Consider the following 52,560-nt stretch of genomic DNA (forward strand, 5'->3'; position numbering starts at 1 on the left):
AGGGCAGGTGGCTCACCGCCACCACTCGCTTTACATATGGCCGGCTTACCGGCCATCGACTCACGAGAACTACGTCGCCGTAATGGGATGTCCTACAGGTCCGTGCCGCGTAGCTCCGGGCTGCACAGCGGCTAGACCACCCCAGGTATCACTCCTCCATGCACCAGTCCCGATCCACTGGTGAGGAGGACAGATGTACGGGATTCCTTGCATGCGTGCGCCATTGGACTTGGTTTGTTGCAACTAGAGGATACAATCTAAGTATGAGGATGGTTGAGGTTCTGCGGATGCTGGGAGAGGTGACCGCATCCCAGTGGGGGATGGTCACTACGGCTCAGGCGGCCTCTCTTGGTGTCTCCCGACTGGCGCTGGCAAGGGCGGCCGAAGCTGGGCATCTGATTCGACTGACGCAAGGGGTGTACCGGGAAGCCGGGGCTCCGGCCGATGAGTTCGAGGATCTACGCGCCGGATGGCTGGCCACTGATCCGACTCGTACTGCCGAGGATCGGCTGAGCGATGGATCAGCCGGTGTGGTGGTCTCCGGAGTAAGCGCGGCGTGGCTTCATAAGATGGGGGATCTGCTTCCGGAGCCCTACCAGTTCACCACCCCTACCCGTCGACAATCGCAGCGAGCCGGCATCCACTTCCGCATTCGCCATCTCCACGATAACGAGGTGACCATGGTGGCAGGACTGCCGGTCACCACCGCAGAGCGCACCCTGGCGGACATGGTGGCCGATCGCATTGACCTGTCCCTGGTGGCTGACGCGCTGGCGGATGCGACTCGTGCTGGTGGGGTGAACCTTCAGTGGCTGGCCGATCTTCTAGGGCCGGTCGCGGCACGCCACGGCCACGCCCGCGGAGATGGGAAAGCCCTCCTTGACCACCTACTGAGCATTGTTGGTCTGGATTCTGAGAGTGTGGCCGCCCGGATGGCTTCCACGGAGATAGGTCCGCTGGTAACTGCTCGCTACCTGCGCAACCTGCTCGCCCACCATCCGGGGAACGGGCCTACTCTGAACCCGGAACTGGCCCACACGGTGCGCCAACTTCAGGAACAACTGACCTCATCCCTTCAGCCGCTGCAACAGACCATGAGTGCTCTTGAACAACAGACGGCTCCGCATCTGCTGGCACTTGGAGAAGTCCTGCGCACCAACACCTCGCTGTCCCAGCTCAACGCCGTGAACATGACCGCCGTGCGGACCGCGCTGGAGCCGTTTACTAACCCAGCCTGGCAACAGACAGCGGCGCGGCTGCGTAGTTCACTGAACCATTCAGGGGGGTCACATCAGGCCACCGCACTGACCCAAGACTCCCCGCCGGCAGAAGAGGAGGCTTCGTCCTCGTAAAGGCCTCAGGGCGGCACCTGCCCCGTGAGGACACCCCCATCGTTACAGGGCTCCCCATAAGCCATACTCCGTAGTCACTCACTGCCAAGACGTTCTGATGAAGCTCGTCTGGTGCTATGTGCTGCTTACTCGTCCTCCGCAGCGGCTCCTCCCCGCATCTGCAGTTCCTCCAGCCCTCCGTGAAAGGTGTCCATGCCATCTGAGCCGCCCTATTCCTCCTCCGCAGCAGTGGACAGTGCCATCAAGAATGCCGCGCGCAATGCCGGCAAACAGGACCGCTCACGCAATGTCGGCAACATGATCCGGCAGGCGTGTTTCGATCGGTTCCTGTGCCGTGTCTTCTCCGACGGCGCCAATTCAGAATGGGTCCTTAAGGGCGGTACGGGAATGCTCGCGCGCATCCCCTCCACCCGGGCCACCTTGGACGTGGACCTCTACCGCAACGGTTTCACCCTCGATCAGGCTCTCGAGGACCTCAAGCGCCTGGCGGCAGTCGACCTGGGGGACTACTTCCGGTTCGTCTACCACAGCCACGTCGACGCTGTGGAGGGACAGGCCCAGCCCTACACCGACGGCTACCGGGTCACGTTCATCCCCTACCTGGGCACCACAAAACTCCACTCATTCCACGTGGACCTGGCTATCGGCGCCGGAGTTACCGCGCCCATCGAGACCACCGCCCCGGCCAACCGTCTCCACCTACCCCGCTTGGTGACCACCGACTACCGGCTCTACCCGATCGTGGACCAGATTGCCGACAAGGTCTGCGCCACCATGGCCACCTACAACGGCGCTCCCTCCTCCCGAGAGAAAGACCTCGTGGATCTTGTCGTCATCGCCACCACCTACCCCCTCAACGCCGCATCCCTTGCTGCAGCCATCGACACCGAACGTCGACGCCGCCGCCTCGACCTTTTTACCCACTTCACCATTCCCACCGCTTGGGGACCCAGCTATACCAAAATGGCCCGCACTATCCCCGCTTGCGCCAATTACCAGGCCATCGATGCAGCCACTGCCCTGGCCCAACGCCTCCTGAACCCGGTATTAAAAGGAGACCTCGCCGAAGAGACCTGGGACCCCATCAAGCTGACTTGGAAGGGGGTTGATGCGCGATCAGATGACATCTGATCGCGCATCAGTCCCCAAGTTGCTGGGACGCCTCACGTTATGCGGTCGCATCGGCTCGATACGCTGAAATCCCCCCAGCCCCCAACACCTCGGAGACACCGATGAGCGACGATCCGCACGCCCGCGAGCAAGCCCTCTATGGCCTGCTCGCCCGCGACCACTACAACTTGCACGACATGGGCGAGCAGCCCGATCTATACCCTGCCCTCAAGCGACTAGCCATCGTCCTCGGCGACCAACAACCCGAGTACATATGGGCGACCGTCACCAGCAATGAGTGGACCGCCGAGGCAGGGGTGCTGCATGTCCTTGTTGGCAACGCCATGCTCAGCACCGGCTACGGGCGAAGCGGGTCAAGGGAAATCCATGTCGAGCCTCTCAACCTCGTCGATTTTGACCTGGACGTTCGCGCGACGGAGCGCACCAGCCGTGTTCCCGGGGGTGTGCACAAGGTGACCGTCACTCTCAACCGTGACAACGGCAGGGATGCCATGACGATCAAGGCCCAGACCTTGCAGGACGACGAATCGGTGCAGGCGTTGCTGGCCCTCGTGCGTAGCTTGGCGGACCGCCTCAGCTGAATGTGGCTCTGAAGCCGCCGGGCGACCGGAGGACCGCGAAAAGTCGGTCCTGCACAACGGTCAACAGGTGGACTCGATCCGACGATGGCGGCTTCTGTACCCAGCGTCTCCGCAAGAGTGACTGCCACACGATCCCCATGAGGCCGTAGGGATTCTTTCGGGGCACAAGAAGGGCTGACGCCCCACCCATTATGTTGACATATCAACATAATGGGTGTTGGCTGGTGCGTGTTCTCGAAGATGGCCGTGGAGCGGCTGGGTAGCGTGTGAGGGAGATTCCCGATCGCAATCAGGAGATCCCCCCCATGGCCCGAGCCCGCAAGAGGACACAAGTCGAGGGGCAGCTGAGCATTGATGCCTTTCTCTTCCCGGAACCCGAGGAGGTTCGTGATGAACACGTACGGCAAGTTCGCGCAGGAAGCGTGGAAGACGACCGCGCCCGCGGAGTACGCCCTGATCCCGGATCCGGAGGCGTGGTTCGAGAGGCTGGGGGAGGAGGCATCGATCAGGGTGGAGGATTTGACGACGGCGCTGGCCGGCCCGGACCCGGTGGGGGAGAGCTTCCTGGAGAAGGTGGGGCGGTTGAACGCGGCGAAGATGCAGGCCGAGGAGATCGTGCGCGCGGAGATGCTGACTCCGGACCCGTCGGTGCAGGAGGAACCGGACGAGGAGAACGAGGAGGAGTCCGGGGTGGCGCGGAGGCTGCGGATCGTGCAGCAGCTGAACCGGGAGGACCGGGAGTACTGGGACGAGGTGCGCCGGCAGGAGGCCGAACAGGCGTAGTTCAGGCGTCTGTGGCCTCGGGGCGCTTTGTCCCGCGTGCCCAGGACGAGTTGGCCCCGTCCGGGGCGCAGGCGAGGTTCCGAGCCAATCTCGCAGCGCTGCGCGTGCTGCGCACCCTGCAGGCCGAGGAGCGGGCCGCCACCGAGGCCGAGCGCACCACGCTGGTCCGCTGGGGGTCCTGGGGTGCCAGTGGGGTGGCGGAGGTCTTCGACGAGTCCCGCACCGAGTACGAGGCCGAGCGGGCCGAGCTGCACGAGCTGCTGAATGAGGCCGAGTACGCCGCCGCCCGGCGCACGGTGATCAACGCCCACTACACCGACCCGGCGATCGCAGCCGAGGTCTGGGGCGCGCTCCAAAGTCTCGGGTTCCAGGGTGGTCGGGTGCTGGAGCCTGGCTCCGGGGCCGGCACCTTCATCGGCCTGGCCCCGGAAGGGGCGCAGATGACCGGGGTGGAGTTGGACCCCGTGACCGCGGCGATCTCCCAGGCCATCTATCCCGAGGCGACCATCCGCACCGAGTCTTTCGCCGACACCCGGATGCCCGGTGGCACTTTCGACGTCGCGGTGGGCAACGTCCCGTTCTCCCGCAACTCTCTGCACGATCCCCGGCACAACGCGGGCGGGCACTCGATGCACAACCACTTCATCCTCAAATCCTTGGCCCTGACCCGGCCCGGTGGGGTAGCCGGGGTGATCTCCAGCGCGTTCACCCTGGACGCGCAGAACCCCGCAGCCCGCCGGGAGATGGCCGAGACGGCCGACCTGCTCGGTGCGGTGCGTCTACCGACCGGGGCCCACCGCAGGGCGGCCGGCACGGACGCGCTGACCGATGTGCTGATCTTCCGGCGCCGCCTGCCCGGGGAGCAGCCGCTGGACCGGTCGTGGGTGGAGACCGCTGCGGTGGAACTGGACGGCCAGCAAGCCCGCATGAACTCCTACTTCCTCGCTCACCCCGCCCGGGTACTCGGGCAGCCCACCATGGGCCACGGGATGTACGGCTCCGCCACCCTCACTGTGCGTGCTGAGGACCTGGCCGCCACCGGGGCCCGGCTGCGCGAACAGTTAGCGGAAATCACGGAGCAGGCCGTGGTGGCCGGGTACGGCATGACGGAACGCAGTGGCGAGCAGAAGCTCGAGGCGGCCGCCCTGATTCCAGCTGGTGAGCAGGAACAGATCGGGCACATCACCGACCGCGGGCCAGCGGGCTTCACCCAGGTCACCGTGGATGGGGTGCACGCACCGTTGAAGGTGCCGCTCACCCAGCAGACCGAACTGCGGGCCCTGCTCGGGTTGCGCGATGCCGGGCGGGCCGTGCTGAGCCTGGAGGCGGCCAACGTCGAGGACACCGATGAGCTCGACGCCATGCGCGAGCAGCTGCGCGGCAGCTATGAGGCGTATGTAGACCGATACGGGCCAATCAATCGGTTCACGGAGCGGCGCACCGGACGCACCAACGATGCCGGTGAGGACATCCTGGCCCGTGTCACTCCTCCGGCGGTGCGCCTGTTGCGCGGGGACCCGTTCGGGCCGTTGGTGAAGGCCTTGGAGCACTTCGACGAAGGCGCAGGCACCGCGGCCCCGGCGGGTTTGCTGTCGGAGCGGCAGGTGCAGCCGCGCCGGCCCGTGCTCGGGGTCGACACCCCCGATGAGGCCCTGGCCGTCACCCTGGACACGGTGGGGACCGTGGATCTGACCCACATCGCCCGGCTGCTAGGCACCGACGAAGAGTCCGCGCGCGAGACCCTGGGGGAGCTGGTCTACGAAGTGCCCGGCGAGGACGGGGTCTACGAGACCCGCGCGGAGCACCTGTCCGGAGACGTACGCGAGAAGCTGGACACCGCCCGGGCCGCGGCAGCCGCCGACGAGCGGTTCCAGACCAACGTGACCGCCCTGGAGGCCGTGCTGCCGGCCCCGCTGGGGGCCGATGAGATCGAGGCCCGCATCGGCGCGGTGTGGGTGACCCCTCAGATCCACGAGCAGTTCCTGCGCCACATCATCAAAGACCCGGCTGCACGGGTGGACCGGATCAGCGGGGCCACCTGGGAAGTGCGCGCATCGCGCCACGTGTTCGCCGCCCGCAATGACTGGGGCACCGAGCGGATGGCCGCTGGCGACATCTTCGCCCGCCTGTTGGAGCAGCGCCGCATCCAGGTCACGGACCCGGACCCGTCGGATCCGGAGGGCAACCGCCGGGTGGTCAACGCCACCGAGACAACCGCCGCCCAGGAGAAAGCGTCGTTGATGCAGGAGCGTTTCGGGGAGTGGGTGTGGGAGGACCCGGGGCGGGCGGCCGGGTTGGTGGATGAGTACAACCGGCGGTTCAACTCCATCGTGCTGCGCGACTACACCGTCGAGGGGGAACGGTTGAGCTTCCCTGGATTGGTGAAGAACTTCACCCCCCGGCCCCACCAGCGGGCCGCAGTGGCGCGGATGCTCTCGGAGCCCTCCGTGGGGCTCTTCCACGAGGTGGGGGCGGGCAAGACCGCCGAGATGGTGATCGGTGCGATGGAGCTGCGCCGGTTGGGCATGGCGCGCAAGCCGGTGATCGTGGTGCCCAACCACATGCTCGACCAGTTCTCCCGGGAGTGGTTGCAGCTCTACCCCCAAGCGCAGATCCTGGCGGCGTCCTCGGAGGATCTGGCCGGAGACAAGCGGCGGGTGTTCGTGGCCCGGGCTGCGGCCAGTGACTGGGACGGGATCATCATGACCCGTACCGCGTTCGAGCGCATCGAGCTCTCCGAGGAGTCCAAGGCCGCCTACGACCTGTCCGAGATGGGCCGCCAACGGGCCGAGCTGGAGGCCGCCAACGAACGGGCCGCGGCCAGTGGGGCGGACACCATGTCGATCAAGCGCATGGAGGCCCGACTCCAGGCGAGGGAGGAGAAGCTCAAGGCCAAGTCCGACCGGGCCACGGATCCGGGGATCACCTTCGAGCAGACCGGCATCGACTACCTGCTGGTCGATGAGCTGCACGAGTACAAGAACCTCGACACCGCCTCCAACATCTCCGACGCGGCGATCGACGGGTCCAAGCGGGCCAGTGACCTGCACTCCAAGGTGGAGTACCTGCGGTCGGTGCACGGAGATCGGGTGATCACCGGGGCGACCGCGACACCGATCGCGAACTCGGTGACCGAGATGTACGTGATGCAGCGCTATCTGGGCCCGGAGCTGTTGGAGCGGGCGGGGATCCACGACTTCGACTCGTGGGCGGCGACCTTCGGTCAGGTGGTGTCCGAGATGGAGCTCTCGGTGGCCGGCGGGGACACGTTCAAGATGAAGGAGCGCTTCGCGAAGTTCCAGAACGTCCCGGAGCTGTTGAAGATGTTCCACACCTTCGCCGACGTGAAGACCGCCGAGGACTTGCAGCTCCCCACCCCAGACCTTGCCGAACGGGAGGACGGGAAGCGTCTGCCGCGCATGGTCCCGGTGGAGGCCTCCGCGGAGCTGCAGGACTACATCGCGGAGATCGGCCGGCGGGCCGAGGCGATCCAGGCGCGGTTGGTGCCCCCGACCGAGGACAACATGCTCAAGATCAGCTCCGACGGGCGCAAGGCCGCCCTGGACCTGCGCCTAATCGATCCGGAGCTGGGCTCGGTCGTGGCGGAGACCAAGATCAGCGCCGCCGCGGACCTGATGGCCCGGGTGTACGAGGACCACCGCGAGGACGTGTTCACGGATCCCTCCACCGGGGAGGAGCACCCCACCCGCGGTGCGCTGCAGATCGTGTTCTGCGACTTGGGTACTCCATCGGAGTCCTGGAACGTCTACGACGAACTGCGCGCTCAGCTGGCCGAGCGGGGGGTGCCGGCGGAGAAGATCCGGTTCATGCACGAGGCCCGCAACGATGCGGAGAAGGGCCGGCTGTTCTCCGCCGCCCGCACCGGGGAGGTGGCGGTGCTGATCGGCTCCACCCAGAAAATGGGGGTGGGCACCAACATCCAAGCTCGTGCGGTGCACCTGGTGGACCTGGACGCCCCATGGCGCCCGGCCGATGTCGCCCAGCGCCATGGGCGGATCATCCGGCAGGGCAATCAGAACCCGGAGGTCGCCATTTCCCAGGTGGTGACCAAGGGGTCCTTCGACACCTTCATGTGGCAGACGTTGGAGCGGAAGTCGAAGTTCATCGACCAGATCATGCGCGGCCGGTTGGACGTGCGCGAGATCGAGGATGTCGGGGATAACACCTTGTCCTTCGCCGAGGTGAAGGCGATCTCCAGCGGCAATCCGTTGATCCTGGAGAAGTCGAAAGCCGATCAAGAGCTGGCCCGGTTGGAGCGGCTGAACCGGGCCTGGCACCGCAACCAATCGTCGTTGGTGTTCCGCAAGGACGCCGCCCAGTCGCGCGCTGACGCGCTGGAGCAGGAGATCCCCGTGCTCCGCGCAGCCGCGCAGCGCACCACCGATGAGCTCGGCGGGGAGAAGTTCCGGATGACCATCGACGGGGCCAGCTACGACAAGCGCACCGAGGCGGCGGAAGCGTGGCAACGGTGGGCAGGAGTGTACGCCACCTCGCGCCCGCCCCGGGGCGGGGAGATCGACCTCGGTGTTGCCGGACGCATCGGTGGCCACGACATCCGGGTCGTGCAGCGTCCAGGGAACCTGGCCGACCTGGGCGCATCCCCCGTCGAGCTGCGCATCGACGACGCCCCCGGTGTGGCCGTGGAGGTCACCCGCGCGACGTCGTTGAACCCGAGCGTGGGCATGATCCAACGACTCGAGAACCAGGTCCGGGCACTGCCGGAGGAAGTCACCAAGCGCGAAGCGAGACTGGCCTCCGCCCGGCAGGAAGTCGTCGACGCCCGGGAGGCACTGGGCGTGCCGTTCAAGCACCAGGAAGCCCTGGATGCTGCCCGGTGGGAGGTCGAACGGATCGGGCGCGCGATGCGCGGTGAGGAGACGCCGCAACCGAGCCTGGATCCGGAGCTGGAGGCGTTGAAGAAACGGATGCGCATCAACTTCCCAGACGCTCCCACCGCGGGACGCAGCAGTGCCAGCAGCGGCGGCAACGGCCCCAGGCGTCCGCTCGAGGTGGCGCGGCGGCACGACGAGCAGCGTCCCCAGCAGGGCGGCTTGGAGCTGTAAATACTCGCTCTGCTCGGTCTGCTCAGACGGACGGTGCCCGCTCCCCATTGGGGGAGCGGGCACCGTTGCTTGTGTGGTGACCACGTGTGCGGGAAGCCGTCCACAGTCGGCGGCTACGGAAGTGCCACGGTCACGGGGGAGGTGACCTGCCGGCTGTGGGCGGGTGGTCGGATGGGGTCCCCGCTGTCCATCATGTGTGCGGGAAAAGCCGCGGAGCCGGTGGGAGCTTTTGCCGTGCCCATGTGGGCACGGGGCCAGGAACTTAGCCACGGTGGTCCTTCTCGCGTTCCTCTCGAATCTGGCGTGCTTCGCGCCAGATGACGAGCAGCGAGACCACCAGGATCAGGCCGGAGAACAATCCGATTTTCGAGCCTCGGGTCACCAGGACGATGGAGACGACCAGCAGCACCCCGTAGCTCGTGGTGAGAACCCAGCGGCTGGCCGTCACTGTTCCGGCTCAGTGCCGCCGTCGTTCTGAGCGGACGAGGAGTGCGCGCCCGAGGTGGTCTGGGTGGTCTTCCGCCGGCGCTGTACCCGCTGCATCTTCTCGGGTGCCGCCAGCCCGATCTTTTTCAGTTCGTCGGCGGTCCAGCCGCCGTTGTTCACGGCGGCCTGGAACGCGGCGGTGTCGTTCTTCTCTGCCTCCTTCAGCGCGTCTCGTGCCTCGTCGAGGGCGCCGCGGGCGGTGATCGCTCGGCGGATGTAGTCCATCCGGTCGTTGAGCAGCCGCTGGGCGGCTTCTTCTGCTTGCTGGGGGTCGGTGAGCTTTGCCATGCCCCCAGGTTAACGGACGCACACGATCCGTTCCAGAACCACCACGTGCTCAGCCGGCGCTTCGCACCCGTGGTGCCCCAGCGGAGCAAAGCTATCTTTTATGTGCCATAAAAGGGCACCGCTGCTGGCCTCGCGGCCTTTGCGGTGGCACACTGGTCGTGTGGGGCCCACAAAGTGGGGGCGCTGCGCTGGGCCGGCAAGGAAGGGAGGTGCTGTGGTGGAGCAGGAGAATCCGCGCCACGTGTGGAAGTCGAGGCGGAAGCGGATCGAGGGCAAGACCCAGTACGTCCGGGTGTCCATGTCGGAGTCGGAGCGTGCTGCGTTGATGGTGCTGGAGCAGCAGACCGGGCTGTCGCCCTCGGCGCTGATGGTCGAGGCGGTGTTCGGTTCGGCGGATCCTGTGGCAGTGCAGCTGCGGCGGAACCAGCTGGCCGAGCTGATCCAGATGCGGCACCTGATGGCCACGATCGCCAACAACGTGAACCAGATTGCTCGGCACGCCAACAGCACCGGGGAGGTGCTGCCCGAAACGGTCGAGACCTTGCAGGAAGCTCGCCGCTTTGGAGCGGACGTGCTGGCCAAGATCGAAGAGTTGATCCCGTGATCCCGAACATCACCAAGGGTGACAAGCCGGTCGGGTTGATGAAGTATCTCGTGGGCCCGGGAAGGGCTAACGAACACACTGACCCGCACCTGATCAACGGCTCCCCGCTCATCATGGCCTGGCACGACGACGCGCAGCTGTCTGAGGAAGCCGCGGTGTCGATCGCCGGCGAGATCGACCTGAACCGGCGGTCCTTCGGGGTGGACGCTGACGCCAAGCACATCTGGCACTGCTCGTTGTCGATTCCGTACCAGGACCGGGAGGTCACCGATCAGGAATGGTCCGACATCGCGGCTCGGTTCATGGACGAGATGGACTTCACCGACGCTGGGGCCAAGGCTCCGTGCCAGTGGGTTGCGGTGCACCACGGGCGCTCCACCAAGGGCAACGACCACATCCACATCGTGGCCTCCACCATCCGTGGGGACGGCACCAAGTGGAACTGGGGCAACGACTTCTCCCGGGCGCAGAAGGCTGCGCGTGGGATCGAGCAGGACTTCAATCTCATCCAGCTCGGAAACCACTCCGAACGGTGGTTGCAGCAGGGCGAGGTGCGGCGGGACAGCACCCGGGAGCCGGCCCGATTCGCGTTGGAGCGCACCGTGCGGGCGTGCGCGGTGGCAGCCGAAACCGAGGCCCAGTTCGTGCGGCAGATGCGCCGGGCGAACCTGCTCGTGCACCCGAGGTTCGCCGCTGGCACTGATTCGGTGGTGACCGGGTACTCCGTGGCGGAGCGTCCGCCGAAGGGGATGCGGCCGCTGTGGTTTGGTGGCGGCAAGCTCGCCCAGGACCTCACGCTCCCGTCCCTGCGGACCCGTTGGCCGGACACCCCGGTCTCGGCGCAGGAGGCGTCGGAGGAGTGGATGGCTGCCAAGCGGCACCGCCGTATTGTCCACCCCGACGCCCCCGGTGCGGTGCTGGATGAGGTGACCGCTAGGCGGTTGGCGGATGAACTGAAAGAGGTTCGCCGGCGCCTGGTGAAGCTCGCACCGGACGACCATCAGGCGTGGGCTCACGCGGCTCGTGAAGCCTCCGGGGTGTTCGCGGCGTGGTCGCACGCGACCGAGGACGGGCAAGGACCCTTGGGGCGCACCGCGAGGACGCTGGCACGCTCGGCGCACCGGTCGGGGCTGAAGATCACCACCCCGTTGGAAGCCCCACTGCGTACCAGTGGCACCACGGCGTTCCTGCTGGCGGTCACGAAAGCGCCCTCCCCGATGGCCCAGGCATTGATCATGAACCAGATGCTGCGGATGACTCGGGCGTTCCAGGACATGCATCAGGCCAACAAAGAACTGCGCGAGACCCAGTTGATCGTGGACGCCTTCCGGCAGCACCTCTCGGTGGTGGCGGAGCCGCTACCGGAAGTCGAGCCTTCTTCTCCCAAGCGCAGTGCCTCCCACGCCGGACCCGCCCGTGCCCGTGGTGCGCTGCGCGAGACCCCGGGGCCCACGGTTGAGCACCCTTACGTAGATCACACCCCCCGCACGGACTACGGAATGGAGCTGTAGAGATGAGCACACAACCCGATGGCGTGAACGATCTGATCGGTCGTGACCTTCAGGCGGCGATGGCCGTCGCCGGGCGCTGGGGCGAGATGATGGCCCGTCAGCGCGCCGAGCAAGTGCGTCAACGCCTGATGGAGCAGCAGCAGCGGCGACGGGAGCTGGAAGACCGGTTCGAAGCCGAACGAGCAGTGATGCGCACCGAGCTCGCCCCGGTGGATCAGGACCGTTTCTGGGAGTCCGCCAAGCCGGAAGACATCGCTGCCCACTACGGGCTGGCCCGGCAGTGGGAGCAGCACGACGAGGTCGCCCGCACCGCGCGAGGACGGATCGAGTCGGAGGTAAAGGACCGCTACGGGCTGGCCGTGGAGGACTACCTGGAAGAGCGCGTCCCGCAGCAACAGCGCACTGAGACCGTCGAGCAGGGGACCGCGGCCCGCGAAGCCGTGGACGCCCAACGTGATCACGCTGAGGCCGCCCTCAACGCCGCAGAGGCCAGCCGGGGGGATCTGCAAAACGACGCCGACACCCGCCACTCGGCTGCCGAAGCCGAGGAACTTTGGGATTCCGGAGACCGGCGGGCGAACCTGGCCAAAAAGCTCATGGCGGCCTTTGGTGGCACCGAGGAGGGCCGCGATGGGGTACGGGCACGTCTGGCCGCCGACCGGGACCAGGGCACGCCTCCCATCGAGGCTGTGCGCTCCACTAAGCGTGGCCCCAAGGCCCGCAAGAACACCGGGCGCCCAGCAGGACGAGAAAGAGGCTTGGAACTCGGCTGATGCCATGAGGGCAACAGCGAGAGGGGCGCAACCTGTGACGGGTTGCGCCCCTCTCGCTGTGAGGTTCAGTCGAACAGGCCCTCTGGAGGTGGCTCCAAAGTCAGTGGAACTCCCTTGGGGCGGTGCTCCCTGGGAGTGCAGCCGTGGAAAGGACCCTTCTCCTCAAAGAGGACCCGCATGGTCGGGTCGGCGTGGTTCTGCCACCACACCGCCAGCCCGGTAGTGGGATCTAGGCGCAGGTTTTCCCACGCCCTCCACAGCCCCGTCAGACGGCTCACGGCTTCCTCATGCCGCCACCACTGGGCGCACCAGGTGAACGTGTTCGAGCGACCAGCTGGGTCCAGCTGACGCCGGTACATCGGCGCCAACATCTCGGTGACGAACTCCACCACGTTCGCGTAGACCAGCTCCGCAGGAGGCTGCTCTTCCACGTCCTCGTTGCCCTCACTGGACGATTTTTCTTCCCAGTCCATGGCCTACTCCTTCACCAGCGCCGCCCACCGGTTCCCGGCAGGCTCAGGTGATACTGGCTCGGCGGCCGGCGCTGTGGGATCGTGATCGACGGTGTCCACTGTGGGGCGGTTGTGGGCCTCTTCGGAGGCCCTGGATGCTTCCGCGTAGGGGCGGTGGTCAATCGGGATGGTGCGCAGCAGCACGGCCCGTGCCCCGGAGCCGAACATCACGGCCCGACCCTTGGGCAGGGCGGACAGGTCAGCCACCGACATGATGTCGTCGGTGGCGTCCTGCCGGGACGTGGACCCGGAGTCCTTCTGCCTCGAGGAGGAGACGGAGGTGTAGGTGTACTTGCCGATCAGTTCGACAAGCATCTTCAAATAGCCCTCCTCCTTGACGTTGCCGCCGTAGGTGACGACGTTGGCGGTGGAGAACAGCTTCTTCATCCCGGACTCGCCCCACACGTCCACGCCCTGGGACCAGGACTGCAAGAACGTGGAGACCACGATGCCGCGGGACCCGTAGTGGCTGTAGAGGTTGGGCAGGTTCATCCATCGGCAGACGTTGGCGGCCTCGTCCAGCACGCAGAGCATGGGAGTGGCCAGCCGGCCCCCGGGTTGGGTGACGGCGTGCTCCTCGGCCGCCGTCACGGTGGCCACGGTCAGCGCGGTCACCAGGGGGCCGGCGGTGCCGGCGCCTTCCTTCGACAGCGCGTAGAGGGTGTGCTTGCCGGCCACGAACGCCTGGGGGTCGAACTGCGGGCGATCGTCGTCCGGGCCCGTGGGGTTGACCCAGGCGGCGATCTTCTCGTTCTTCAGGCACGCGGCCATCTGCAGGGCGGTGGAGTAGACGCTGCCCCGGTACTTCTCCGGTTGCTGGATCGTGCTGGCCACCGAGTCGGCTTCCTTGGTCCACCCGTGCTCATCGAGCAGCAGCGCCGGGGTCTCATCGGTGGATCGGGTCAGCCAGTAATGCACCCGCTCAATCGGCTCCCCGCCCACGGCGGCCGCGAGCAGCAGCCCGGCCAAGAGGTCCTTGCCGGCGGAGTCAAAGTGACCATCGCCCTTGGCCCCGACATCTCGGGAGCCAGCGGCGAAGTTGTTCGCCATCTCCGCCGCCCGTTCACTGTCGGTGACGTAGGTCAGCGGATTCCACCACCAGGTCGCTTTCTCCCCGGCGACACCCTGGGGGTCGAAGACCCAGACGTCGCCGTCAGCCGCGCGGAGGTCGCGGGTCAGATCGGAGAGGTCACGTTTGTTGGAGGTGGCGATCACCGGGCCCGGGGCCTCGATGATCGACGGTGCGGCCTGGGAGGTTGTCTTGCCGGTGCGGGTGCCCCAGATGTGCACCAGCGTGTCCTCCCAGGAGGCGTAGAGGGTGTGCCCGCCCCGGACCATCTTCCCGATCATCACCCCCGGGGCCTCCACACCAAAGCGAGCGGCCTTGGCCTTTGCCTCCTTCTCGGTGAAGGGGGCGACGTCGCGGACGGTGGCCATGCGCGGTGCGGCACGGTCGTGCTTGACGACCTTTTGGGTTTTCTGGTGGCGCTTGAAGGCCCACAACACCAACAGTGCTGCCGCCACCAGCCCGAGGGTGGCGGCCAGGACGATCTCCGTGGTGCGCCACGGAAGGTCTCCGGTGAAGACGCCCAGGGAACGTTCCCAGTACCCGGTGGGCAGCGGGTCGGTGCGCGGGGTCAGGGCATGGCCGGCGCTGGCGACGACGTAGAGAATGGCCGGAACACCGACGAGGGCAAAAAGCAGGGTGAGCAGCAGGGCGACCTCCCCGCCGCCGGCCTTGTACTTGCGGTCCAGGGAGCTCATCGTTCGCCCCTCTCCTGAGCGGCGCGGAACTTGGCCTCATGCCACTTCTTCTCGGTGTCGTGAACCTGGGACCGGCGCTCGGTGGGGGTGAACTCCATCGAGAACGGGATGCCGGCCCGAGAGCCGACCTTGATGAAGAACTTCCCCTGGCCCGGCGGCGGGGAGGTGGTGCGATCGTCGAAGTACCACTGGCGGTTCTCGGGGTCCTCCAACCAGGCCCGCAGCTCGGCCTCATTGATGGCCGATGCGTCGGTGGGGGTGTACACGTCGTCGTTGGTGTACTGGATCTCCTCGTCCCCGCGGCGGTTCCAGGCGGGCGGGTCCTGCCAGGCAGCGAGCTGTTCCTGCTCGCGCATCGACAGCGGCACGGACTCGGTCAGCAGCGGCATCTCGGACTTGGCCAGCCCACCGAGGATCTTGATCCCGCAGCGGTCCATGATGCCCTTGGCCTTCGCCCGGTCCTCCTCGCCACGCACGGCCATCAGGTCAGAGGGGGTGTGGGAGGCCATGATCTGCCCGACCCCCATCTCCCGGTTCAGACGGGTCAGGGCGTTGACCTGATCGACGATGCCGGGTCCGGCCGCCAGGGTGTTCCACAGCTCATCGAGGATGAGCAGGAACCGTTGGCGTTCGATCACCCCGTCATCGGCGAGCATGTTGGAGGTCCGCACCGTTCCGGTGCCAATCGACCAGCACGCCAGCAGGGTGGCCGCCCGCAGGTCGGACTCGGACTGGGAGATCCGCGAGAGGTCGAAGACCATCGGCCTCGAGGCGTCGATCTTGTTGGTGGAGGGGCGGGCGAACATCTGCCCGAACGCCCCGGTCCCGCACAAGGAGTTCAGCGAGGACTCCAGACCCTCGGTGATCTCGTCATAGCGGGCATCGTTGCCGCGATCCAGGGAGACCTCGCGCACCTCGACCGGCTTGTCCTTGAGCACCTGGCGCAGGTCCGCCATGACCGGGACCGTGCCAGATACGGTGTGGCGGGCTTCCAGGACCGTGAGGCACCGATCCAGGATCTGATCCTCACGCTCGTCCAGCGGCTTCTTGCGCAGAATCGCGATCAGCGACCGGATCAGGTCGAAGCGCCGGGTGTGCAGATCGGCCAGCAGCTCCTCCGCCTTCGCGGCAGAGAGCAGCTTGGCCGCCGCCACGGCGCCGGCGTCATCGAGCGGGTTGATGTGGCCGACCCCGCGGCCCAACGGGAGGACGGCCCCGCCGAGGGCTTCGATCATGGCGACGTGTTCGCCCTTGATGTCTCCGAGCACCATCGGCCACACCCCGAAGGCGGCCAGCCCGATGGCCATCCGCCGCAGCAGGGAGGACTTGCCCAGCCCCGGGTTGGCCATGATGAAGGCCGAGGGGTTGGCGATCACCCGCAGCTTCTGGAACCAGGAGATCGGATCACAGCACACCGGCTCCCCCGAGAGCAGGTTCCGCCCCAGCGGGACCCCTTCCAGCGGGGAGCCCCCGCCCATGGGGAAGGGGAAGAGCCCGCAGACCTGGTAGTTGGTGCCGCGCATCTCCCGGATCGGGTGCAGCAGCTGCGCCTCGCCCAGACCCCGGCCCTTGTGGCCCCGCGGGCCCGGGCGACGGGTGGAGGAGGCAGTCACCGAGGTGCTGCCGGTGCGCTGGGGCTTGGCGAAGACCCTGCCCAGCTTCGTCCGGGTCAACGCTCGGTCCAGGACGGTGGTCGAGGCCGCGCCCCGGGAGGCGGGGAGGATGATCTCGTTGCGTTTCGTGGTGGCCATCAGAGGGCGTTCCTCACGGTCGAGGGCAGGGCCAGGTGGTCCGGGATCACGACGCCCAGGGGGAGGCCGGCGGCGAAGGTGGAGTCCTGGGCGCCGTAGGCCTCCTCCAGGCGGATCCTCGCGGAGGTGCCGAGGTTCTCGATGATGGCTTCGGCCTCATCGAGCTCGCCCTTGGAGCGGACGGTGGCGGTGACCACGAGCCCGAAGTTCAGCAGCCCGGCCCCGTCGGCCTCCTCGGCCGCGGTGGCCTGGGCGGCGCGGGTCTCCCGGGTGTCCCGGGCGGTGGCGCGATTGCGGGAGGAGGCGTTGAAGGTGGCGGTGTTGATATCCGTTTCCACCATCTGCGCGGCCCTCGCGGGGTCGATGGGGCGGTAGAGCAGGGTGACGCGCTTGCGCACCAGTTCCGGGTTCGGGGCGATGAGGGCTTGGAGGACGTTGGCCTGGACGGTGGAGCGCGGGGGCACGGACATTGCCCAGGACTTCGACCAGGAGTTGTTGTGGTGGTAGCTGTCCCAGAAGGTGTCGGCGGCCTGGGGGCCGACCTCGTCCCAGTTCAGTTCCGGGGCTTTGCCCTGGGCGTGGGCGCGGTCGAAGAGGATGGCCTCGGCCGGGTCGTAGGCCACCCGGATGACCTCGCACAGCTGCTGGGCGGTCAATGGTGCAGCTACACCGGCCCCGGTGTCGTTGAGCGAGAGGGTGAGGTTGGGCAGGCGCGCCGCCAGGTCATCGGCGACCTCTTGAGCGTTGCGGATGCGTCCGCCGGCCCGCACGGAGGCTTTGAAGGTCACCGCGATGTAGGCCCGGGTGACGGTGGCCCCGGTGGGCAGCATCTGCACGGTCTCGTTGATGACGTCGCGGGCGAAGGCCGGGGCACTGGGGCTCATGCGGGCCTCGATCTTCCGGGCGAGGCGGTACCCGGAGTCCGGGGCGGTCTCGATCGTCACCGAGGCCGCGGTCAGCCCCGGTTCGTCGGTGAGCATGCCCAGCCAGTGCGCCCAGCGGTCCACCCACCGGTTGATGTGCTCCTGATCGACCATGCCCCCGCCGTCGGGCTCGGAGGAGAACACCACGGTGTAGTGGTGCTTCTGCGGGACCTCGAGCAGGGCGAAGGGGCGGCCGTAGCCGTCAACGTGCTCGGTGATCGTGGACCGGGCCGAGATCCCGGGCAGCTTCGTGGTGCCTGAAGGCACCCGGGACACGGGCCCGGCCCGGTAGACGTTCGCCCCGGAGTAGACGGCGTTGGCCCACCCGGCCCGGCGGACGATGCGCTCGATGAGGGTGCGCCCGTGCTTGTTCTTCTGCATCGAGAGCGCGATCAGGACCAGGATCACCGCTTCGAAGCCCAGGGCGACCAGCCACAGGTTGAGCATCATCAGCAGGATCCCGCCGACCACCCCACCGATCAGCAGCACGGTGCCGGCGGTCGACAGCCCGGCCAGGCCCTTGGAGGTGGGAGTGCGGAAGTTGCCGTACACCCGCGGACGGTTCTCGGTCTTAGCTTCGGTCTGCGCCATCAGGGCGGCCCTCGTTTCCGGTCTCATTGGCGATCTGCGCCTTGAACGCACGTGCCTGCTGCTGGACGGCCTTCGCCGCCTGTCCCGCGCCGGTGGGGCCCGTGGGACGGGCCCCCGAGCGGGACGGTGCTGCACCCGCACCGGAGCCGGGCGTGGGACGAGCCCCGGTGCGAGGTGCCGCCCCGGTGCCGGGGGTCGGTTGCGCCCCGGTCCCCGTCGAGGACTTCTGTGCACCGTCCTGGACGGGGGTGCCCGAGTAGCCCGCTCCTGCCGCGCCGGTGCCATGGGTGCTTCCGCCGGTGCTTCCGGCGGTGCTTCCGCCGGTGGCTCCGCCGGTGCTGGAGGTGCCCGCCGTCGCACTGGACTCGGTGGCCTGGGAGACAGCTTCCCCGGTCTTCTGCACGGCGTTGGCCGCCGCCATGCCCGCCGCCACAGGAGCAGCTGCTGCACCCGCGGCAGCAGTACCAGCGGAGCCCGCCGTGCCTACAGCGCTGGCCCCAGCGGTGCCGCTGGCCCCACCGGCAGGTGCGGACGGACCAGCAGGTGCGGAACCCGCTCCGCCCTTTGAGGGTGGCGTGGAGGAGGAGTCAGAGCCGAAGCCGCGTCCCGAGCGCGCCAGGTGGGAGGCTCCCTGTGGGATCGCCGCGCCCATCGCTGCGATCCCCAGCGCCCCGCCGCTGCTACCGCCGGAGGAGGACATCGAGCCCAGGACGGGGCTGAGGAACCCGATGAGCACGGGCAGGGCGAACACGGAGGCGACGATCATCATCAGCCCGGCGGCGAACTGGATCAGCCCGCTGCCGGAGTCCTCCCACACCCCGGTGGTGGACATCTTGATCGCCAACCCGTAGATCAACGCGGCGGCGGGCTTGTAGAAGGCGAAGGCCAAGGTCCAGGCGATGACCTTCTGGAAGAAGCTCTTCCCCGTCTCGGTGTTCAGGAACGCCGCGGAGAGCGGCAGGATCCCGGCCATCAGGAACAGCATCCCAGTGCGCAGCACCATCAGCATCAACTGGATGATGTTCACGATGATCGCCACGACCCCGCCGACGATGATCAGGATGACGTTGCCGCCCAACCACACCGGATCCGCCGCCCCAGCGCTGGTGGCGTTGTCCAGGGCCAACAGCTTGAGCACGTCGGTCTGGAAGTCCTCGCCAATGGCGGAGTCGATGATCTGCACGGCCAGGGCGTCGGTGCCAGCCACCAGAACGTTGAGGATCGTCACCCCGGAAGCGGTCACCACGGCTAGGGTGAGCAGATTCTTCAGCAGATCGCGGGCCGGTTCAGCGCGCTGTGTCCAGGCCATCTGGGCCCCGGCGATCATCACGCTGAGTGCGGCTACGGCCAGGGTGAGGTAGAAGGTCTGGTCCTGGATGAAGCCCACCGATCCGGACAGGTTCGGCGCCCGGGCGGGGACGAGGAAGCCGATCAGGCTGGTGGCCCCACCGATCAGTGCCGCCCCTGAGGCCAGCACGGTGGCCGTGTTGACCAGGCCGGCCCCGTCGCCGCGGCGGGCGTTGGTGGCCAGCACGATGCCCAGGAACAGCACCCCGAACACGCACACCCCCAGCCCGATCCAGCTCGCGTAGCTCAGCAGCAGATCGACCTGATCGTTGAACGCTCCCCGGATCGGAGCCTCAGCAGCGCCGCCGTTCTCGTTAGTGAGGCTGGCGCTACCCACCGTGGTCCACATCGACCCCAGGGAGGCGATCGTCTCGACCACGGCCGAGGTCACACCGTCCGCGATCTGATCCAGCGCATCCCCGGCCGCCCCGCTGAGCGTGCTGCTGATGCCCTCCTTGGTCTTACAGATGACGTCGATGGGGTTGCAGTTGTTTTCCTCATCCATCGTGAGGACCCCACTCGATGTACCCGCTCAGGTCTGACACCTGACCGGACACCGGGCCGGGATCGCCGTTCTCCTGGAAGGAGACGTGCCAGTCCCCCTCCGTCCATACGAGGTCAACGCCGGTGGTCATGTAGATGTCCTCGGTGCCGTCGTCGGCGGCAACGACGACCTCCACGGACGCTTTGTCTGCGGTGTAAGACAGCAACCGGAAACCTCCGACTTCCAAGGGAACTGTCGCAGTGTCACCTGAGCTCAGTCGTTGCTGGACCTGGCCGATGGCCACGTCTCTGCCCGGGCCGTCCACGGCCTGCGCTTTGATGGTGTCCAGCAGTAGCTGCGGGTCATTGCCCGAAGTCAGGATGTTCGTGGTGGCAAGAAGTGCGCCCTCGGGGGTGTGGGAGTAGCAGGAGCGGACGCCGGTGGACTCATCCACGGTGCCAGGCCCGTGCTCCTCCGAGGACGGTGCGTAGATCGCGCCCAGGGCGGTCCATTCGACGTCCTCGGGCGCTTTCGTGAGCGTGGTGCCTCCGGAGGCGTCCAGCCCGCACACCGACTCCTCGCCCGAGACCGGTTCGGCGGTCGTGGCCGGTGCCGGGGCGGCCTGGGTGGGCTCTTCACCGTCGGGCCACAGCCACAGAACCACCCCCAGCACGATCAGCAACGCGACCAGGACCGCTGAGATCAGGAAGCGGGGGGCCTTCCACCAGGTGTTGTTGTCGTCGGTCTCGATCTGATCTGTCACCTGCTGCTCCTCTGATGCGGGGGGATGGTCTTGCGGAGGCCAGAGGTCATGCCCCGGAGATGAAAGAGAGGATCGAGGCGCCGCCGGAGATCAAGGCCACGGCCAGGACGATCTTGATGATCCCGGAGACCTCCTCGGTGGTCTCTCCGCGGCGGGCGTCGAAAGCCATCTTTCCGCCGACCACCAGCAGACCCAGGACGGCGATGCCCAGGGCGATCCATTTGCCGACACCGACCATGCGGTTCCAGGTGTCGCCGATCCCGGGAGGGGCCAGCGGGTCGGAGTCGGGCAGGGCGGCCGGCAGCGCCAGCATCGTGTCCTGTGCAGCCAGTACGAGGTCGATCATTGGGGGGTCCTCTCAGAAAGTGCTTCATCGGCTGCCTCACCGAGGGCGGTGAGGACTTTTCTCGGCTCCCGGGCCATGGACTCCCAGTCCACGGCCCCGGTGAGCCGGAGCTCTTCGATCCAGGGCACCACCCAGGTGGAGGGCACACCACCGGAAATCACCCGGGTCGCTGCGACCAAGGACTTCGGGGTGCGCCCTGGGGCATCGGCCACCAGGACGAGACCTTGGAGGTCGACATCGGGGTGGGCGCCGGCCGCCCAGTCGCGGGCAGCGAGACGGGCGGCGTCGAGGCCCCGCTTGTTCTGCCGGGCCACGAGGAAGACCGGCGCTGGGGCGTGCTGGGTCTCCTCATCAGGGCGGGCGGGCCACCGGTGGTGGCAGGCGGTGCCGCCGAGCAGCTCAGCCAGCACAGACTCCCCGGCCCCACCGTGGACACCGAGCCAGAACACGTCATGGGCGGTGGTGAGAAACCGCCCCAGTCGCCCCTCGTCCTCGGATAGCCCGGTCACGCCTCGCTGGGGACCTGAGGCGCCGCGGAAGACCGTGACGGTCTCCTCGGTGACGTCTTCGAAGAGCGGGCGGGGCTGCTCCTGGGTGGAGGGCGATACCAACTCAGCCCAACGGTTGTCCATCACACCTCCTCGCTTGCAGGGCCTCCAATAGACTGGACCCTATGTGCATTAGACAACACTGAGAGAGGATTAGCAATGTTAAACAACACTAGACAACAAACGAGTATGACTGTGTACAGTGCTCGGTATGAGGGCGCAGGTGATCGTCGTGTCTGACGCGCTGGACCGGCTCTTCGAGGGCCTGCCCGAGCGGCTGACCGTCGACCAGCTCGCGCAGGTGCTAGGGCTCGGTGATCGCACCATCACCTACCGCTGGTTGCGCGACGGCATCGTGCCGGCGATCAAGCTCGGCAAGACCTGGCTGATCCTGCGTGACGACATCAAGGAACACCTTCGCTCTCAGTACAACGTCCCCCATTCCACCGACAATTACGGGGCGCACACGAACGAGGAGTAGGGAGAGCACCATGGCTCAGGCACTGGAGCGGCCGGTCTGCACGGCCAGGATCGCCGCCGACGACAGCGTGGAGGTGACGATCGACCGGGTCCCCTACGAGTTCGCCTCGATGCCGGCAGCCATCGCCCACGTCGTCTCCATCGCCGATGACCTGGGGCGACCGGTGAAGCTGACGGCCATCGACCCGGCCTCGATGACCGAGCCGGAGACGCGACTGATCGTCGCCGCGGACGGCTCCGTGACAGCAGATGCCAGTGCCTCGGCCAAGAAACGACCCTCCCGTGGAGGCTCTTCACGAGTTGTCACAGTCGACGACCTCGTACCGGAGTCTGAACAGACGACACGCCCGGTCGCGGCCACCGAACCAGCCGCTGACCTGAGCGAACACCAGCCCGCGGAGCCTTCCATCGACGCGGAGACCCCGCAGACGCTTCCCGAGGCCGATGTCCCCCATTCGGGGGACGCATCCGAGCTCTCAGCTACGGACCCACGGCCCGAGAGCACCGCGGGCGACACGCCCGCCGACGACCCGGCGCCCAGCAGCTCCACACCGACCCCGGTCGTCGCCGAGGCCGGAGATCCCCGTCTGCAGCTGCGCCGGGAGACGACCACGGATCAGCCCGAATCCCCCGCCCGCCACGGCTGGCGCGGGTGGTGCAACCAGACCCTCGGACTGTCCCTGGCGGCCTCGGCCGCCGAACGGGCGTCCCGGGCCCGCCGCACTCGGATTCAGCGGCCGCTGGAGACCCACCGCACAGTGGCCGTGCTCCAGCTCAAGGGCGGGGGCGGGAAGACCACCACCGCCTACCACCTGGCCGCCACCGCCGGGCGGGTGCGCGGGGGCAACATCCTGGCCGGGGAGTTCAACGAGAACCAGGGCACCCTGGCCGAACGCTCCCTGGCCGGCGGCCACGACCGCACCACCCTGGATCTGATCCGCAACCTGGAGACCGTCACCCGGCGCACCGCCGACCTCGTGCGCTACGTGCGCCCCCAGGGCGATGACCGGATCCACGTGCTGGCCTCCCCGCCCGAGGGCACCGACCGCACCCGGGTGGACGGGCGCTCCGTGCGGGCCGCCCATGAGACCCTGCGGTCTCTCTACAGCCTGATCCTGCTCGACACCGGCAACTCCGCCCAGTCCTCCACCTGGCGCGCCGCCGTGGACGTGGCCGACTCCCTGGTGCTGGTGGCCCACAACCGCGAAGACGACGCCCGGCTGCTGGAAGCCACCGTGGCCGCCGTCGCCGCCGAAGGCCACGGGGGCAAGCTGGCCCGTTCCGTGCTGGTGGTCTCCAACACCGCCACCAACAACACCGAACGCCTCACCCGCCTGCGCGAGTACGCCCAAGCCGTCGGGCTGGCCGGGACCGTCGTCATCCCCTTCGACAAGTCCCTCCAAGAAGGACGCGCCTTCCACTACGACGCCCTGCACCCAGCCACCGTGCAGGCCTACGAGGAAGCCACCGCCACCCTGATCGGCCAGCTCTGACACACAGCCCTCCCATCCCCCCAGGAGGCTGTGATGTCAGCTGGATCCCCCCGTGCCCTCGGCGCCGCCGTGGCGCTGCTGCTGGTCTTCGCTATCGGCTCGATCGTGGCCCTCGCCGTGCTCGTCGCCACCCTGGCCGAAGACGAAGAACAGGCCTCAGCCGGCTCCTGCACCGTCACCGCCGTCACCACGGGCAACGACAGCGGTGAGGAGGGCGCACCGAATATCCCCAACGGCTGGGCGCCACTGGTCGAGGACGCTGCCCGGACCGCCGGGCTGCCGGTGAGCGTGGTGGCGGCACAACTGGCCCAAGAATCCGGGTGGAACCCGGACGCCACCAGCCCGGCCGGCGCTCAGGGCATCGCCCAGTTCATGCCCGCCACCTGGGCCACCTACGGCAACGGTGGGGACCCCTTCGACCCCGAGGACGCGATTCCCGCCTACGGCCGCTACATGGCCGCCCTCAAGACCGAAGTGCAACCGATCGCCGGCGAGGACGCCGGTGAGCTCGTGCGTCTGACCCTGGCCGCCTACAACGCCGGCCCCGGGGCCGTGGAGCAGCACCAGGGGGTGCCGCCGTACCAGGAGACCCGCGACTACATCGACACGATCCTGGACACCGGCCAGTCCCAGTTCTCCGCCCACTGCCAAGCCCCCACCGGGGCCCTGGCCTGGGACGGAGACCTCGGCGACGGAGAGTGGACCACCCCACTGCCCGGGGGCGTGTTCACCTCCGGCTACGGCGGCCGCGCCCTGGCCGGGGTCCCGGGTTGGGCCAATCAGCACGAGGGCGTGGACATCGCCACCCCCGGAGCCGGCCAGGGAAGCGGCGGGGTCGTCGTCGCCCCGACGTCCCTGCGGATCACCGGGTTCAACACCACCGACGGGTGCGTGATCGCCAAGGAGAACGGGGACGACCCCGACTTCGGCTTCGCCTTCTGCCACCTGCACTCCTGGGACGTGGCCAAAGGCCAGCAGCTCAAACGCGGCGACGTCATCGGCACCGAGGGCAACCGCGGACGCTTCGGCATGGCCACGCACCTGCACTTCGAGATCTACAAACCCGACGCCCCGGAGATGGTCTTCCCTTACCAGGGGCACAACATCGACCCCGAGCCCATCCTCAAACAGAAAGGAGCATGGCCGAAATGACCCGACACCGCCTGATCACCGCCCTGGCCTTGTGCCTGCTGCCCCTGACCGCCTGCGGGCCAGAGGGGCCACAGCAGACCAGCGAGCAGACCACCGCTCCCGCCACGGCCACGCCCTCCCCCACCGAATTCACCCCTGGAGAAGGAACCTTCCCCGACCCGGACACCGTGGAGCGCAGCGACGTGGAGGCCACCGCCGAAACCGCCGCGCTGATGCTGCACTCCTGGGACACCGCCACCGACCGCACCCAGACCGCCGCAGCGATCCGCGCCAAGCCGCTGATGTCCCAGGAATGGGCCGACCACCAGGTCGAACCGGAACGCAACGGCAACCAGGCCGCCTGGCTCGAACCAGCACAGCACCAGGCCTACAGCGCACCCAGCCTTGTGCCGGCCGTTGGCGACGTCTCCCGCGACGTCGCCGCGGACAAAGCCATCCGCGCCTACGACCTCACCTGGCGATGGATCAGCCGCGACGGTCACGAGATCGAGGCCACCGGCCAACGCCAGGTCGTCATCTACCTCGAGAAGCACAACGGGCATTGGGACGTCGTTGGCCACCAGACCCATGACATGGGCACCAGCAAGTAAACCCGACACGGACACCCGATGCTGTTCAATGTCATGTACATGTGGCAGGCTGAGTCCATGAAGGAATACGAGCCCCCCAAGATGATCGGGCGCAGAGTCCCGTTCAGCATGCGGGTGCTTCCTGAACAGCACCGCCGCGCTTTCGAGAAGGCGGCCGCTCTCGGCCTGTCCCAGGCTGATTACATCGGTGCGCTGATCGACCGTGACTACGGATTACCGAACGCGATAGACGACCGGCAGAACGCTGAGGAGCTCCCCATCACCAAAACCGCTTAAACGACTGACGGCCCGCCGTGGAGGGCGGGCCGTCGAAGTCAATCAGCTGTCGCAAGTTTGCCGACCGAGACAGCTGGTTCAACAGAAACCGGATGAGAACCGCATATGAACCCATTACCAGGGGACCGTTGTGTCCCCTAGTGTACCTGAGGCGCGTCCGCAAGTGGACCCCGCCTTGCTGGATATTGCCCTTTTTTGCCCCGAGACCCCGGCCCGCCGGTTTCTGGAGCACCACCGGATCGAGTACTTCCGGTGCGGTCAGACCAAGTCGCAGGCGTTCCCGAACCGTGGGCGGCCTGCTGGTGACTTCGCGTTCATCCAGCTCAACCCGGCCGATTGGTTGAACTTCCTCGTCGTCGACGTCGATGACGAGGACGCATTATTGAACCTGATGCACCCGGCCGTACCCGAGCCGACCTGGATCATCGAGAACCCTGACACCGGTCATGCCCAGGCCGGGTGGGCGATCGAACCGGTCTACCGGGGCGAGGGTGCTCGGCCGGGTCCGATCCGCTACGCGGAGGCGGTGCAGCGGGCCCTGGACCGGCTGGTGGATGGGGATCCCTGCTTCACCCGGTACCTGGTGCGCAACCCGGCCGCTGCGTTCCCGGCCGGGCGCGTGTGGTGGGGCCGCAGAGCCAGCCCATGGTCCCTGGGGGATCTCAAGGCGCACATGGCCGAGTACATCGATCCGTTCCACGACGAGGCCATCGACGGGCCCGCCACACCGGCCTGGGACCCCGGCATGCCCCTGCTGGGGCATGCCGGCATCCCGCGGGTGCCTGTCGTGGACACCGCGACGGAGGTGGGGCGCAACACCGCGGTCTTCCGCGCCACCCGTCGGTGGCTGTGGGACCAGCGGCAGGCCCGCCACCAGACCCCGACGGAGGCCGCCTCGATCGCCCACGCTAGGGCGCTCAACGCCCAGCTGCCCCACCCTCTGGCTGATGGGGAGGTCGCCTGTCTGGCGCGCTCGGCCGTCCGTCAGGTCAACGCCGGCAAGGGACGCCCCACCTCGACCAGTGGTTCCGATGCTGCACACGAGTATCTAGCGCGGATGGGCCGCCGCGGCGGGAAGGCCAGGACCGAGGCCAAGTCGCGTGCGGCGGCAGACAACGCCGCCCAGGCCCGCCAGGCCCGCACCCGCCGTGTGGGGCAACTGCGGCCTCTAGCGGTGCAGTTGCGGGCGGCGGGGGCGACCTACAAGGCCATCGCCGAGGCCGTAGGGCGTACTACACGCACCGTGATGGCCTGGTTGAAAAACGAGCCCACCACACCCGCTGGCGGACCCGTCGAGGAGGGTGAAATTCTCCAAGCAACAGGTATTGGCTCCGCCCCAAAGGTGTGCCCCACCCCCTCCCCTAGCCTGGAAGTGCCCCCCGGACCTGCCAAGGAAGAGGATGCCCCCGTGACGAGTGAACCCGCCTACCAGTGGCCCGAAGGCGTCCTGCCTGGAGAACCAGACCCCGACTTCCGGGATCGGCTCCTCACCGAGCACCGCGGTCTCACCCTCTGGGTGCCCCTGGACTACCTGGAGGACCACCCCATTGGCTCTGGGTACTGGTCTTTCACGACCGCCTCCGACTACTGGGAGACAGTCAAGGACGGACCGTTCCACGGCGCTGCGCTGGGTGGGCGAGAACTGCACGTCATTGAAGTGGGGGCCCGTGTCGGAGAACTTCACGGGCTGCGCTTCCCACACCTGACCGCCGTCTCCTACGAAGTCACTCGAGTCGCTGGCGACTCCCGGTGGTCAGCACGGTTCCCCGGCTACATCGTCCACTGACGCGTCGCGTCCAAGGTCAGTGTCGTAGTGCTCTCAGGGACTTCGCTGTCCCCGGGCCTGTCCGACCACTAGCTGGTCCGGTCAGGAACGCGGCCGACGGTGGTGAGGTGCGGGAGTGAGGATCACCGCGAACATCTCCTGCAAGGCAGCGAGGTCATGGTCTTCGGCTGCGGCCCGGGACGCAGCGTCGTTGACCGCCCCGGTGATCTGGGTCCAGTCCAACCACCAGCCGGCGGCTACCGACAGACGATCGAAGAAGAAGCGCTGGGTGCGCCCGTTGCCCTCCCGGAACGGATGCAGATAGTTGACCTGGTCATAGTGATAGGCCAACCGTTCGATGAACCGGTCCCGATTCAGGTGCTGCAGGTAGCGGTCCTGGCGGAGCTGATCGAAGACGAAACCGGCCGAGCGGGTAATCATCGACACCGGCAGGAACGGCTGCGCCCCCGGGACCGTCTTGCGCAGATCCACGGTGCGCAGCTGCCCCGCCCAGGGATAGACGTCCTGGAACAGGTGACGGTGAATGACTTGCAGCTCGACCAAATCTCGGGTGGGCGCCGGTGGATGGCGCCACAGCTGTAGGGTTCGGACCGCCACCAGGTCGGCTTCCGCGGCGGCGAGCTCTACGGCGGTGCGTGCGCCGATCAGGTTGGTCAGAATCCCGGTGTGCGGGTCCAGATACGGGTCACGGTGCGGGCCGGGGGCCTCACTCAAGGCCGTAGCGGGCGCGCGTGCGCCGAACCAGCTCCTCGACCTCGAGCCCATCCTCGGCGAAACGATCCAGCTCCGCCCGGGTCGCTGTGGTGACGTGAAGTCCTTCCATGGCAGCACTGTGCACCACGGAAGCTACCTGCTGTGCCCGGTCCACCTCGAGAGCCGGTGGCAGAATGTGCTGCTGTGCCATGGAACCTCCCCGGTGGTGTGTGGGCCGTGCTATGCGCTCTAGTATACCAAGCGCCCCTGACCAGCATCTGGGGTCGTACGCGCCGGGGACGCCAGCCTCGGTTGTGAAACACACTCTCTGGCCCAGCATCCCTGTCCACGACGACACCCCAGAAGCATGACCTGTAGAATTAATGGTAGATAGCTAGCTAGTAAGCATGCTAGATAACGAGCTATCTAGCTAGGTAGCAAGCGAGCTGGCTAGGCAGATGGCCTGATGGCCCGCAAGCTTGATAGCTTGAAAGCATGCAAACCCTCATGGTGTACAGCGAATCCGGTGGAGTCACTAAGACCACCACCGCCGTCTCCCTAGCAATGGTTGCCGCCGCCGAGGGACGTCGAGTCGTCCTCGTTGACCTCGACCCCCGCGCGGCCTCCACCAAGTGGTTTGGGGTGGAGCCCTCGGCGGAAGGAATGCACGTCGGAGCGATCCTGGGCGATGAGAACCCTGAAGGCTGGGCCGAAGACCTCGCGGTGCCCAGTGGGTGGCACCCCAACCTCCGGGTGATTCCTTCGGCCCGCAATGTCTCCAACCGGGAAGCCGACCGGGCCGATCACGCAGAGCTGCGGCTGAAGATCTCCCTGACCGGTCTGCAGGCGGATGTGGTGGTCATCGACTGCCCGAACCGGCAGGGTGGCCCGCTGACGCTGTCGGCGTTGAACGCGGCGGACACGGTGGTCTACGCCGCCACCGCCACCAGCGATGGTATCGACGGGGTGGACGGGGCGAGGCGCACGGTCGCCCAGTTCCGCCGGCACCGCCAGCAGCTGGGCGCCCCGGACACCCTCACGGAGGCCGGCATCGTCGTCGGTGGGGTGAAGGAGACGATCATGAGCCGGGCGGCGGTGGCCAGCCTCGAGGAGCTGCGGGCCACGGGGTTGTTCCTGGAGCCGTTGATTCCGGACCGGGCGATCGTCCAGGAGGTGCGGATTTCGGGGGAGTGGTACGGCCAGTACCGCAAGGGCGCCCGGGTGCTGGATGCCTACACGGCGATCGCGAAGAAGGTGCTGCGATGACCGAGCAGCCTGAGCGTCCCGCCTCGTTGGCCCGTCGCCGGCCCCGCCCGGCCCCGGATGAGCACATCGATCCGGTCGACTACACACTCCCACGTGCTACCTCACCCCAGCCCGCGACACCGGTGGTGTCGTCTCCGCCGGTGCAAGCGGCACCGGCGGCGGAGTCTGCGGTGGCCGCGCCCAAGCGTGGGCGCGGCCGGCCGCGCCGGGAACCCACCATCCAGCTGGGGGTGCGGGTGGCTCAGGACGTCTCCGATCTGATCGAGGAGCTCACCGAGCACGACGGCACCGCCCGTGCGGTGATCGAGAACGCAGTGCGCGCCTACGCCCAACAGCTCAACCGATAGAACCGGCCCCCGGTAGGGGAGGGGGACCGGCTGCGGGCGGCTTTCCCATGGTCGGCGAGGAAGGAACCCGGCTCACCACTGGTGGTGGGCCGGGTTCTCTTCTTCTGGCGACAGGCGGCGGGATGGGGTGGGTGGTCCCGTGGGTTTTCGATTGAGGCGGGTGCTCGCGCCCCTTCCGTAAGGAGCCAGGGCCAACCCCCAGCGAGGGCCCGTTGTCGGGCGCCAAAGGGACGACCAGCGCTGTCCAGGCTGGACGCGGGGCGTCCCGACGGCCCCGCGCCAGACAAGGATTGACGGTCCGTCACCGCCTACTCAATGCAAAGACGGGGCCACAGTGAAGGCTCGCGCGCCAAGCCCAGGCCCGCGGGGACCCCTGTGATGCCGCGGCGATAACCCGGAGGCACCGGGCTCCACGGTCGTGGATCATCGGGGATTTAGGGGGCGGACGGAGGGGTGGCTGGCCTCGAAACGCACTTCACGGGGAGTGGCGGATATGTCATAAATCGTCCCTTGACCCAACAACTACTCCGCAGTAGACAACACCTGCCACTATATGCAAAAGCAAATAGACGGGAATGGGTATGGGGCTGTCGTTTACTGCCATTGACTTCGAGACGGCCAACGCCGAACGTGCGTCGGTGTGTGCGGTGGGGGCGGTGAAAGTCCGGGATGGCCGCATCGTTGACAGCTTCACCACGCTGGTGCGCCCTCCGGCTGGGTGCGACGAGTTCGCCGCGCGCAACGTCGCCATCCATGGCATCACCAGTGAACGGGTGGTGGACGCGCCGGAGTGGCCTGCGACGTACCAGCGTCTGATGCAGTTCATCGGCGCCGACGTGATTGTCGCCCACAACGCGGCGTTCGACACCTCGGTGCTGCTCAATGCCTGCGGGGTCTGCGATCTGGACTGGCCGGCCTTGAAGAGCCTGTGCACCTGGCAGCTGGCCAAGGCGACGTTGACGATGCCCTCCTACTCTCTGCCCTGGGTGGTGGAACACCTGGGGCTGGAGGGCTTCGATCACCACGACCCGGTAGCTGATGCCCGAGCTTCCGCCCAGGTGTTGTTGACCTTGGGGGACCGGCTGGGGTGTTCCACGCTCGAGGAGCTCAGCGCCCGGGCGGCTGTCTCGGTGGCGCGCACTTCTACCGAGGCGGACGAGGCGACGCTGAGCGCTCTGGAATCGGCCCCTGAACCACTGTCCGGAACCGGCTTCGCCAACGAGGTGGTGTGCTTCACCGGGGGTCTGAAGTCGATGAACCGTAAGGTCGCCCGGGAGATCGTCGCCGAGCAGGGTGGCACCACGCAGGGCAGTGTGGGGAAGAAGACCACCATCCTGGTCACTGGGGATTTCGACGTGCGCACTTTCAAGCCCGGAGCAGGGTTCAGCATCAAGCTGGGGAATGCCTTTTCGCTGGTCGAGGCGGGGCAGGCGCTGGAGATCATCACCGAAGACGACTTCATCGCCCGGCTCTCCCTCCATGAGGAGGCCCTGCGCCAGCGCCTCACCCGTGCCGGAGCCATCCGATCCCGCACCCCCGACCATGTCTTGGAACAAGCTCGTCGCTTCAGCTGCGAGGAGCTGGGCTACTGGGCCTGGTTCCGTCAAAGCCTGGCCCACCCGACCGGCAGAGCCGTCGGCGGGGAGTCGTGCGTGTGGTGCGGGCAGGAGGTCGGCTCGAAAATCCATTGGATCTATCGGGATCGCCACGTCTGCGGAGGCGATTGCAACGACCGGCTCAAGCGCTCCGCCAAACGCCAGTGGCGCAAGCACGGACTGCCCCCGGCGCACGTCGTCGTCGAGTCCCTGGACTTCTACTGACGTGCACACCACCCCACCGCACTGCACCCCCACCTAGGAGCCCTCGCTATGGCACAGGAAGACACCACACCGCACGGCATCACTGTTCTGGACATTCATGGTGGGCGGTGGGCGCTGTGGCAGGTCTCGGTCACCACCATGACCGGCCCGCTGCGGGCCATGAACACGAACGCGGTCGTGGCCGACGGTTTCGACGAGAAGGCGTTCTTGTCCTTGACATATCACCGGCCGGTGCTGCTCACCGCACGGGCCCGGCAAGTCTGCGACGTACCGGTGGTCCTGGAAGCCGCGCAGTTCGACCCGGAGGAGTTCATCGCCCTCTGTGACTCCTGGGTCGATCTGCTGCAGGGCATGTTCTGGGCGGAGAACGATCGCCGCGCGGCGCTCAACGCGGAGAACGCCCAGCACCGCAAGGACGCCAAGGCCGCCGGGCGGCCGGCTCCGGAGTACCAGCGGTTGGCGCCGTTGAAGGACATCGACTGGCCCGGCGTCCCGCCGGCCAGCTCCTGGTCCACGGACACGGAGTCCCAGGAGCCGGTCACCGTCGAGGCGCTGCGCGTGGCCAACGGATGCGCCCGCCTGCTGAACTTCTGGCTGGAGATCGAAGCCGACCGCACCCGCAAGGCCCGCACCTACCTCAAGGGCATCGGCGGACCGCAGGTGCGCCACTGGCCCCAACCCACCCCAAGCGCGGCAGCCGAGAGCGCCGAGACGGACCCTGTGCTGGTTCCGGCGTGAGCCCGCACGAGACCACGCCGCGGGTGAATCGTGACCGAGCTCAGTGACACCGGGGTGTCCACTTCGGCGGCCATGAACCAGCCGGCGGCTCCAGGGCAGGCCGGGGACCCACGACCCTCCGGAACACTGATGGGGAGGATCCCGGGTCAGTCCGTCATCAGCCAAGCCCTGGCCCTCCAAGCCCAGGCTTCGCCTCGGTCGTGGTGGGGCCGAGTCCTCGGGACCAGTCCCCTCAGCGCTGATGCGCGGCCCTGGTACCAGGGGGCGGTGGGGGAGATCGCGGTCGGCAAGCTGCTGGCGAAGCTGGGCCCCGAATGGGTAGTGCTGCACGCCGTCCCTGTCGGGGACAGGGGAGCAGACATCGATCATGTGCTGATCGGCCCACCTGGGGTGTTCACGCTGAACACCAAGAACCACACCGGGCAGCCGGTGTGGGTGGCCGGGCGCACCCTGATGGTGGGCGGACACAGGCAACCGCACATCCCCAAGGCCTGCCACGAGGCGACCCGCGTCGAGACGTTGCTCAGTGCCGCGGTGGGGGCACCGGTGCCGGTGACTGGTGTTCTGGTGCTGGTCGGACCTCGAGGTGTCACGATCAAAGAGGAACCGGTCGGGGTCGCCGTGGTCACGGACCGGCAGCTGCTGCGCTGGCTCCACCGGCGCCCACCCGTGCTGGCCACCGAGCAGCTCACCCGGCTCACTGCGGCCGCCGGGCTGCCCGACACGTGGGCTGCGCATCTTCCGGATGCGGAGGATCCCGCCGTGCTGCAGGCGGCCTTCAATGTGCTGGACCGTCAAGTGCGCACCGCCCGGCGCCGACGCACGGCCCGGCGATTGGCCGCCGGCGGTATCCGTCGTGGTGCGAGGGCTGTGGACCGCGCGGAGAAAGTCATGCTGCGGGCGTCGATCCGAATCGTCCTGGGCCTTCTCTTGCTAGGGGTGGGCCTCAACCTGTTGGACTCCCTGGTCTGAGTTCCACCACTTTCCGTCTGACGCCCCGTGGTGACGCAGCCATCCTAGGCAGTCATGGCCCAGAGGTCTCTTCCCTGGTCCAGGACGAGTGAACCCGGCTCACCACTGGGGGTGAGCCGGGTTCTCTCCAGCTGGGAACAGGCAGCGGGGTCGGCCGGTGCTTGGGTGGGTCGTCGACCTCCTGGTGGTGCCTGCGCATCTTGGCGTCAAGAGCCAGTGCCGAACCCCCGCGAGGTCCCGTGGCCGGGCGCCAAAGGGACTACCGGCGCTGTCCGAGCTGGACCCGGGGCGTTTCCGGGGCCCCGCGCCGAGCAAGGAGCGTCAACCCGTCGCCTGCAGCTCCGCATGAGCCAAGTTCCTTGCGGTGATGAGGTCCCGTGTTCGAGCCATACCTTGAGGCGTTCCGCTGCGATGCCGCAGCGGTGGCCTGTCAGCACGAGGTTCCGCGGTCGTGGATTACCCGGACAGGCTCAAGGGCGTGTCCAGGTGGGGGAGTGGGGGGTCTACTGGGCGGCGTAGTAGGCGTCCTTGATGGACTGGTGGACGCGGCCGCGGTCGGAGACCTCGTAGCCGTTCTTCTTCGCCCAGGCCCGAATCTTCGCCGTCTCCGGGTTACCACCCGAGGAGCGGGGCCCGGTGGTCCGGGGGGACTTGCCCTGGGCCCGCCGGCCAGCAGCAGCGAAGGGACGCAGCGCCTCCCGCAGCTTCTCCGCATTAGCGGTGGACAGGTCGATCTCGTACTGCCGGCCGTCCAGACCGAACTGGACGGTCTCATCGGCCGGACCACCCTCGAGGTCGTCTTCCAGGATGATCTGTACGCTCTGGGCCATCACGGCACCTTTCACTTGGGGGCATCATCGTTGTTGCGGTTGCCGAAACGCACCCATGATCTGGGACACTGCGGCCAATCCTCTTTCCTGCATGCTTTGGGGGTGAGGTGCCGGAGACCGTCGTGTGCGCTATCGTGCACTAGTTACCCTATCGGTAAATTTTCCGTTGCTTTCCCAGTCGACAGAACGACTAGTTCGTGCATGTCGGTCATTGCCCGGGACTGTTCCAAAAGTCACCGAATCTTAGGGCAGTCCCTAAGACGGGCTAAACGTCAGTGTGTCCTGTCCCCCCGTGCTTGCAGAGTGGACGCTAAATCGGGGTTTGCGGTCGACGGGTTTGGAGGGCCAACGCACCCCGCTCTCCCGCAGACGTTCCAAGGTCAACAAGGGAGCGTCGAGAATGCGTCCCAAGAGACCAGCTTGTGCCGGCTCGAGCTCCACGAGGCGGGTCAGGACCGTGAGTAGATCGATGAACTCGGTAGTCCAGTCCGCGTCCCAGGCCTCCACGTGCAGATAATCCAGCGGTGAGGTTTTCTTGCCTCCTGGTTCGGCCCTGCGGTAGTTCACCCATGACTTGATGACATTCTTGCCCCCGACCTCGTAGTCCCACACTTCGGGTCGGACGGGACCGAACTGCCCGTCTCCGAGGACGATCATGGATCGCTCCGGGTCGTAGGTGACACCGGTAGGCATGACGGTGATGGGCGTTAGCGCCAGTGGTTGGCGCCTATCACCAGCGGGATAGCGCACGTTATCGGGCCGATGAATGGGGCTAGAGCAGGATTGACCGTAGGTCTGTGCCCAAAGGACGTCCTGTCCGATGGCCACGGCTTCGGCAAACAAATCTTGATCGCTGGTGATCGGCACCCGGATGCCGGGGGTAGTGAGCTCGTCGGTGAAGGTCTGCGTATACCCAGGATGGGCCACTGTCGCAGCCAAGTAGGCCAGCATGTCCTCCGCCGTAACCTGTCGATCGAGAACAACCGTCAAAGAGTGCAACAGCCCAGGAGCGAGGTTGGGCGCGCCGTCCGGATGAAGTATCGGCAATGCTCGGCCGCCACGGCCGTTGAAGTGGTCTAGGTCAGGGATAAAAGAGGAAAAGAGTAAGCCGGGGCCACCCTTGATTAGTTTCGAATGTTGTTCGATGACGAACACCTGATGAGGTACGCGAGCGGCCCATAGGTCTCTACGGGGCATGTCGAGCACCCGGACATCTGGAATGATCCACTGCCGATCGAAGGCTCGATACCCGATGCGCACGGGGTCCACGAAGTTCATGTTCTCCGAGAGCGACCGCTCGGCGTTTGCCGTATCTTCACCTGGCAACGGTTCCAAGCGTTTGTGCAAGGTGCGGTCCCGAGTCTCCTTGAAGAGCAATGCTTTGCGCTGCTCGTCGAGCTCTGCCCGGAGTTGGCCGATGCGCGTGCGCAGGATCGCTGGAGAAGGGGCATAAGGCCAGCGGCGATTGCCGGTCACACCCGGTGAGGTCCACGGCATCAGGTCCCCCAGTGCGGGGAAGGCGTCCCAGTCGGTGGCGGCGGCCGGGGTGAATGGGGCGTTCCAAGTCGTTCGAGCGTTGCGCCACCCGGGCCCGTCGAGGCTGATTTCGTGTAGCTCGGCGAATTTTTGGGCTTGCCGGCCATGAACCGCGCGGTAGTGAATCACACCTGGCACGTCGGTGGAGGTTTCAGGCTTGCGGATGAACAGCCCGATGGCCAGGGGCTGACGAACTTGAGGGAAGATGCGCGTGGGCACGTCAGGAGTCTGTCCCTCGGGGGTGAGGTCGATGATCCAGCCTTCTGAGGCGTGGCGACGCATGTACTCACGCATTTTGGTGAACCCAGGGCCGCCTACGTACCCGGAGGTGGAGATGAAGCAGACCACGCCGGTGTCACTGTTGCCTACGTCGTCGGTGGTGGATTCCCAGACTTTCCAGGTCGCCCAGCGCCAGAAGTAGACGTAGAGGTTTTTGAGGTTGTGGAAGTGCCGGGCCGTGTCCGGGTCGCGGAAGTCATTGAGGATGCCGCGCGCCTTTTTGCCGTGGGCCTTGCTCCCGTTTTCCACCCAGCTGCCCATGCCTTCCGCTCGTTCGCGGTAGGGCGGATTGCCGATGACGACGGTGACGTTGGTCTTGGCTTTGACCTCGTTGGCTCGTCGACGGGATTGAGCGATGAGTCGAAGGCCGGATCCGATCTGTGTTTGGGCGGCGTAGGGGTCATCCAGGGTGTCAGTGACGTACAGATGCATCCCCTGGGGTGGGGTACTGGCCTGGTGGGAAGCCAGCAGGTCGGTGGTACGTAGCTCCGCTACGGCGTAGGGGCCCATTTGCAGTTCGAAGCCGGCCATGCGCTCCGCGGCTTGAGAGACCGCGCCTGCCTTCATGCCGGGCCCGTCTGCGGCGGCGGCTTGCTCTGCGACGCGTTCCAAGATGGCATGCAGGTAAGTGCCAGTACCCATCGCGGGGTCAACGGTGAACACCTCGGGGTCGCGGAATCCGTGGGTCTTGCCCAGCCGGCTCCTCAGCGCCTCTTCGGTCAGGCGCACCATGTCGTCCACGATCTCGCGGGGGGTGTAGTAGGAACCGGACTGCTTGCGCAGCTCGTTGTCGTAGGCCTCCAGGAAGTGTTCGTAGAGGTGCAGATAGGTATCACGGCGGCCCTTGCGGATGCGGTCCCAGTTAACGGCACCGACCACGCGCACCAGCAGGTCAAGGGTGACCTTGAAGTCAGCAGCTACGACATCGGTGAGCAGCTGGAGAGCCTTACCCATCAACGAGTGCTCACTGCCGAGCTGTGCCCCGATGTCGTGCAACGACCGACCGGAAACCTCGATGTTCTCGGTACGGGCCAGCAGGAGCGCGAAAGTGACTGCCTGGGCGTAGCCGTCAGCGAATGTCTTGTCGTCGGCGGTGGGGAACAGCAGCGTCCGCCAGTCTTGGGCCAGTCCGAGGAAGGGCTGAGTGTACTGATCAGCGCCGGCCTTGACCGATCGCCGCTCGGCGTCGAGCTGGTCCAGGACCTCTCCGCGTAGCAGGCGAGTAAGCGGGGCGATCGCTCGCACCAGGGCGCCAACGGAAGTGATGGGGGCTGGTTGCCAGCGGAGGAAGTCGGTTACCAGAGCTTCGAACTCTGCCGGGGCCCACAGATCAGGCCCGGCTACCTCGAGGGCACCCCCCTGGAAGGCGATTGGACCGATCAGCAGTTCGCCGTCCCGGTAGAGCCGCCATTCCGTGCCGTTCGTGTACAGCAGGTTGGGAAGGTCCCGTTGGCGTTCCCATTGGCGCTTGTCGTGGCCGGTGAAACGGGCCGGGTCAATCCCTCTCCCCGGGGCCTTCACCTCGATGTATCCGGTGATGGCACCTCCCACGCTCACCCCATAATCAGGGCGAACCTGGCGCTGTGTGTCACGGACCTCATCGTGGAAGACAGCGCTGACTTTCAGCTGCTTGCCTGCCGCGGCCAGCAATCCCTCTAGGGGCGCACGGATGGCGGCTTCGCGGTCCCCTGGGCCTCCGAGCTTCGCCTTGCACGCGGTTCCAAAAGCACTTACCGCTTCAGCAAGCCACGATTCAGACATCTTTGGAGGACCTTCGATCTTCGTAGCTGGGGGACCACGTACTGTCCGAGCCTAGCTTTAAGAGGGCATGACGTTATTGACTCGGGCCGGGACGCTCCGGGCTCCATGAGGGAGCCCGGAGCGTGCTGCTGGGCCCTCAAACCTTGGTCGCCGCGGTCTTGCTCCCGGTCTGGTTGATCGCGATCTGCCAGAAGATGAGGGCGAGCCAGACGCCGACACCGCCGCTGATCCCACCCCATGGCACGCGGTCCAGGATCAAATAGGCGATCCACGCCACGACCACGGTGACGATCACCATCACGCCCAGTGCTGGAAGCTTCCGCTTCATGGGCCTTCCTCCCGGTCGGCTCGGCGGCGGACAGCTGCTTGTTTCTCAACGATCCAGGACGAGACCGCCCATACCACGAACAGCCCGATGAGGACCCAGACGAGCACCGGCTCCCCGATCCGCAGCCCGACGTAGACGCTGATGGTGAAGAAGACGATCCATGCCGCGTACCCCAGAATCCGGCCCGGTCTCATGGTTGATCCTCCTGACGTCGGCGGGCGCGGTGGTCCCCATTGATCACGGAAGCGGCCGTGGCTGCGAAGCCCCGCGGCCTTGGTCCTGGCAATCCATTGGCCCATGAACCCGATCGCCACTCAGACTGCGAACTTCAGCCCCGGGAACACCACGAACCACTGCTTGGCTCTGGACACAGTTACGCCTATTGCTCGCCGTCACGGTTGGTCCTCCGGTCGCCGGCGCTCTGCCGGACGAAATGGATGATCATGCCGGTGAGGACAGTGACCCACAGGGCGACGAGTGTGTACCGCACCAGCTCCCACGGAAGGTCCGGCGGCCAGGACAGCACGACGTCGACGACCAGACACACCGCTCCAAGGACCAGCACCGCGTACATGACACCCATGGCTGTTCGGGAACTCACGGCCGGGCCCATTCCATCTCTACTCCTCTGGCTCGGTTCCCCGGCGTACCCGAAGGTGAAGCTGGATCGTCCTAGCCGCCGCCGCGACTAGCAGCAGCAGGAAGAACACGACGAGGACGACGTCGAAGGTCTCCTCCGGTGGCCACAGGGTCAGCTTCAACGCCACCTGCAGCGAGATGAGCACCAGCAGGAAGACCATGAAGTTCCGTTCGGATCTGCTGTTCATCGACGCCCCTCGCGCGCTCATGCCGGTCCTGGCATCGTGGCACGAGGCGCCTCCGCCTGTCTGGCCCCACATCCGTGGGCCGCGGTCGATGGCTGCCTGCTGGGACGGGGCCTGCCCTCGACCACGTCCGAGCCCTCCGAGCATCAGCGCCTTTTCGCATTGGGGCACACCTACCTCCACACCGCCATCGACGGATTCTCCTGCCTGGCCTACGCCGAGGCCATGGAGGACGAGATGGCGGCGACCACGATCGGCTTTTATCGCCCGGGCGAGGACGTTCTTCGCCGCCCACGGAATCAACCGGTTGCACCGGGTGGTCACCGACGGGTCCAACTACCGCGCCCGCGACTTCACCCGCACCGTGGAGGACCTGGCGGGCCGGCACCAGCGCATCAAGGCGTACACGCCCCGGCACAACGGGAAGGTGGAGCGGTTCAACCGGCTGCTCGTCGACGAAGTGCTCTACGTCCAGACCTACGCCAGCGAGCAGGCCCGCCGGACCGCGATCGGATTATGGGTCAATCACTTCAATTACCACTGCCCGCACGCCGTCTGCGGCGAGAAGCCCCCGGCCTCACGTGTCCCGGCCCGTGTCAATAACGTCATGCCCTCTTACAACCAGCGAAGACGACTCGATCCCGCATTCTCATACATACTGAGGCAAGGAACTCGATGTCCAGCAGGCATCGATCAATCGTTGTGGACGCCAGTCATGGGCTAGCCGGCCCAGAAAGGATAACGCGTATGCGTATCAGCCAAGTCGAGATAAACGGATTCCGCGGACTGGCAACGACCATCGAACTCGACTCGCCTTTGGCGTTATTGGTTGGCGCAAACAATGCAGGTAAATCCGCAACGATTGATGCACTCCGTTCCCTTTTTCTACCATTTGCGGACGGCATGGGCAACAGGTGGATTACGCCAACCGATTTTACTCGAGTAGACGATGCGACCACGTCAGAGCGAATAATTATTCGCGCCACAATAGTCGACGTTCCGGAGAAGCAAAAGGGCAGACTTATATCACTGTTGGCTCCTACCAAGGGCGCGGACATAGCAATCCTTACGCTAACCTCCCATATGAATGAATCAGGCCGACCAACGACCCGTTGGTACGGAGGTGACCTGGGTCAAAATGAAGTCGAACAGATTGCGCGAGAAGCTCTTCGCTTTGTGTACCTCCCCGCTCTCCGCGACGCGACTGCAGATTTGCGACCCGGGCAGTCAAATCGCCTAGCCAGTCTCGTGTCTGCGCATGCAGCCGATGGTCATGAAGACCGAACGAAGCTTGTAGACGTCATAACACAAGCCAATCAAGAACTCGAAAAAATTGGCTCGATCGCCGGAGCAGCAAAAGCTATTCAAGACCGACTAACTGGCATGACCGGCCATGGCCCGTTCGCACATAAGTCCGCACTAAAATTCGCCGAGGCCCGATTCGAGCGCATCATTGGAAGCCTACAAGCACTTGCAGGAGGAACTCGACCCGAACGCTTGTCCGAAAACGGATTGGGTTATAACAATCTGCTTTATATCGCTGTTCTCCTATCAGTGCTACAGGAGTCAGAAGATATTCCGTTGAGTCTTCTCCTGGTCGAGGAACCTGAAGCTCACCTCCATCCTCAACTTCAGGCTCTCCTGCAGGGATATTTAGAGCACTTATCGGACACTAGAACCCAAGTTATTGCCACAACGCACTCTCCTCAATTCGCTTCCTCCGCTGATGTAGAGCGAATAACAGTTCTTCGAAGAGTGGATGATTTATCCCCACCCTCTGCGCACCACTTACGCCACGCATCCCTGACCAAGCGTGAGTTTGCCCATTTGGGCCGCTTTCTAGACGCCACAAAATCAATGATGCTTTTTTCATCGGCAGTGATTCTCGTCGAGGGTATTGCAGAACTTCTGCTCGTGCCTGTCCTGCTCGATCGCGAGGGTGTATCTCTGCGGGAGCAAGGGGTAACAGTCGTAAGTGTGGACGGATTGGCATTTGACCCCTTCGTTAAGCTTTTTAACCCAGCGGGGTTGCCAATTAAGTGCGCGCTAATTAGCGACAGCGACCCAACATCATCGACTGAGCGGAGCGCAAAGGCTAACCTGTTACTCCAACTTAAGAGTCAAACGGTCTCTGTGTTTTTGGCGAGGACAACCTTTGAATGGGATCTTGCGGAGGCAAATTGGCAAAACCCAGATCTAATTCTCGAGGCCCTTAGGCGCGTGCACCCTAGATTGGCGGATGCAATCGCCCGCGAAAATTTCGCCCGCTCTAGCGATTTCGCGAATAGATTCCTAAGCGCAGTGGAAGATGAAAAAGGACGGTTCGCCCAGGAGTTAAGTCACATCCTTATTGAAAACCCGCAGGAGACCATAAGTACACCCCCGTACTTAATTGGAGTAGGCCGTTTCCTCCAAGATAGTAAGTAAAAATGGAAAATTATAAAACTGAATCCGAACTAGCTGGACTATTCGGCGTTAGCCAAGAGCAGGCGAATGCGCTGTTGAGTGCAGGGAATCTCTTCCTTAGGGCATGCCCAGGGTCCGGAAAAACGCGTTCGGTTGCGGCTCGCGTTGCATGGCAGCTTCAGCGCGGCCAGCGCCTGGCGTTGCTGTCCCACACCAAGATTGGGGCACAGGAGATCGCGAGTGCTGCGTCACGAACTTATGGTGCCGCCCCTAGTGGCGAAAACTATATTGGGACGCTCCACGCATTTCTTCTCAAGTACGTACTACGGCCATGGGGGCATGTGATAGCAAACTCCGTTACGCCGTTGTCGATGAATCCCGAGCGGGCACAGGAATTCGCGCCGGAGGGAATAGTACTTGCTGATTGGAAATCCAACTTGCAAGGCACTCTTTATTCTAAAAGGAGAGTAGACGCAAATACGGACATAAGCGCTATTGTGACCGCAAAAAATTCTGCAGCGAAAGCCGGATATGTTAGCTACGACGACGCGATATATCTTTGCACGAAGATTCTTAACACGTACCCGTTATTGGCTGGCGCTTTGGCTTCGAGATTCGATGAAATTATTGTGGACGAAGCGCAGGATACTAATGTAATGCAACTCGAATGTTTGCGGCTGATTGCCGAAACAAAAAAGCTTGCGTCAATTGTTTTAGTCGGCGATTATGACCAAACAATCTTTGAATTTGGGGGATCTGACCCAGATGCCTGTGAAGAATTTGCACTGGACCTCGGATTGAGACCAGAAGTCCTACGTGAAAACTATCGCTCCTCCCAGCTGATTTGCGATATTGCTGCACATTTTAGGCCCGGAGTGGAGGCGGATGTTGCAATGGCTGAACACGCAACATTGGACTTAGTCCCGCGCCTCTTCGTCTATCCGGTGAAATGTCCGGAAAAGGCCGTGGCCGCGTTCGACCAGTGGTTAGAGGTGATCGATACACCGATACATTCCAAGGCCGTATTAGCGCGTGCGGGTGAGCTAGCCGCGAAGTTGCGCGGAGGGCAGTCTAATTTAGTATCCACAACCCCGTTCGCTGAGCTACTACAGGCGCGGAAATTATCACCCGTATTAGACCTTCAAATATGCCGAGACCTCGAACGCCTTGTGCTTGACCGCGCCTTCGATGGTTTATTGCCGCTCGATGTGGACAGTCTTAAAGTAAGGAATGCCGTCCTAGGCTTGATCGCGACATTGCCCGACCTGTCCGGCGACTTAGGGGACTGGGCACAAGCGGCAAGCGCAGCGTTAGATGAATGTGCGCGCGCCTTTCGTCCAGCGTCTGCAAGCGAGCTCGTGCCGCTAAAGGCCCCGGCCTCTTGGAGATCAAAGGACGCTGAGGCATGGAAAAGGGAGCCTGATTCCTTGACGCTTATCGATACCATCCATAAAGCAAAAGGACTGTCGATTGATGCGGTCTTAGTTGTGGGGGCTGTGCCTCCCGACTGGGCTAAGTCGAGCAACGCCAATGATTGGTCAATGGCGATCAATTGTGATACTCCCACCGTTAACGAGGAGCTTCGCCTGGCCTACGTGGCTGTAACAAGGGCGCGTAAGGTTTTAGCCTTGGCCTTGCCAAGTTCCACCAGGGGCACGCTCCTCGAACGCTACGAATTGGCGGGCTTTGAAGTGACCCGGTTGGACTAAGCCCTGGGATGTTCAAAACCTGAGTTCCTTTAAAGGGCAAGAATTCTTTCGGGGCAACGAGCAGGGCTGGGGGCCGCATCAAATGGATAGGATTTGTTAAGGCTTTAGTAGTGGGGCGTTCTTAATCTTGGTCGTATGGTCGTCACTAACATTTTTATGTAGTGTCCATGGACTTGCTGACCCCTATGTCGTCGGCCGACTCTGCTGAGTTCGCCGAGATCGCCGAGGCGATGAGGCGGACCAGGGGGCGCTCCAGTGGATCTGCAGGATTACCGGAGATCTGCGAAGTCTCGTTCTTGACATTATCGAGCACCCATTCTGAGAGCTGCCCGGCCGGGATGACGGCCGTGTTTTCCCGAAGCCGCTGCGCGTCTTCGAGCGGCAGGGGCTCTTCCATGTCTTCGCCGTCATTTAGGTGGTCAGTGCCGCGACGTAGCCGGCGGCCAGTGCCAGTGCCTCGCTCCATGCCGGGTGGTGGGCATGGCGGAGCTGACCGGGGGCGAGGCTGCGCATCTCGATCCACTGTGCCGATCCTGCGGATCATGGGTTGCGGGCATCAGGTTTTGGCGTAGTACCCAGGTGGCTTCGGCCCACCGGCCCGCGGTGGTCTCGACCATGGGGTAGTAGATAGCCGTCCATCGAGTGGTGGAGTACGGGCGGAGTTCGACGGAAAGGGCCCGGGAGGCAGAGGTATTCATGCCAACTTTCTGTTCCCGGATCGGAAAACCGTGTGCCGGTTGCGGTCTGGTCCTGAGTTGCTCAATCCGGTCTGACGAGAGCTTAACGGTGGTTCCTCAGCGTAGGCAGTGAGCCGATAACTCTCGAAGCAAGCTGACTAGTGTGACGGTGGGCTGTCTCGCAGGCCATGGGATGCGAGACGTCTCGTCCGAGAATTTTGCGCCCGCATGTGTGAACCGCAGTGATAAGTGGCGGTGTTCTGACAGAGCTAAATGACCGCTTCGGGGCGGGGTAGTCAGTAGCGGGCCAGCTGGTCAGCCTGGTTCGAAGTGATTGATGGTCTGGCCTGTCTCGGTCGCCGTTCCACGTTCTTCATGTCGGGGGGGATGGCTTGCTGCGCCGGGCTTCAGCCCATGTCTCCGGTGCCGGCTCCTCCGCCGGCGCCCCACAGTCCGACCGAGTGGGTTTCCGGGGCAACACTGCGATCACGGGGCCCCGAGTTGTCGGCACCAGAGTTTCGGCGACGGCGTCGGTCGATGACCAGCAGGGCAATGCACAACAGGGCGAGGACTGCGATCACCGTCAGAAAGACCCAGCTGGAGGAAGCGGTGGCAGTCGTGGCGGAGGGAAGCAGGGGCAACATGGCGGACTCCTTCGTCATCGCGTGCCTTCAGGGTAGAACGTCAAAGGACTTGGCGATAGGAAACTTCCACTGCAACGTCGGAGCCGTACCGACGGGACGTGCCCGAGACGAATGGTGCGCAGTGGGCAGCAGGGACTCTGGGATGGCGGGCTGCCTTGGTGGCCCACTCCGCTGCTCAGTGGCCGATGAGGAGTGCGTCGCGGGCGGCTTCGACGACTTCTGGGGTGACGGTCTCGAGCTGGTTGATGTCCAGGATGCGTTTGATCTGGGTGAGGAGGCGGTCGACGAGGCGGAAGTTGCCGCCGGTGATCCGGGCGATGGTGGCGATCGCGACCGTGCGGGTGAACTCGTCGCCGTCGGCCAGTCCATCGGTGTGCCAGCGACGGGCCAGGACGGCGGTGAGCTCTTCGGGGGTGAGCTGGCGGTATTCGTGGGCGAAGCCCACACGGCTGTAGAGCTGGGGGTAGCGTCCCAGGCGCTTGTCGATGCCGGGCATCCCGATGAGGATCACCCCGATGGTATGGCGGTCGTAGTAGTCGCGGACCTGTTCCAGTCCGGTGGTCTTGAGCCGGTCGGCCTCGTCGATGATGAGCAGCTCGGTGAGCCCGGAGGAGCGCGAGTCGGGGTGCACAAAAGGGTCGACGCGGCCGTGGCGGTGGTAGTCGATGGCGTAGGAGATCTGCTGGCAGGCCCGCGGCAGGGCTTGGTCGACCTGTCGGGGGCTGGCGGTGACGGTCGGGGTCCACAGCGCGGTGCGGGCCTGGAGGACTTGTTCGGGGATGGGGCCGGGGTCGCGGTCCTCGCCCAGGTCTCGTTGCCACTGCTCCCATTGCGAGGCCCCGGCGTAGTGGCGGGCCGAGAGTGTCTTGCCGACCCCAGGTGGGCCCCAGCACAGGCCGATGTAGCGGTGGGTGCGGACGGTGTCGGCGAACTCGGTGAAGCGGCGGTGCTCGCGGGTGGGCAGGAACGGCGGTGAGCCCGGGGGCGGGGGTGAGGTGAGCCCGTTGATCTCCCCGAACGTGCCGGAGAGGAAGCGCCGGCCGTCGTCGCCCTTGCCCAACAGGCTGCGGGAGGAGTCGGGATCAGTCGGTGGCATAGGTCCGCAACCGGTGTCGGGGCGCCCGATCCACCGGCGGGTCAGCCGGTGGGCCCGGAACCGGGGCGGGTGGTGGTGCCCAGCGGTCGTCGGCGGGCAGGGCGTCGGCGAGGCTGCGCCGGGCGCGCAGCTGCTGCTTGAGCTCCTTGCGGCGTGCGCTCCGGGCCTGCTGGAGCTGCTGGAGGGTGATGGTCTCGGCGGCCAGTTCGGGGGCGATCGCCCGGCACAGGTAGGTGTCCTGGTGGTAGACGCGCACCTCGCCGGCGTCACGGGGGTCGTAGCGGATGGTCACCGTCTCACCGACGTAGGCGGCCAGCACTGGACAGATGTAGCGGGTGCCGTGAAAGCGGATGCCGTCGCGCTGGACGATGCGGGTGGTCGCGGCGGTGAGCAGCAGCAGGTCGAGGTCCTCGCCCCGGGCCGGGGTGCGCGGGATCCACCCGGCCCCGATCCAGCGGGCGGCCGGGGCCTGTCCGGTCTCGGAGTGCACCCGGGCGTGGTAGTCCTCGATGAGATAGCGCTGGACCACTGCGTCGAGCTGCTCCAGGCTCAGGGCCGGTGGTGAGGTGGGGGTGCCGCCGGTGCCGTGGGGGATGTGTCCGGGCAGGTGTGGGAGTACCTCGGTGGTGATGGTGCCGTAGAAGCGTTCGATCTTCCCTCTCCCCTGCGGGACCCCGACGCGGGAGTGGATGAGCCGGATGTGGGTGTCCAGGCAGACCCGCTCGAGCCGGGTGCTGGTGAAGTCGGCCCCGTGGTCGCTGTAGAGCACCTCGGGCAGCCCCTGGACCGGCCAGGCCGGGTCGGGCTTGGCCCGCACGGCCTGGTGCAGGGCCAGGGCGGTCTGCTCCGCATTCGGGGCGCCGGTGAAGACGGTGTAGCCGGCGACCGCGCGGGAGTAGTCGTCGAGGATCACGCTCAGCCACGGCCGCACCGGGCGCCCCCGATGGTCGAGGATCGCCACGTCGAGCAGGGTGTGATCGGCCTGCCACTGCTCATTGGGCCTCACCGTCGTCCGGCGGTGCACCAGTTCGAACCGGTCCCGGTAGGCGGTGTCCCCTTCCAGGGCCAGGGTGCGCAGCCCGGGATCGATGGCGGCGATCACGCTGCGCACGCTCGAGTAGCTCGGTGGGACCCAGCCGCGCTCCGGGGCCAGATCGCACACCCGGCGGTGGATGAACGTGGTCGTCGGTGCCGGCCGGCGCAGCGCCAGGGCCTCGATCACCGCGATCAGCTCCTCCGGCAGCCGACGGTGGCCGCGGTCGCTGCGGACCCGGCGTTCCAGACCGGCCGCGGAGGAGTCCGCCCGGTACTCGGCGGCCCAGCGCTGCAGGGTGCGGACCGAGACGTGGGCGTGGGCGGCGAGCCGGGTCAGCGGCACCCCGTCGTCGAGGTGCTGGCGCAACAGTGCCGCTTTCTCCTGCGGACTCAGCTGCACCACCACCATCACCCCACGGGGATCAGTCCACCGGACCGCGGTCGGGCTCGGGTTCGGCGGCGGTGACCGGTCCGGCCGTCACCGGCTCCGGGGGCCGCGGCGGGAGGTGGCGGTACAGGGTGGTGCGGGTGATCCCGGTCTTGGCCACGATCTCGGCCATCGTGTGCCCGGCCTCGCGCAGGTGCGCGGCATAGGCCAGCTTGTCCCGGTCCACCACCGAGGGCCGCCCGATCCGCCGACCCTTGGCCGTGGCCACCGATCGGGCGTGGGCGGCGCGCTCGAGGGTGTAGGTGCGTTCCATCTGTCCGAACAACGCCAGCAGCACCACCGCCAGCTGCGCCATCGGATCGTTCGGGTTGGTGGAGTCCACCTTGATCGGGTCCGCCAGGTTGCGCACCCCCACCCCCCGCTCGGCGAGGTCGTGGATGAGGTTCAGGGTGTCGCGCACGGTGCGTCCGAGCCGGTCCAGGGTGTGCACCACGATCACGTCGCCCTCCCGAGCGTAGGCCAGCGCCGCGGCCAGCCCGGGACGCTCCGTGGTGGCCCCGGACTTCTTGTCGACATAGATCCGCTCGGCGGCGATCCCGACCTGCCGGAGGGCGTCGATCTGCCGATCGAGGTCCTGTTTGGCCGTCGAGACCCGCGCGTACCCCAATTCCATGGGCCCAGCGTACCGGAAGTCGGTTCCGTACGACCTAGATGGCACTGATTTCCAGGCCTAACTTCTGGCACTCGAATCCATATCCATAGTCCCCGAACATAGAACTCGACGCCGAGCGTCCCAGTACCTAGGAAGTGGGACGGTCGCCCGCGGCCGGTCAACCCGTTGATTACCTCGAGCTCGGCCGGTCCGACGACTCCGATCGAAAGGCAAGACCTCGATGCCGCCGTTTAGCTCTGTCACAACACCGCCACTTGTCGCTGCGGTTCACACCCGCATGATTCCGCGGTGGAGTGTGTCTCACATCCTTGTGCTTTATCCGTACCCGTAGAATCGGATACTCAACGTTAGTTGCGAGACAGATTGGGTGGACGTGGGGAAGTTGATCGGGTATGCACGCGTGTCAACACGACAACAGGATGCGGACCGTCAAGTGTCTGATCTCTTGGCCGCCGGCGTGCGGCGCGATGACATCTACGTGGACAGTGGAGTGTCTGGTGGGCGTGCTTCCCGTCCGCAGTTCGACCAGGCGGTCACTGCGCTCGAGGAGGGTGACACGTTGGTCATCACCACGCTGGACCGTCTGGGGCGGTCGACGCAGAACATGCTGGCCTTCGCTGAGGCGCTGCGGGGGAGAGGTGCCGGGCTGCGGGTGCTGAACCTGGGTGGGGGAGACGTGGACACGGCGACCCCGATGGGCTCGATGGTCTTCACCGTGATGGCTGCCTTGGCTCAGATGGAGCTGGAGATCAAGCGGGAGCGGATCACCGACTCGGTGGCCAAGCGCCGTGCTGCCGGCAAGGACCTCGGCGGGCGGCGTCAGACCTTCACGGATTCCCAGATTCGCAACGCGCTACGGCTCATTGAGGGCGGGGAGCTGGCCACCCAGGTCGCTCGCGACCTCGGCATGTCGAGAGCCACGCTCTACCGGCGGATCCGTGAGCTGCCGCAAGCGACGACGATCTGAGGACGCTTGGACTGCTGGAACCCATGATGCATATGTCGTACCTGAGCGGGCATTTCAGCGGGCGGGGTATACGGGCATCAACTCCACCTGGTTTCTTCCGCCGACACCATCGCTGAGGCTTGGAGCAGCAGGGGTCCCTCTTCCGTGCGTCACGAGGCGCCGAAACTAAGCCATGCTTCCCATGGTCGGGCGCTTTTTTGCAGTGCCTGTCATCCCGGTTACCTGAGTGTCGGGCTCACATGCCATCGAATGGTCGATATCGCTTTGCGACTGCGTCGATGGGTTTTTGCGGTTCGGGAAGAACAGCAGTGGGTCCACGCCCAGGCCGGTAATCCATGCCCCTAGAGGGAAAACTGTCGTTGGACCCCGGCAACCCCACGTACCAAGCCGCCCCAGTCCTGAGTTCCCATACGGTGACTAGCCCATCCCAATGCAGCTTCCGTGCCGAGAGGATGAGTCCGGCCAGTATTAGGGCCGCACCAGCGATCAAGATCCAGTCGTGTGCGTTCGCCTGGGGAAACTGAATCAAGCCAAACACTAGAAGACCCGCAGCTGATACGCCGTATACCCACCGGGTTGAAATCTGAAGTGACTCCAATCCGTCGGACTCCTTCAGGTTTGGCAGGAGTCAAAGGAGGAGCCCCTGATGGATCGAGTGAGCAATTACCCACCGAAGTTCCGCGATCAGGCCGGTGTGCCGGTGTTGAAAGGCAACATTGGGGTGCGCGACGTCGTCCGGGCGCTGGTCAGCAGATACAAGACGCTGGGGGACTGGGTGACGAATGCCCGCCGGGGTCGTGCTGCCGGCTCAGCTGCCTTGAGCAGCGACGAGCGGCTCGAGCTGGCCCGGTTGCGGCGAAAGGTCACGGAGCTCGAGGTGGAGAAGGGGGTCCTCTTAATAGCCGCGGTCGTTATCGTCTGAGGACAGTCGATCGGCTCCCTGGCGAAACCGTTGGAGATCATGGATGCTTCAGGAGACCGCTACGGGGTCCGTCGGCTGTGATGGGTACTGGGCGTCTCGAAGACGGTCTACTCCGGACACCGAGGACGCGACGAAGGCGCCGCGACGAGTGACTGGTCTAACGCGGGCGATACCCAAACAGCCCGTTCAACCGGGGCCGAGCAGTGTCGCGTCTACGGTGCTCGCCGACTCACTGCGGAGCTAGGCCACCGCGGGCACCGGTGGAATCGCAAGAAGGTGGCTCGGCTGATGCGCGTGGCAGGCGTCGAGGGCATCCATCGGCGCCACCGCAGCAAGTACGGCAGGATACATTGTTTCTAATAAATAAAAATTGAAGCTATCGCGGTAACTAATAATAGTATTGCTCCTAGAAGAAGAAGGGGTGAGTATTTTTTGAATATACCCAATACTTCGTCAGTGGTTGCACTTCTGTCGAAAGACTGCAAGTAATGTACTGTTGATTCCGTGGGGCCCCAACCTCGATTAAACGTAAGAAATGCCAATAAGTATACTAAAAATCCTCCGGATAGAACCCATGTAGACTCATTGTTGTCACCCTGCCATTCAGTTCCGGAGAAAACGAAGATCAAGGCTGCAATTGCAATTAGAAGAAATGTGCCAAACGTTAACAATGTAAAATGCCTTGCATTCATAAAGTCATCGCATTCTGCTTTTTAGGTTGTTAGATGCTGTGAATTCAGGTGCCATGCCGAAAGCAGGAGCACCTAGACCGGCTGATCCTTGGAAGTCTGATCTGCCTCCGCCACCAGCTGTTATATAAGTCATTTGTTGCCTCCGACTCGGCTCCCGAAGTTTTGCCCACCTTTTCTGCAATGTAAAAGTCTTACTCCGTCAGCCAGAAAGCGAAAGCGCCGATCAGAACGAGCCAGGCAGAGGCGAAGTAGGACATACCTATCAAGCTTCGACGTTCCCTCACGGTTAGTCGCCCATTGTCAACTGAAAGGTCTTGCTTTTGTATCTGTTCCTGTCTATCAGTGGAGGCATTCCAGCACTAGCCACATGTTTGCGGACGCAAGCGGTTTGCCGCGAGCTGCGTTGCAGCTGGGGTTCCCGTTTGCGCTGGGAGTCTGCCCGGCGAGTCGGGTGGCAAGGGGTTCTGGAGGCCGATGTTAGGCTTCGCGAACTCAACGGAAGTGATGTCATGCACACCAAAGTCCGAGTCGCAGCGATCGTCGTTCTCCTTCTCGCTCTAGGCCTGTTCGCCATCACTGAATGGCTGCCCGCCCTCCTCTTTCTCCCCGCAGCAGGAGGTGCACTCCTGCTGAACGAGACCGGGATGCTCACACCTGGGCGGCCCCGTAACGACAGGGACCGCCCACGCTCCTGATCGTCGCGGGTCCATGGGCATCGGCACGTGCAGTTGGGGGTGATGCCCGGGCGGCGTCCGAGGCTACGACGTCACTTGGGGCGGTTGAGCGCGTCGCCGTCCCAGGTGAGGTCGGCGTCGGTGCGGAGGGGCAGTACTTCGAGACCTGGGGTCCGTACGAGCTCGCGCACCAGTGCCGTGGTGCCGGCCACGAGGGTGGAATCGAAGTCGATCTCGGTGGCGAGCACCCAGGTGTGGTCGTCTGGCCACAGGATGCTGGGGGAGGGCGCCCACATGGGCTCATCGACCCAGGGCGCATGGGTCGGCCAGGTGGGGTCGGCGAAGTCGTGGGCCCCGGCCTCGAACAGGACGTAGTGCCGCCCGGTGTCCCCGTGCAGTGCGAACCGCGGCCCGGCGGCGATCTCCGGAGGCAGTACTCCGGTGCCGGGTGCGGGGTCGCGGTGGGCACCCCGGGGACGGGCCTGCAGCACCGCCTGCGCGCCGGTGAGCCCTTGCCGCAGGGCCCCGGCCAGTCGTTGGCGCAGCGAGGGGGCGGTGACGTGCCCCGTGTTTTCGTCGATGTCTGGGGCCGGCCACTCGTCGCTGGGCACGAGCACGTAACGGGCGGCTCCGGACGAACTGACCAGCCCTCCCCAGCCTTCCCAGATCGCGGCGATCCCGGCATCCGGGGTGCTGGTGTGACGGGCGAGCACCGCCGCGGCCGCCGCCAGCGACGCGGCATCGAGGCGGCCCTCGGTCGTGTCGGTGTAGCGCCACCCGTCGGCGGCGATCACGCCGTCGACCGCACCGTAGACGCTGCGGACGAGGCGTGCGTACTGGGCCTGGGCGTGCATGGTCGTGCCGAAGGATGCCGCGGCCTGGGCCCAGCTGGCCCGCTGCGTCTCGAGTGCGGCCTCGATGTCGTGGACACCGGCGAAATGCGTAGCCTGATCGAGGCCCTGCCAGGTCCTTGTCGCCCGTGGCCGGTCGCGCTCGACCGGGTGGAACAGGCGCGCGTAGGCCTGGAAACCGCGCGGCACCACCGACAGGACGCTACCCAGCGGCTCGGCTTCCACCGGGCGCAGCCACTCACCCCGCTCGAGGTCGGGCACCCACCCGAATGGTTTTGACATGCGCCCATTCTCCATCTGTGACCCGTCCTGGCCCTCTCGTTCGACGTCTGCAAACGCCTACAAGGTCCGGGGGGTGCGCATCGCCTTCGTCTATGGTCGCAAGCTGCCGGCACGGTCGCCGTGCTTCTGCGCGTAGTCCTTGATGCCGGCGGTGACGCCCTTGCGCACCACCCAATACAGCAGCCACAAGGTGATGGCGACCATGAGCAACCAGATGAACAGTCCGAGGAACGCTCCGAAGCCGGCGACGTCCATCATGAGAAACCTCCTGGGGTAGGTCTTTCCACGCTATCGAGGATTGCCGTGTTCCTCTCCACCCCGCCCGTGCTGTGCGTGTCGGCCGCTCCTCCCGTGTTCCGCGCCTCGTGCGTTGGCTTCACATCCCGGCCCGGCGGGAGGACTGGATGGACAGGGAGGGTCAGTAGATGGTGCCCATGGCCTCGCGGACTTCGGTGAGGGTGGCCTCGGCGATCTCGTGGGTCCGTGCATTGCCGCGGCGCAGGACGTCGCGCACCAGGTGCGGGTCCCGGGCCAGTTCCTGACGGCGTCGCCGGTGGCCGGTGAGGAAGTCGTTGACGGCCTCGGTAGTGAGCTGTTTCAGGCGCCCGGCCCCGGCGTCGCCGAGTTGCTCGGCGACCTGTTCCGGGGTGGTGCCCCGGCACAGGGCCGCGGTGGACAGCAGCGCGGAGACCCCGGGGCGGGTTGCCGGGTCGAAGGTGATCCGACGCTCGGCGTCGGTGACGGTACGCCG

At 65.6% G+C, this 52,560-nt stretch carries 48 protein-coding genes and 2 pseudogenes; 25 read left to right on the forward strand and 25 right to left on the reverse strand.

Annotation, left to right across the window (positions count from 1 at the left end; translation table 11 throughout):
* Positions 1-269: 269 nt before the first annotated feature.
* From AVL61_RS17660 to AVL61_RS16285, 5 genes are all read left to right on the forward strand, one after another.
* Positions 270-1,352: a type IV toxin-antitoxin system AbiEi family antitoxin domain-containing protein gene (locus tag AVL61_RS17660; protein ID WP_197412745.1), complete on the forward strand. Its 1,083-nt coding sequence runs from the start codon at positions 270-272 to the stop codon at positions 1,350-1,352.
* Positions 1,353-1,544: 192 nt separating this feature from the next.
* Positions 1,545-2,483, forward strand: coding sequence for a nucleotidyl transferase AbiEii/AbiGii toxin family protein (locus AVL61_RS16270; RefSeq protein ID WP_082697249.1), 939 nt, complete (start codon positions 1,545-1,547; stop codon positions 2,481-2,483).
* A gap of 101 nt (positions 2,484-2,584) precedes the next feature.
* Positions 2,585-3,064: a hypothetical protein gene (locus tag AVL61_RS16275; protein WP_058875380.1), complete on the forward strand. Its 480-nt coding sequence runs from the start codon at positions 2,585-2,587 to the stop codon at positions 3,062-3,064.
* Positions 3,065-3,454: 390 nt separating this feature from the next.
* Positions 3,455-3,847, forward strand: a complete 393-nt coding sequence (locus AVL61_RS18535; protein WP_058875381.1) for a hypothetical protein — start codon at positions 3,455-3,457, stop codon at positions 3,845-3,847.
* Between the two features lie 50 nt (positions 3,848-3,897).
* On the forward strand, positions 3,898-8,931 hold the full coding sequence (locus AVL61_RS16285) for a helicase-related protein (protein WP_058875414.1): 5,034 nt from the start codon (positions 3,898-3,900) through the stop codon (positions 8,929-8,931).
* Positions 8,932-9,193: 262 nt separating this feature from the next.
* Here AVL61_RS16285 and AVL61_RS16290 read toward each other — a convergent pair whose 3' ends face one another.
* Together AVL61_RS16290 and AVL61_RS16295 are read right to left on the reverse strand one after the other, a co-directional pair.
* Entirely contained in the window at positions 9,194-9,379 is a 186-nt protein-coding gene (locus AVL61_RS16290) for a hypothetical protein (RefSeq protein ID WP_058875382.1), read from the reverse strand.
* A complete protein-coding gene (locus AVL61_RS16295) occupies positions 9,376-9,705 on the reverse strand; it encodes a hypothetical protein (RefSeq protein WP_058875383.1) in 330 nt (109 codons plus the stop codon). Before AVL61_RS16295 ends, AVL61_RS16290 begins: the two co-directional genes overlap by 4 nt.
* Positions 9,706-9,919: 214 nt before the next feature.
* Here AVL61_RS16295 and mobC point away from each other — a divergent pair, with 214 nt between their 5' ends.
* The 3 genes from mobC to AVL61_RS16310 are packed head-to-tail and all read left to right on the forward strand — an operon-like array spanning position 9,920 to position 12,593.
* Positions 9,920-10,309, forward strand: a complete 390-nt coding sequence (mobC, locus tag AVL61_RS16300; RefSeq protein WP_058875384.1) for a plasmid mobilization relaxosome protein MobC — start codon at positions 9,920-9,922, stop codon at positions 10,307-10,309.
* Complete coding sequence (locus AVL61_RS16305) at positions 10,306-11,820, forward strand: relaxase/mobilization nuclease domain-containing protein (RefSeq protein ID WP_058875385.1); 1,515 nt, start codon at positions 10,306-10,308, stop codon at positions 11,818-11,820. The genes mobC and AVL61_RS16305 overlap by 4 nt, the downstream gene beginning before the upstream one ends.
* A 2-nt stretch (positions 11,821-11,822) precedes the next feature.
* On the forward strand, positions 11,823-12,593 hold the full coding sequence (locus AVL61_RS16310) for a hypothetical protein (protein ID WP_058875386.1): 771 nt from the start codon (positions 11,823-11,825) through the stop codon (positions 12,591-12,593).
* A 65-nt stretch (positions 12,594-12,658) separates the two neighbouring features.
* Here AVL61_RS16310 and AVL61_RS16315 read toward each other — a convergent pair whose 3' ends face one another.
* Genes AVL61_RS16315 through AVL61_RS16350 form a run of 8 tightly spaced genes read right to left on the reverse strand, consistent with a single transcriptional unit; the run spans position 12,659 to position 21,706 of the window.
* Complete coding sequence (locus AVL61_RS16315) at positions 12,659-13,066, reverse strand: DUF4913 domain-containing protein (RefSeq protein ID WP_058875387.1); 408 nt, start codon at positions 13,064-13,066, stop codon at positions 12,659-12,661.
* Positions 13,067-13,069: 3 nt separating this feature from the next.
* Positions 13,070-14,869, reverse strand: a complete 1,800-nt coding sequence (locus tag AVL61_RS16320) for a type IV secretory system conjugative DNA transfer family protein (protein WP_058875388.1) — start codon at positions 14,867-14,869, stop codon at positions 13,070-13,072.
* Entirely contained in the window at positions 14,866-16,620 is a 1,755-nt protein-coding gene (locus AVL61_RS16325) for an ATP/GTP-binding protein (RefSeq protein WP_058875389.1), read from the reverse strand. The genes AVL61_RS16320 and AVL61_RS16325 overlap by 4 nt, the downstream gene beginning before the upstream one ends.
* Complete coding sequence (locus tag AVL61_RS16330) at positions 16,620-18,134, reverse strand: SCO6880 family protein (RefSeq protein WP_082697251.1); 1,515 nt, start codon at positions 18,132-18,134, stop codon at positions 16,620-16,622. The genes AVL61_RS16325 and AVL61_RS16330 overlap by 1 nt, the downstream gene beginning before the upstream one ends.
* The gene (locus AVL61_RS16335; protein WP_058875390.1) at positions 18,115-19,986 is read right to left on the reverse strand and encodes a TrbL/VirB6 family protein; all 1,872 of its coding nucleotides are present in this window, start codon (positions 19,984-19,986) and stop codon (positions 18,115-18,117) included. Before AVL61_RS16335 ends, AVL61_RS16330 begins: the two co-directional genes overlap by 20 nt.
* Entirely contained in the window at positions 19,979-20,728 is a 750-nt protein-coding gene (locus AVL61_RS16340) for a DUF8175 domain-containg protein (protein WP_058875391.1), read from the reverse strand. The genes AVL61_RS16335 and AVL61_RS16340 overlap by 8 nt, the downstream gene beginning before the upstream one ends.
* Before the next feature lie 46 nt (positions 20,729-20,774).
* The gene (locus AVL61_RS16345; RefSeq protein ID WP_058875392.1) at positions 20,775-21,074 is read right to left on the reverse strand and encodes a hypothetical protein; all 300 of its coding nucleotides are present in this window, start codon (positions 21,072-21,074) and stop codon (positions 20,775-20,777) included.
* Complete coding sequence (locus AVL61_RS16350; protein WP_058875393.1) at positions 21,071-21,706, reverse strand: DUF6668 family protein; 636 nt, start codon at positions 21,704-21,706, stop codon at positions 21,071-21,073. Before AVL61_RS16350 ends, AVL61_RS16345 begins: the two co-directional genes overlap by 4 nt.
* 148 nt (positions 21,707-21,854) lie before the next feature.
* Here AVL61_RS16350 and AVL61_RS16355 point away from each other — a divergent pair, with 148 nt between their 5' ends.
* The 6 genes from AVL61_RS16355 (at position 21,855) to AVL61_RS16380 (ending at position 27,399) form a co-directional block, all read left to right on the forward strand.
* Positions 21,855-22,103 carry a helix-turn-helix domain-containing protein gene (locus AVL61_RS16355; protein WP_231738459.1) on the forward strand — a complete coding sequence of 83 codons (249 nt, stop codon included), beginning with the start codon at positions 21,855-21,857 and terminating at the stop codon, positions 22,101-22,103.
* A gap of 10 nt (positions 22,104-22,113) precedes the next feature.
* A complete protein-coding gene (locus AVL61_RS18080) occupies positions 22,114-23,595 on the forward strand; it encodes a CpaE/TadZ family protein (protein WP_157571479.1) in 1,482 nt (493 codons plus the stop codon).
* Between the two features lie 33 nt (positions 23,596-23,628).
* Positions 23,629-24,747 (forward strand): transglycosylase SLT domain-containing protein, encoded by a 1,119-nt coding sequence (locus AVL61_RS16365; protein ID WP_058875396.1) that lies wholly within the window; start codon positions 23,629-23,631, stop codon positions 24,745-24,747.
* Complete coding sequence (locus tag AVL61_RS16370; protein WP_231738460.1) at positions 24,735-25,337, forward strand: hypothetical protein; 603 nt, start codon at positions 24,735-24,737, stop codon at positions 25,335-25,337. Before AVL61_RS16365 ends, AVL61_RS16370 begins: the two co-directional genes overlap by 13 nt.
* Positions 25,338-25,355: 18 nt before the next feature.
* A complete protein-coding gene (locus AVL61_RS16375; RefSeq protein WP_231738461.1) occupies positions 25,356-25,613 on the forward strand; it encodes a hypothetical protein in 258 nt (85 codons plus the stop codon).
* Between the two features lie 175 nt (positions 25,614-25,788).
* The gene (locus AVL61_RS16380; protein WP_231738462.1) at positions 25,789-27,399 is read left to right on the forward strand and encodes a replication initiation protein; all 1,611 of its coding nucleotides are present in this window, start codon (positions 25,789-25,791) and stop codon (positions 27,397-27,399) included.
* An 81-nt stretch (positions 27,400-27,480) separates the two neighbouring features.
* On the opposite strand, the gene AVL61_RS16385 is transcribed toward AVL61_RS16380, so the two are convergent.
* The gene (locus AVL61_RS16385; protein ID WP_058875399.1) at positions 27,481-28,113 is read right to left on the reverse strand and encodes a Fic/DOC family protein; all 633 of its coding nucleotides are present in this window, start codon (positions 28,111-28,113) and stop codon (positions 27,481-27,483) included.
* Positions 28,106-28,303, reverse strand: coding sequence for an antitoxin VbhA family protein (locus tag AVL61_RS16390; RefSeq protein ID WP_035930851.1), 198 nt, complete (start codon positions 28,301-28,303; stop codon positions 28,106-28,108). The genes AVL61_RS16385 and AVL61_RS16390 overlap by 8 nt, the downstream gene beginning before the upstream one ends.
* Positions 28,304-28,587: 284 nt before the next feature.
* Here AVL61_RS16390 and AVL61_RS16395 point away from each other — a divergent pair, with 284 nt between their 5' ends.
* The 5 genes from AVL61_RS16395 to AVL61_RS16410 all read left to right on the forward strand — a co-directional run bounded on the left by AVL61_RS16395 (position 28,588) and on the right by AVL61_RS16410 (position 33,235).
* The gene (locus tag AVL61_RS16395; RefSeq protein WP_035930583.1) at positions 28,588-29,358 is read left to right on the forward strand and encodes a ParA family protein; all 771 of its coding nucleotides are present in this window, start codon (positions 28,588-28,590) and stop codon (positions 29,356-29,358) included.
* Between the two features lie 170 nt (positions 29,359-29,528).
* Positions 29,529-29,705, forward strand: a complete 177-nt coding sequence (locus tag AVL61_RS18085) for a hypothetical protein (RefSeq protein ID WP_154676738.1) — start codon at positions 29,529-29,531, stop codon at positions 29,703-29,705.
* Between the two features lie 575 nt (positions 29,706-30,280).
* Positions 30,281-31,525 (forward strand): exonuclease domain-containing protein, encoded by a 1,245-nt coding sequence (locus tag AVL61_RS16400; protein WP_082697252.1) that lies wholly within the window; start codon positions 30,281-30,283, stop codon positions 31,523-31,525.
* 48 nt (positions 31,526-31,573) lie between these two features.
* Complete coding sequence (locus AVL61_RS16405) at positions 31,574-32,263, forward strand: hypothetical protein (RefSeq protein WP_058875401.1); 690 nt, start codon at positions 31,574-31,576, stop codon at positions 32,261-32,263.
* 267 nt (positions 32,264-32,530) lie between these two features.
* Positions 32,531-33,235, forward strand: coding sequence for a nuclease-related domain-containing protein (locus AVL61_RS16410; protein WP_231738463.1), 705 nt, complete (start codon positions 32,531-32,533; stop codon positions 33,233-33,235).
* A gap of 503 nt (positions 33,236-33,738) precedes the next feature.
* Here AVL61_RS16410 and AVL61_RS16415 read toward each other — a convergent pair.
* The 6 genes from AVL61_RS16415 to AVL61_RS16440 all read right to left on the reverse strand — a co-directional run bounded on the left by AVL61_RS16415 (position 33,739) and on the right by AVL61_RS16440 (position 38,817).
* On the reverse strand, positions 33,739-34,065 hold the full coding sequence (locus tag AVL61_RS16415; RefSeq protein WP_058875402.1) for a histone-like nucleoid-structuring protein Lsr2: 327 nt from the start codon (positions 34,063-34,065) through the stop codon (positions 33,739-33,741).
* Between the two features lie 255 nt (positions 34,066-34,320).
* Positions 34,321-37,641 (reverse strand): type ISP restriction/modification enzyme, encoded by a 3,321-nt coding sequence (locus tag AVL61_RS16420; RefSeq protein WP_058875403.1) that lies wholly within the window; start codon positions 37,639-37,641, stop codon positions 34,321-34,323.
* A 136-nt stretch (positions 37,642-37,777) separates the two neighbouring features.
* Positions 37,778-37,969 carry a hypothetical protein gene (locus AVL61_RS16425; RefSeq protein ID WP_058875404.1) on the reverse strand — a complete coding sequence of 64 codons (192 nt, stop codon included), beginning with the start codon at positions 37,967-37,969 and terminating at the stop codon, positions 37,778-37,780.
* On the reverse strand, positions 37,966-38,163 hold the full coding sequence (locus tag AVL61_RS16430; protein WP_058875405.1) for a hypothetical protein: 198 nt from the start codon (positions 38,161-38,163) through the stop codon (positions 37,966-37,968). The genes AVL61_RS16425 and AVL61_RS16430 overlap by 4 nt, the downstream gene beginning before the upstream one ends.
* A 185-nt stretch (positions 38,164-38,348) precedes the next feature.
* The gene (locus AVL61_RS16435; protein WP_157571480.1) at positions 38,349-38,570 is read right to left on the reverse strand and encodes a hypothetical protein; all 222 of its coding nucleotides are present in this window, start codon (positions 38,568-38,570) and stop codon (positions 38,349-38,351) included.
* Positions 38,571-38,589: 19 nt separating this feature from the next.
* Entirely contained in the window at positions 38,590-38,817 is a 228-nt protein-coding gene (locus AVL61_RS16440; protein WP_058875407.1) for a hypothetical protein, read from the reverse strand.
* A gap of 138 nt (positions 38,818-38,955) precedes the next feature.
* Between AVL61_RS16440 and AVL61_RS17665 the strand changes: the two are divergent.
* The 3 genes and pseudogenes from AVL61_RS17665 to AVL61_RS17675 all read left to right on the forward strand — a co-directional run.
* A pseudogene (locus tag AVL61_RS17665) lies at positions 38,956-39,415 on the forward strand (integrase core domain-containing protein); the annotation flags it as partial.
* 125 nt (positions 39,416-39,540) lie between these two features.
* Entirely contained in the window at positions 39,541-41,220 is a 1,680-nt protein-coding gene (locus tag AVL61_RS17670) for an ATP-dependent nuclease (RefSeq protein WP_197412746.1), read from the forward strand.
* 2 nt (positions 41,221-41,222) lie between these two features.
* Entirely contained in the window at positions 41,223-42,908 is a 1,686-nt protein-coding gene (locus AVL61_RS17675) for a UvrD-helicase domain-containing protein (RefSeq protein ID WP_082697254.1), read from the forward strand.
* 154 nt (positions 42,909-43,062) lie between these two features.
* On the opposite strand, the gene AVL61_RS16450 is transcribed toward AVL61_RS17675, so the two are convergent.
* The 4 genes from AVL61_RS16450 to AVL61_RS16465 all read right to left on the reverse strand — a co-directional run bounded on the left by AVL61_RS16450 (position 43,063) and on the right by AVL61_RS16465 (position 47,421).
* The gene (locus tag AVL61_RS16450) at positions 43,063-43,305 is read right to left on the reverse strand and encodes a hypothetical protein (RefSeq protein ID WP_058875409.1); all 243 of its coding nucleotides are present in this window, start codon (positions 43,303-43,305) and stop codon (positions 43,063-43,065) included.
* A 1,099-nt stretch (positions 43,306-44,404) separates the two neighbouring features.
* A complete protein-coding gene (locus AVL61_RS16455; RefSeq protein WP_082697255.1) occupies positions 44,405-45,325 on the reverse strand; it encodes an AAA family ATPase in 921 nt (306 codons plus the stop codon).
* Entirely contained in the window at positions 45,312-46,727 is a 1,416-nt protein-coding gene (locus AVL61_RS16460; RefSeq protein ID WP_231738464.1) for a Mu transposase C-terminal domain-containing protein, read from the reverse strand. Before AVL61_RS16460 ends, AVL61_RS16455 begins: the two co-directional genes overlap by 14 nt.
* Positions 46,728-46,782: 55 nt before the next feature.
* Positions 46,783-47,421, reverse strand: coding sequence for a recombinase family protein (locus AVL61_RS16465; RefSeq protein ID WP_058875411.1), 639 nt, complete (start codon positions 47,419-47,421; stop codon positions 46,783-46,785).
* Positions 47,422-47,794: 373 nt separating this feature from the next.
* Here AVL61_RS16465 and AVL61_RS16470 point away from each other — a divergent pair, with 373 nt between their 5' ends.
* The 3 genes from AVL61_RS16470 (at position 47,795) to AVL61_RS18760 (ending at position 49,670) form a co-directional block, all read left to right on the forward strand.
* Positions 47,795-48,388 carry a recombinase family protein gene (locus AVL61_RS16470; RefSeq protein ID WP_058875412.1) on the forward strand — a complete coding sequence of 198 codons (594 nt, stop codon included), beginning with the start codon at positions 47,795-47,797 and terminating at the stop codon, positions 48,386-48,388.
* Positions 48,389-49,034: 646 nt separating this feature from the next.
* Complete coding sequence (locus AVL61_RS16475) at positions 49,035-49,310, forward strand: hypothetical protein (protein ID WP_058875413.1); 276 nt, start codon at positions 49,035-49,037, stop codon at positions 49,308-49,310.
* An 87-nt stretch (positions 49,311-49,397) separates the two neighbouring features.
* The gene (locus AVL61_RS18760; RefSeq protein ID WP_082697256.1) at positions 49,398-49,670 is read left to right on the forward strand and encodes an IS3 family transposase; all 273 of its coding nucleotides are present in this window, start codon (positions 49,398-49,400) and stop codon (positions 49,668-49,670) included.
* A 1,098-nt stretch (positions 49,671-50,768) separates the two neighbouring features.
* Here the strand turns inward: AVL61_RS18760 and AVL61_RS16480 are convergent.
* The 3 genes and pseudogenes from AVL61_RS16480 to AVL61_RS18300 form a co-directional block, all read right to left on the reverse strand.
* Positions 50,769-51,809, reverse strand: coding sequence for a hypothetical protein (locus AVL61_RS16480; RefSeq protein WP_058875418.1), 1,041 nt, complete (start codon positions 51,807-51,809; stop codon positions 50,769-50,771).
* 90 nt (positions 51,810-51,899) lie between these two features.
* Positions 51,900-52,067 carry a hypothetical protein gene (locus tag AVL61_RS18295; protein ID WP_197412747.1) on the reverse strand — a complete coding sequence of 56 codons (168 nt, stop codon included), beginning with the start codon at positions 52,065-52,067 and terminating at the stop codon, positions 51,900-51,902.
* A gap of 160 nt (positions 52,068-52,227) precedes the next feature.
* A pseudogene (locus tag AVL61_RS18300) lies at positions 52,228-52,560 on the reverse strand (tryptophan--tRNA ligase); the annotation flags it as partial.

Origin of the sequence: Kocuria rosea subsp. polaris, assembly GCF_001483755.1 — a bacterium.
In the GTDB taxonomy this organism is placed as follows: domain Bacteria; phylum Actinomycetota; class Actinomycetes; order Actinomycetales; family Micrococcaceae; genus Kocuria; species Kocuria cellulosilytica.

Bases quoted from the DNA above. Each gene is read 5' to 3' on its own strand.
- AVL61_RS17660 (WP_197412745.1), top strand. From the start codon at position 270: ATGGTTGAGGTTCTGCGGATGCTGGGAGAGGTGACCGCATCCCAGTGG.
- AVL61_RS16270 (WP_082697249.1), top strand. From the start codon at position 1,545: ATGCCATCTGAGCCGCCCTATTCCTCCTCCGCAGCAGTGGACAGTGCC.
- AVL61_RS16275 (WP_058875380.1), top strand. From the start codon at position 2,585: ATGAGCGACGATCCGCACGCCCGCGAGCAAGCCCTCTATGGCCTGCTC.
- AVL61_RS18535 (WP_058875381.1), top strand. From the start codon at position 3,455: ATGAACACGTACGGCAAGTTCGCGCAGGAAGCGTGGAAGACGACCGCG.
- AVL61_RS16295 (WP_058875383.1), bottom strand. From the start codon at position 9,705: ATGGCAAAGCTCACCGACCCCCAGCAAGCAGAAGAAGCCGCCCAGCGG.
- AVL61_RS16310 (WP_058875386.1), top strand. From the start codon at position 11,823: ATGAGCACACAACCCGATGGCGTGAACGATCTGATCGGTCGTGACCTT.
- AVL61_RS16315 (WP_058875387.1), bottom strand. From the start codon at position 13,066: ATGGACTGGGAAGAAAAATCGTCCAGTGAGGGCAACGAGGACGTGGAA.
- AVL61_RS16320 (WP_058875388.1), bottom strand. From the start codon at position 14,869: ATGAGCTCCCTGGACCGCAAGTACAAGGCCGGCGGCGGGGAGGTCGCC.
- AVL61_RS16325 (WP_058875389.1), bottom strand. From the start codon at position 16,620: ATGGCCACCACGAAACGCAACGAGATCATCCTCCCCGCCTCCCGGGGC.
- AVL61_RS16330 (WP_082697251.1), bottom strand. From the start codon at position 18,134: ATGGCGCAGACCGAAGCTAAGACCGAGAACCGTCCGCGGGTGTACGGC.
- AVL61_RS16335 (WP_058875390.1), bottom strand. From the start codon at position 19,986: ATGGATGAGGAAAACAACTGCAACCCCATCGACGTCATCTGTAAGACC.
- AVL61_RS16345 (WP_058875392.1), bottom strand. From the start codon at position 21,074: ATGATCGACCTCGTACTGGCTGCACAGGACACGATGCTGGCGCTGCCG.
- AVL61_RS16350 (WP_058875393.1), bottom strand. From the start codon at position 21,706: ATGGACAACCGTTGGGCTGAGTTGGTATCGCCCTCCACCCAGGAGCAG.
- AVL61_RS18080 (WP_157571479.1), top strand. From the start codon at position 22,114: ATGGCTCAGGCACTGGAGCGGCCGGTCTGCACGGCCAGGATCGCCGCC.
- AVL61_RS16365 (WP_058875396.1), top strand. From the start codon at position 23,629: ATGTCAGCTGGATCCCCCCGTGCCCTCGGCGCCGCCGTGGCGCTGCTG.
- AVL61_RS16370 (WP_231738460.1), top strand. From the start codon at position 24,735: ATGGCCGAAATGACCCGACACCGCCTGATCACCGCCCTGGCCTTGTGC.
- AVL61_RS16375 (WP_231738461.1), top strand. From the start codon at position 25,356: ATGCTGTTCAATGTCATGTACATGTGGCAGGCTGAGTCCATGAAGGAA.
- AVL61_RS16390 (WP_035930851.1), bottom strand. From the start codon at position 28,303: ATGGCACAGCAGCACATTCTGCCACCGGCTCTCGAGGTGGACCGGGCA.
- AVL61_RS16395 (WP_035930583.1), top strand. From the start codon at position 28,588: ATGCAAACCCTCATGGTGTACAGCGAATCCGGTGGAGTCACTAAGACC.
- AVL61_RS16400 (WP_082697252.1), top strand. From the start codon at position 30,281: ATGGGTATGGGGCTGTCGTTTACTGCCATTGACTTCGAGACGGCCAAC.
- AVL61_RS16405 (WP_058875401.1), top strand. From the start codon at position 31,574: ATGGCACAGGAAGACACCACACCGCACGGCATCACTGTTCTGGACATT.
- AVL61_RS16415 (WP_058875402.1), bottom strand. From the start codon at position 34,065: ATGGCCCAGAGCGTACAGATCATCCTGGAAGACGACCTCGAGGGTGGT.
- AVL61_RS16420 (WP_058875403.1), bottom strand. From the start codon at position 37,641: ATGTCTGAATCGTGGCTTGCTGAAGCGGTAAGTGCTTTTGGAACCGCG.
- AVL61_RS16425 (WP_058875404.1), bottom strand. From the start codon at position 37,969: ATGAAGCGGAAGCTTCCAGCACTGGGCGTGATGGTGATCGTCACCGTG.
- AVL61_RS16430 (WP_058875405.1), bottom strand. From the start codon at position 38,163: ATGAGACCGGGCCGGATTCTGGGGTACGCGGCATGGATCGTCTTCTTC.
- AVL61_RS16440 (WP_058875407.1), bottom strand. From the start codon at position 38,817: ATGAGCGCGCGAGGGGCGTCGATGAACAGCAGATCCGAACGGAACTTC.
- AVL61_RS17670 (WP_197412746.1), top strand. From the start codon at position 39,541: ATGCGTATCAGCCAAGTCGAGATAAACGGATTCCGCGGACTGGCAACG.
- AVL61_RS17675 (WP_082697254.1), top strand. From the start codon at position 41,223: ATGGAAAATTATAAAACTGAATCCGAACTAGCTGGACTATTCGGCGTT.
- AVL61_RS16450 (WP_058875409.1), bottom strand. From the start codon at position 43,305: ATGGAAGAGCCCCTGCCGCTCGAAGACGCGCAGCGGCTTCGGGAAAAC.
- AVL61_RS16455 (WP_082697255.1), bottom strand. From the start codon at position 45,325: ATGCCACCGACTGATCCCGACTCCTCCCGCAGCCTGTTGGGCAAGGGC.
- AVL61_RS16465 (WP_058875411.1), bottom strand. From the start codon at position 47,421: ATGGAATTGGGGTACGCGCGGGTCTCGACGGCCAAACAGGACCTCGAT.
- AVL61_RS16475 (WP_058875413.1), top strand. From the start codon at position 49,035: ATGGATCGAGTGAGCAATTACCCACCGAAGTTCCGCGATCAGGCCGGT.
- AVL61_RS16480 (WP_058875418.1), bottom strand. From the start codon at position 51,809: ATGTCAAAACCATTCGGGTGGGTGCCCGACCTCGAGCGGGGTGAGTGG.
- AVL61_RS18295 (WP_197412747.1), bottom strand. From the start codon at position 52,067: ATGATGGACGTCGCCGGCTTCGGAGCGTTCCTCGGACTGTTCATCTGG.